This is a genomic window from Streptomyces sp. CBMA291, from assembly GCF_014596525.1.
Lineage (GTDB): Bacteria > Actinomycetota > Actinomycetes > Streptomycetales > Streptomycetaceae > Streptomyces.
Map to the genome: position 1 here is coordinate 112,673 of NZ_MSJP01000079.1, position 57,254 is coordinate 169,926.

The 57,254-nt window shown below is 73.1% G+C and carries 51 protein-coding genes (2 of these 51 running past the window's edge); 23 read left to right on the plus strand and 28 right to left on the minus strand.

Annotated elements, in window-relative coordinates; all coding sequences use genetic code 11:
• Positions 1-238 carry the end of a serine protease gene (locus tag BU197_RS31050; protein ID WP_188269468.1) on the plus strand. It extends 1,457 nt beyond the left edge of the window, so the window shows 238 of its 1,695 coding nt (coding positions 1,458-1,695); its start codon lies beyond the left edge, outside the window; its stop codon occupies positions 236-238.
• A 44-nt stretch (positions 239-282) separates the two neighbouring features.
• On the opposite strand, the gene BU197_RS19060 is transcribed toward BU197_RS31050, so the two are convergent.
• The 3 genes from BU197_RS19060 to BU197_RS19070 all read right to left on the minus strand — a co-directional run bounded on the left by BU197_RS19060 (position 283) and on the right by BU197_RS19070 (position 2,732).
• Positions 283-735, minus strand: a complete 453-nt coding sequence (locus BU197_RS19060) for a hypothetical protein (RefSeq protein WP_188269469.1) — start codon at positions 733-735, stop codon at positions 283-285.
• A gap of 317 nt (positions 736-1,052) precedes the next feature.
• A complete protein-coding gene (locus BU197_RS19065; RefSeq protein ID WP_188269470.1) occupies positions 1,053-1,547 on the minus strand; it encodes a pyridoxamine 5'-phosphate oxidase family protein in 495 nt (164 codons plus the stop codon).
• 207 nt (positions 1,548-1,754) lie between these two features.
• Positions 1,755-2,732 (minus strand): acyl-ACP desaturase, encoded by a 978-nt coding sequence (locus BU197_RS19070; RefSeq protein ID WP_317452030.1) that lies wholly within the window; start codon positions 2,730-2,732, stop codon positions 1,755-1,757.
• 371 nt (positions 2,733-3,103) lie between these two features.
• Between BU197_RS19070 and BU197_RS19075 the strand changes: the two genes are divergently transcribed.
• The 4 genes from BU197_RS19075 (at position 3,104) to BU197_RS19090 (ending at position 6,777) form a co-directional block, all read left to right on the plus strand.
• The gene (locus BU197_RS19075) at positions 3,104-4,417 is read left to right on the plus strand and encodes a globin domain-containing protein (protein WP_188269472.1); all 1,314 of its coding nucleotides are present in this window, start codon (positions 3,104-3,106) and stop codon (positions 4,415-4,417) included.
• 168 nt (positions 4,418-4,585) lie between these two features.
• Positions 4,586-5,131, plus strand: a complete 546-nt coding sequence (locus tag BU197_RS19080) for a hypothetical protein (RefSeq protein WP_223182508.1) — start codon at positions 4,586-4,588, stop codon at positions 5,129-5,131.
• Entirely contained in the window at positions 5,112-5,753 is a 642-nt protein-coding gene (locus BU197_RS19085) for a vitamin K epoxide reductase family protein (RefSeq protein WP_188269473.1), read from the plus strand. Before BU197_RS19080 ends, BU197_RS19085 begins: the two co-directional genes overlap by 20 nt.
• A 313-nt stretch (positions 5,754-6,066) precedes the next feature.
• A complete protein-coding gene (locus tag BU197_RS19090; protein ID WP_188269474.1) occupies positions 6,067-6,777 on the plus strand; it encodes a response regulator in 711 nt (236 codons plus the stop codon).
• A 147-nt stretch (positions 6,778-6,924) separates the two neighbouring features.
• On the opposite strand, the gene BU197_RS19095 is transcribed toward BU197_RS19090, so the two are convergent.
• The gene (locus BU197_RS19095) at positions 6,925-8,541 is read right to left on the minus strand and encodes a GAF domain-containing protein (protein WP_188269524.1); all 1,617 of its coding nucleotides are present in this window, start codon (positions 8,539-8,541) and stop codon (positions 6,925-6,927) included.
• A gap of 302 nt (positions 8,542-8,843) precedes the next feature.
• On the opposite strand from BU197_RS19095, the gene ctaD reads away from it, so the two are divergent.
• On the plus strand, positions 8,844-10,529 hold the full coding sequence (ctaD, locus tag BU197_RS19100) for a cytochrome c oxidase subunit I (protein ID WP_223182525.1): 1,686 nt from the start codon (positions 8,844-8,846) through the stop codon (positions 10,527-10,529).
• Positions 10,529-11,077 carry a hypothetical protein gene (locus BU197_RS19105; RefSeq protein ID WP_188269475.1) on the plus strand — a complete coding sequence of 183 codons (549 nt, stop codon included), beginning with the start codon at positions 10,529-10,531 and terminating at the stop codon, positions 11,075-11,077. Before ctaD ends, BU197_RS19105 begins: the two co-directional genes overlap by 1 nt.
• A gap of 476 nt (positions 11,078-11,553) precedes the next feature.
• Here the strand turns inward: BU197_RS19105 and BU197_RS19110 are convergent, their stop codons facing one another.
• Positions 11,554-14,928, minus strand: a complete 3,375-nt coding sequence (locus BU197_RS19110; protein ID WP_188269476.1) for a pyruvate carboxylase — start codon at positions 14,926-14,928, stop codon at positions 11,554-11,556.
• Between the two features lie 468 nt (positions 14,929-15,396).
• Here BU197_RS19110 and BU197_RS19115 point away from each other — a divergent pair, with 468 nt between their 5' ends.
• Positions 15,397-16,965 carry an alpha/beta hydrolase gene (locus BU197_RS19115; protein ID WP_411158503.1) on the plus strand — a complete coding sequence of 523 codons (1,569 nt, stop codon included), beginning with the start codon at positions 15,397-15,399 and terminating at the stop codon, positions 16,963-16,965.
• A gap of 306 nt (positions 16,966-17,271) precedes the next feature.
• Here BU197_RS19115 and BU197_RS19120 read toward each other — a convergent pair whose 3' ends face one another.
• The gene (locus BU197_RS19120; RefSeq protein ID WP_188269478.1) at positions 17,272-18,948 is read right to left on the minus strand and encodes an acyl-CoA dehydrogenase family protein; all 1,677 of its coding nucleotides are present in this window, start codon (positions 18,946-18,948) and stop codon (positions 17,272-17,274) included.
• Complete coding sequence (locus BU197_RS19125) at positions 18,945-19,598, minus strand: TetR/AcrR family transcriptional regulator (protein WP_188269479.1); 654 nt, start codon at positions 19,596-19,598, stop codon at positions 18,945-18,947. The genes BU197_RS19120 and BU197_RS19125 overlap by 4 nt, the downstream gene beginning before the upstream one ends.
• A gap of 376 nt (positions 19,599-19,974) precedes the next feature.
• Here BU197_RS19125 and BU197_RS19130 point away from each other — a divergent pair, with 376 nt between their 5' ends.
• Complete coding sequence (locus tag BU197_RS19130) at positions 19,975-21,972, plus strand: CASTOR/POLLUX-related putative ion channel (RefSeq protein ID WP_317452031.1); 1,998 nt, start codon at positions 19,975-19,977, stop codon at positions 21,970-21,972.
• Between the two features lie 167 nt (positions 21,973-22,139).
• On the opposite strand, the gene BU197_RS19135 is transcribed toward BU197_RS19130, so the two are convergent.
• The 8 genes from BU197_RS19135 to BU197_RS19170 all read right to left on the minus strand — a co-directional run bounded on the left by BU197_RS19135 (position 22,140) and on the right by BU197_RS19170 (position 29,761).
• Positions 22,140-23,384 (minus strand): cytochrome P450 family protein, encoded by a 1,245-nt coding sequence (locus BU197_RS19135; RefSeq protein ID WP_188269480.1) that lies wholly within the window; start codon positions 23,382-23,384, stop codon positions 22,140-22,142.
• On the minus strand, positions 23,381-24,610 hold the full coding sequence (locus tag BU197_RS19140) for a cytochrome P450 (RefSeq protein ID WP_188269481.1): 1,230 nt from the start codon (positions 24,608-24,610) through the stop codon (positions 23,381-23,383). The genes BU197_RS19135 and BU197_RS19140 overlap by 4 nt, the downstream gene beginning before the upstream one ends.
• Positions 24,607-25,236, minus strand: a complete 630-nt coding sequence (locus BU197_RS19145) for a GTP-binding protein (RefSeq protein ID WP_188269482.1) — start codon at positions 25,234-25,236, stop codon at positions 24,607-24,609. The genes BU197_RS19140 and BU197_RS19145 overlap by 4 nt, the downstream gene beginning before the upstream one ends.
• Positions 25,217-25,570 carry a DUF742 domain-containing protein gene (locus tag BU197_RS19150; RefSeq protein ID WP_188269483.1) on the minus strand — a complete coding sequence of 118 codons (354 nt, stop codon included), beginning with the start codon at positions 25,568-25,570 and terminating at the stop codon, positions 25,217-25,219. The genes BU197_RS19145 and BU197_RS19150 overlap by 20 nt, the downstream gene beginning before the upstream one ends.
• A complete protein-coding gene (locus tag BU197_RS19155; RefSeq protein WP_188269484.1) occupies positions 25,567-25,968 on the minus strand; it encodes a roadblock/LC7 domain-containing protein in 402 nt (133 codons plus the stop codon). Before BU197_RS19155 ends, BU197_RS19150 begins: the two co-directional genes overlap by 4 nt.
• On the minus strand, positions 25,965-28,043 hold the full coding sequence (locus BU197_RS19160; RefSeq protein WP_223182509.1) for a sensor histidine kinase: 2,079 nt from the start codon (positions 28,041-28,043) through the stop codon (positions 25,965-25,967). Before BU197_RS19160 ends, BU197_RS19155 begins: the two co-directional genes overlap by 4 nt.
• Before the next feature lie 286 nt (positions 28,044-28,329).
• Positions 28,330-28,554 carry a ferredoxin gene (locus BU197_RS19165; protein ID WP_188269485.1) on the minus strand — a complete coding sequence of 75 codons (225 nt, stop codon included), beginning with the start codon at positions 28,552-28,554 and terminating at the stop codon, positions 28,330-28,332.
• 16 nt (positions 28,555-28,570) lie between these two features.
• A complete protein-coding gene (locus tag BU197_RS19170; protein ID WP_188269486.1) occupies positions 28,571-29,761 on the minus strand; it encodes a cytochrome P450 in 1,191 nt (396 codons plus the stop codon).
• 719 nt (positions 29,762-30,480) lie between these two features.
• On the opposite strand from BU197_RS19170, the gene BU197_RS19175 reads away from it, so the two are divergent.
• From BU197_RS19175 to BU197_RS19195, 5 genes are read left to right on the plus strand one after another with little or no spacing between them, the layout of a single operon-like run.
• Complete coding sequence (locus BU197_RS19175; protein WP_188269487.1) at positions 30,481-32,085, plus strand: sensor histidine kinase; 1,605 nt, start codon at positions 30,481-30,483, stop codon at positions 32,083-32,085.
• Between the two features lies 1 nt (position 32,086).
• Positions 32,087-32,494, plus strand: coding sequence for a roadblock/LC7 domain-containing protein (locus BU197_RS19180; protein ID WP_223182510.1), 408 nt, complete (start codon positions 32,087-32,089; stop codon positions 32,492-32,494).
• Complete coding sequence (locus tag BU197_RS19185; protein ID WP_188269488.1) at positions 32,491-32,847, plus strand: DUF742 domain-containing protein; 357 nt, start codon at positions 32,491-32,493, stop codon at positions 32,845-32,847. The genes BU197_RS19180 and BU197_RS19185 overlap by 4 nt, the downstream gene beginning before the upstream one ends.
• Complete coding sequence (locus BU197_RS19190; RefSeq protein ID WP_188269489.1) at positions 32,828-33,451, plus strand: GTP-binding protein; 624 nt, start codon at positions 32,828-32,830, stop codon at positions 33,449-33,451. The genes BU197_RS19185 and BU197_RS19190 overlap by 20 nt, the downstream gene beginning before the upstream one ends.
• Positions 33,448-34,911, plus strand: coding sequence for a cytochrome P450 (locus tag BU197_RS19195; protein ID WP_411158504.1), 1,464 nt, complete (start codon positions 33,448-33,450; stop codon positions 34,909-34,911). Before BU197_RS19190 ends, BU197_RS19195 begins: the two co-directional genes overlap by 4 nt.
• 660 nt (positions 34,912-35,571) lie before the next feature.
• Here BU197_RS19195 and BU197_RS19200 read toward each other — a convergent pair.
• Positions 35,572-36,600, minus strand: a complete 1,029-nt coding sequence (locus BU197_RS19200) for a terpene synthase family protein (RefSeq protein WP_188269490.1) — start codon at positions 36,598-36,600, stop codon at positions 35,572-35,574.
• Positions 36,601-36,924: 324 nt separating this feature from the next.
• Between BU197_RS19200 and BU197_RS19205 the strand changes: the two genes are divergently transcribed.
• Positions 36,925-38,361 (plus strand): amidase, encoded by a 1,437-nt coding sequence (locus BU197_RS19205; protein ID WP_188269491.1) that lies wholly within the window; start codon positions 36,925-36,927, stop codon positions 38,359-38,361.
• 152 nt (positions 38,362-38,513) lie between these two features.
• Here the strand turns inward: BU197_RS19205 and BU197_RS19210 are convergent, their stop codons facing one another.
• Positions 38,514-38,813, minus strand: coding sequence for a plasmid stabilization protein (locus BU197_RS19210; protein WP_188269492.1), 300 nt, complete (start codon positions 38,811-38,813; stop codon positions 38,514-38,516).
• A gap of 59 nt (positions 38,814-38,872) precedes the next feature.
• Positions 38,873-39,385, minus strand: coding sequence for a DUF6328 family protein (locus BU197_RS19215; protein WP_188269493.1), 513 nt, complete (start codon positions 39,383-39,385; stop codon positions 38,873-38,875).
• A gap of 148 nt (positions 39,386-39,533) precedes the next feature.
• Here BU197_RS19215 and BU197_RS19220 point away from each other — a divergent pair, with 148 nt between their 5' ends.
• Complete coding sequence (locus tag BU197_RS19220) at positions 39,534-39,962, plus strand: ATP-binding protein (RefSeq protein ID WP_188269494.1); 429 nt, start codon at positions 39,534-39,536, stop codon at positions 39,960-39,962.
• A gap of 140 nt (positions 39,963-40,102) precedes the next feature.
• Positions 40,103-40,531: an ATP-binding protein gene (locus BU197_RS19225; protein WP_223182511.1), complete on the plus strand. Its 429-nt coding sequence runs from the start codon at positions 40,103-40,105 to the stop codon at positions 40,529-40,531.
• Between the two features lie 166 nt (positions 40,532-40,697).
• On the opposite strand, the gene BU197_RS19230 is transcribed toward BU197_RS19225, so the two are convergent.
• From BU197_RS19230 to BU197_RS19240, 3 genes are read right to left on the minus strand one after another with little or no spacing between them, the layout of a single operon-like run.
• Positions 40,698-41,192, minus strand: a complete 495-nt coding sequence (locus BU197_RS19230) for a GerMN domain-containing protein (RefSeq protein ID WP_188269495.1) — start codon at positions 41,190-41,192, stop codon at positions 40,698-40,700.
• On the minus strand, positions 41,189-42,742 hold the full coding sequence (locus tag BU197_RS19235) for a sensor histidine kinase (protein WP_188269496.1): 1,554 nt from the start codon (positions 42,740-42,742) through the stop codon (positions 41,189-41,191). The genes BU197_RS19230 and BU197_RS19235 overlap by 4 nt, the downstream gene beginning before the upstream one ends.
• Entirely contained in the window at positions 42,739-43,434 is a 696-nt protein-coding gene (locus tag BU197_RS19240; RefSeq protein ID WP_188269497.1) for a response regulator transcription factor, read from the minus strand. The genes BU197_RS19235 and BU197_RS19240 overlap by 4 nt, the downstream gene beginning before the upstream one ends.
• Before the next feature lie 133 nt (positions 43,435-43,567).
• On the opposite strand from BU197_RS19240, the gene BU197_RS19245 reads away from it, so the two are divergent.
• Genes BU197_RS19245 through BU197_RS19260 form a run of 4 tightly spaced genes read left to right on the plus strand, consistent with a single transcriptional unit; the run spans position 43,568 to position 47,284 of the window.
• The gene (locus tag BU197_RS19245) at positions 43,568-44,233 is read left to right on the plus strand and encodes a hypothetical protein (protein ID WP_188269498.1); all 666 of its coding nucleotides are present in this window, start codon (positions 43,568-43,570) and stop codon (positions 44,231-44,233) included.
• Complete coding sequence (locus BU197_RS19250) at positions 44,230-45,330, plus strand: peptidoglycan-binding protein (protein ID WP_188269499.1); 1,101 nt, start codon at positions 44,230-44,232, stop codon at positions 45,328-45,330. Before BU197_RS19245 ends, BU197_RS19250 begins: the two co-directional genes overlap by 4 nt.
• On the plus strand, positions 45,327-46,076 hold the full coding sequence (locus BU197_RS19255) for an ABC transporter ATP-binding protein (protein WP_188269500.1): 750 nt from the start codon (positions 45,327-45,329) through the stop codon (positions 46,074-46,076). Before BU197_RS19250 ends, BU197_RS19255 begins: the two co-directional genes overlap by 4 nt.
• Positions 46,073-47,284: an ABC transporter permease gene (locus BU197_RS19260; RefSeq protein ID WP_188269501.1), complete on the plus strand. Its 1,212-nt coding sequence runs from the start codon at positions 46,073-46,075 to the stop codon at positions 47,282-47,284. Before BU197_RS19255 ends, BU197_RS19260 begins: the two co-directional genes overlap by 4 nt.
• A gap of 15 nt (positions 47,285-47,299) precedes the next feature.
• On the opposite strand, the gene BU197_RS19265 is transcribed toward BU197_RS19260, so the two are convergent.
• From BU197_RS19265 to BU197_RS19295, 7 genes are all read right to left on the minus strand, one after another.
• Positions 47,300-47,767, minus strand: coding sequence for a MazG-like family protein (locus tag BU197_RS19265; protein WP_223182512.1), 468 nt, complete (start codon positions 47,765-47,767; stop codon positions 47,300-47,302).
• A 139-nt stretch (positions 47,768-47,906) separates the two neighbouring features.
• Complete coding sequence (locus BU197_RS19270; RefSeq protein WP_188269502.1) at positions 47,907-49,283, minus strand: DEAD/DEAH box helicase; 1,377 nt, start codon at positions 49,281-49,283, stop codon at positions 47,907-47,909.
• Between the two features lie 82 nt (positions 49,284-49,365).
• On the minus strand, positions 49,366-49,569 hold the full coding sequence (locus BU197_RS19275) for a cold-shock protein (RefSeq protein ID WP_015031667.1): 204 nt from the start codon (positions 49,567-49,569) through the stop codon (positions 49,366-49,368).
• Positions 49,570-49,799: 230 nt separating this feature from the next.
• Positions 49,800-51,245 (minus strand): glyceraldehyde-3-phosphate dehydrogenase, encoded by a 1,446-nt coding sequence (locus tag BU197_RS19280; RefSeq protein ID WP_188269503.1) that lies wholly within the window; start codon positions 51,243-51,245, stop codon positions 49,800-49,802.
• Positions 51,246-51,459: 214 nt separating this feature from the next.
• Positions 51,460-52,287 (minus strand): peptidoglycan-binding protein, encoded by an 828-nt coding sequence (locus BU197_RS19285; RefSeq protein ID WP_188269504.1) that lies wholly within the window; start codon positions 52,285-52,287, stop codon positions 51,460-51,462.
• Between the two features lie 240 nt (positions 52,288-52,527).
• A complete protein-coding gene (locus BU197_RS19290; protein ID WP_411158505.1) occupies positions 52,528-53,577 on the minus strand; it encodes a serine hydrolase domain-containing protein in 1,050 nt (349 codons plus the stop codon).
• Between the two features lie 583 nt (positions 53,578-54,160).
• A complete protein-coding gene (locus BU197_RS19295) occupies positions 54,161-55,831 on the minus strand; it encodes a VanW family protein (RefSeq protein WP_317452032.1) in 1,671 nt (556 codons plus the stop codon).
• Between the two features lie 588 nt (positions 55,832-56,419).
• Between BU197_RS19295 and BU197_RS19300 the strand changes: the two genes are divergently transcribed.
• A complete protein-coding gene (locus tag BU197_RS19300; RefSeq protein ID WP_188269506.1) occupies positions 56,420-57,184 on the plus strand; it encodes an IclR family transcriptional regulator in 765 nt (254 codons plus the stop codon).
• A 45-nt stretch (positions 57,185-57,229) separates the two neighbouring features.
• Positions 57,230-57,254: the 5' portion of a putative quinol monooxygenase gene (locus BU197_RS19305; RefSeq protein ID WP_188269507.1), read on the plus strand. Its footprint extends 305 nt past the window's final position; the window shows 25 of its 330 coding nt (coding positions 1-25); it begins with the start codon at positions 57,230-57,232; its stop codon lies beyond the right edge, outside the window.

A 57,254-nucleotide genomic window follows, 5' to 3' on the forward strand; every position in this document is an offset into this window, starting at 1 on the left:
CGTGCAGGGTGCGGCGGCGCGCAGGGCGGGAGTGCGGTCACTCGCCGTCTCCGTGTCGACGGACCGGGGCGCCACCTGGACGCCGGCGGCGGTGACCGGCGGAGGAATCACGGTGAGGACGCCGGCACCGGGCAAGGCGGTGTCGCTGCGGGCGGAGCTGACGGACGCGGACGGCAACACCCTCACCCAGACCCATCTCGACGCGTACGTCACACGGGCGGGCGCCACGACCGGCTGAGGATCCGCCTCGGCCCCTTGCCCGGCGTGCCCGTGAGGGGGCTTTCAGAGATTGCGGAGAATCGGGTTGTCAAGGAAATGGTCGAGCCCTCCCAGGGCGAAGAAGCCGACGGCGCCCAGCGTCTCCTTGTCGAGCCTCAGGATGCGCCAGTGGTCGCCCCAGCCCGTGGCGAGCATCTGCCCGTCGTCTCCGGTCAGCTTGTGGCGGAAGACCCCGTGACAGGAGAAGGTCAGAATTCTCTCCTCCGACGAGAGGCGTACGTGTCTTCCGCGGCGGAAAAGGGAGGAGCGGACCGATACCGCGAAGTCCGATCCGTCGAAGGTGCCGGTCAGTCCCGCGCGGAGCTGCATATGGGCGATGACGCCGGGGGCGCTGAAGTCGGGTACGTGGACGATCTCCTCGCCCGCGAGGTTGATCGACCAGTCCTCCCAGGCGAATCCTCGCGCGTCGGCGCTGCGATTGCGCGAAGGCCGCCGGACGACTTCGATGTTCCCCATCGGGGAATCTCCGACGGGGAACACCCGCTGCCGACTGCGGATGGGTGAACACCACTCCGGCCAGGGGAGGTTCTTCGGGAAGGAGACGGCGTGGACCATCGGGCGGGTGGCTCCTTCGGGGCGGCAACCGGCGCGGGGCGGTGGAAGGAAACCCTGTTGCCCCCGTGCGGGCGGTGGAAGGAAACCCCGGCGCCCCCGTGCGGGCGGTGGGACAAAAACCCCGGCGTCCCCGTGCGCCCCGGGCCGCCGTCCGCCCATCGTCACACGGGCGTTCTCCTCCCCGGATGCCGGGGTGGGGCGCCCTGCGCGCAGGCCGGTCAGCCGAGGGGGCGGGACGAGGTCTCGGCCGGGTCGACCAGGCGGATGCCCGTGACCAGGTCGGGGCGGATGCGGACCACCTGGTCCAGATGCTGGTCCGACCACGGTTCGAGCAGCGCCCGGTAGCGGGCGACCTCGGCCGGGTCGGTCACCAGGTGGCAGTAGCCCGTGACCACCGCGCTCCAGCCCAGCCGGGTGACCGAGTCGATGGCGTCCGCCTCGTAGGCGACGACCACCCCCGGCGCCCCCGCCTCCTGGGCGCTGAGCGTCAACGCCGAGCCCTCGTGCGTACGGATGACGACGTCACCGCCCTCCAGGAGATGGTTGACCGGGCGGATGGCCGGAAGCGCCTGCCGGGTGAACACGATCCGGCCGAGAGGCACGCTGCCCAGCAGACGCAGCGCCTCGTCGGCGTCGAGCTCGATCGTCCGGCGCGGCCCGACGGCGGCTGTCTCGGTCGTCCGGTCGTCCGTGTAGGGCGGTGCGTCTTTCAACGGGTGTCCTCGGGTGTCGGTACTGTCGGAACGTTCAGTAGACGTCGGAGCGGCGTACGGGGAAAGGGCCGTTCGGCCTCGGCCGACCGTCTTCGACTGCTCCCGACCGTCTTCGACCGGCGGTACGGCCCTGCTCCGGTGGCCCGTCAGGGCCGCGCCCGGACGCCCCGCCCGCTCGCCGGACACGCCCCCGGGAACCGGGCTCCCTCACCGCTTCTCCCTCGCCGCCCCCCTGCGCGCGAGGATCGCCTCACGGCGCGCGTCGAAGCGCGTGGCCTGGGTGTCCAGCGAGCCCAGGAACTCGCCCAGTTCCTGCTGCGCCCTGAGCCCCTCGGGACCGAGCCCGGACAGCTTGAGGACCTTGAGGTGGCGCAGTACCGGCTGGAGTACGTCGTCGTGGTGGACCCGCAGGTTGTACACCCCGCCCAAGGCGATCTCCACGGCCGCCCGCTCGAAGCCCGGCAGCCCGTGGCCGGGCATCCGGAAGCCGCTCACCACGTCGGCGACCGCCCGCATCGACTGGTCGGGAGCGATCTCCAGGGCCGCCGCGAGCAGATTGCGGTAGAAGATCATGTGCAGGTTCTCGTCGTGCGCGACCCGGGCGAGCAGCCGGTCGCACACCGGATCGCCCGAGCCGCGCCCGGTGTTCCGGTGCGAGACACGGGTGGCCAGCTCCTGGAAGGCCACGTACGCCACGGTGTGCAGCGCCGAATGCCGGTTGTCGGACTCGAACCCGGCGGACATATGGGTCATCCGGGCCCGTTCGAGCGCCACCGGGTCCACCGCGCGGGACGCGAGCAGATAGTCCCGCATCACCAGGGAGTGCCGGGCCTCCTCGGCCGTCCAGCGGTGGACCCAGGTGCCCCAGGCCCCGTCGCGCCCGAACAGGGCCGCGATCTCGTGGTGGTAGCTCGGCAGATTGTCCTCGGTGAGCAGGTTCACCACCATCGACACCTTGCCGACCTCCGTCAGCGGCGACTGATCCGGCGCCCAGGGCTCGCCGTCCAGGACACCGTCGAAGTCCCGGCCCCGTCCCCAGGGAACGTACTCGTGCGGCATCCACTCCTTGAACACCCCCAGATGCCGGTCGAGCTCACGCCCCACCACCTCCTCCAGATCCTGGAGGAGACGGACGTCCGACAGCGGGACGTCCTGGGCGGAGGCGGAGGGCGGGACAGTGGTCACGGAGCATCGGATCCTTCGTACGGAACTCAACCTACGGTTCCGTAAGTTACGAGGCTCCGAAGCGCCCCGCAGGGGCCGAACGGCCCCATCCACCAGGGACGACCGGCGGCCCGGTCGCGGACCGCGCCACGCGACCAGGGCCGAACGGCCCCCTTCGGCGGAGCCGTTCGGCATCGGTCGGCAGGGGCCGGACGGCGCTGGCGCACCGGTGGGATAGTGGCACGCCATCAGGTCATGGCACCTCGCCGTACCGCCACCGTCGAGTCCGACCGGCCCGCCCCGCGCGGCCCGGCCCCTCCGCGCGCCCCAGCCCGGGAGCGCGGCCGACGGGGCAGGCGTGTTCCGATCGGACCGACAGAAAACACACCCCCATGTCCCGACAGCCGTCCCCCCACACCCCCTCAGGCGACACGTACGACGAGTACCACGCCCTCCTCGCCCGGCAGGACGCGATGAGGCTGCGCCAGCGGCTGCTGGCCCCGGCGCGACCAGCGCCCCCGGTCGCGGAACCCGGCCCGGCGGCCGGACCGCGATGGACCGGAACCTTCTACGACGGCGCGGCCGACCAGCGGACGATCCACCGGCACCTGCCGCTCGTGACCCCCTTCAGCACCCTCATCGGGCACCTCTACGAGGCCATGTTCGACCAGCACCCCTATCTGCGCGGGCTGTTCCCGGAGTCGATGGACTTCCAGCGCGCACACCTGGAACGGGCCTTCTGGTACCTCATCGAGCACCTCGACCGGCCCGACGAAGTCACCGCCTTCTGTGCCCGCATGGGCCGCGACCACCGCAAACTGGGCGTACGGCCGGTGCACTTCCAGGTCTTCGAAGCGGCCCTCGCGCAGGGGCTGCGCCGCAGCGCGGGAGAGCGGTGGACCCAGGAGATGGAGGACGCCTGGCTGCGGATGCTGCGCCTCGCCGTCGCCGCCATGGTGGACGGCGCGGAGGAAGCCGTCGGCGAGCCCGCGTACTGGAACGCGACGGTGACCGGACACCAGCTGCGCGGCCCCGGCGTCGCCGTCCTCCGCGTCCGCACCGCCGAACCCTTCCCCCACCGGGCCGGGCAGTACACCCGGGTCGAGTCCCCGCTGCTTCCGCACACCTGGCGGCCGTACTCCCTGGCCCGTGCGCCCCGCCAGGACGGCGAGCTGGAGTTCCACGTCCGCAGGACCGGACCGGGCGGGGTGAGCGAGGCGCTCGTGTCGGGGACGCGGGTCGGCGACACCCTGCGGCTCGGACCCGCGCAGGGCACGATGACGCTCGACCCCGATCTGTCGAAGGACGTGCTGATCGTGGCGGGCGACACCGGCTGGGCCACCGCCAAGGCACTCCTGGAGGAGCTGTCCGAGCGCCGCCCCGCCGGTCTCACCGCCCACGTCTACCTCGGCGCCCGGACCCCGGACGACCTGTACGACACGCCCGCCCTCGCCGATCTGGAACGGGGCCGTCCCTGGCTGCGGGTCGTCCCGGTGATCGGTGAGGGGCCAGGGGCGGGCGAGGACCGCTCGGTCATGGAGGCGCTCGGCAGGCGCGGCGACTGGTCGGGACACCTCGCCTACGTGAGCGGCCCGTCCGCGATGGTCACGGCCACCGTGCACCGCCTGACCAGCCTGAACCTGCCCGCCGACCACATCCGTCACGACCCGGTCAACGGCACGGTCCCGCTGGCCCTGACGCGGTGACGGACGGCGGAGCCGACGCGCTCTGATACGGCGAGGGGCGGCCCCCGGTGGGGCCGTTCGGCCCCTGTCGGGCCCTGGACGGGCGCTGTTCACTGAGCGGCGGCCTTGCGGGGCCCCACGGACACGGCAGCCGACGAGCGCCCGACAGGCGGGAAACGAGGAGTATCGATGATCGCGGCGGTGGGACACGAGGACCTGCCCCCGGACACCCTGGCCCTGGTGGAGCGGGAACTGCGCGTCCGCATGGAGCGGTACGGGGATCCCGCCCCGGGACTCGTCCGCGCGGGGCCGGGACTGCCGGCGGCCTTCGGGCGTGCCGTACGGGCGGCCGGCCGACGGCTCGTCGTCGTCCTGCCCGTGCGCGGCGCGGTCCCCGCCGAGCCCCCACCGGGCGAGCCCGCCCCGGCCCGGGAGGTCGCGGACCTCGCCGACGAGGTGCGGCTGCTGCCCTACGACCCGGCGGACCGGGACTCCCGGGTCCGCGCCGACGAGGCACTGGTCGCCCGCAGCGAGCGGCTCCTGGCCGTCTGGGACGGTTCCCCCACCAACGGCCGGGACGCCACCGCGCACATGGTCGCCTACGCGCGGGCGCACGGGGTGCGGGTGGAGGTCGTCTGGCCGGTCGGAGCGGTACGCGGCGCACCGGGCGAGCCGCTGCCCGAGCCCGTTCTGCCACGCCCACGGAAGGGGCACGATGACCACCGTCCTGCATGAACCCGTCGTCACCGCGGCCGAGGCGCCGCCGCGCGAACGCGCGGTGGGGGCCACCCGCGCCTTCGCCTGGCTCCTGGTGGTCACCGGCGGGCTCGGGGTGCTCGCCTCCTGGGTGATCACCCTGGACAAGTTCCTGCTGCTCGCGGACCCCGGCTTCGTCCCCGGCTGCAACATCAGCCCGGTGATCTCCTGCGGCAGCGTCATGACCAGCGACCAGGCGTCGGTGTTCGGCTTCCCCAACCCGATGCTCGGGCTCGTCGCGTACGGAGTCGTCGTCGCGGTCGGCGCCGGACTGCTCGCCGGGGCCCGCTACGGCCGCTGGTTCTGGCTCGGCCTCAACCTCGGCACCCTGCTCGGCGTGGGCTTCTGCATGTGGCTGATGAGCCAGGCGCTGTACGAGATCGGCGCCCTGTGCCTGTGGTGCTGCCTCGCCTGGGCGGTCACCATCGTCATGTTCTGGTACACGACGGTGCACAACCTGCGCCACGGTGTGCTGCGCGCGCCGAGGCAGCTGGTCGCGGCGGCGGTGGAGTTCCACTGGTTTGTGCCGGTTGCCTGGTGCGGCAGCGTCCTGATGCTGATCGGGACCCGCTTCCAGGACTACTGGAGCAGCTTGCTGTGAGGCGGGTGGACCGCCCCCGCGCCCGCCCGGCCGGGCAGGGCCGTTCGGCCCTGGGGGACCAGGGCCGAACGGCCCCGAGGCGGTGTTGCGATACTGGCGCTCGTCTCGTGTACGGCCCTCCCGGCCGGTCCGGCCGGAAGGCCGTCGGCCGTGCGGTGCCGTCTCGCCCTGCCCAGGAGTTCCCGGTGAATCGTCACCCCCGCCAGACCGCCCGAGCGGCCCTCGCCGCCTGGCCGCCGCCCGCCGCGCCCCTGACCGGGACCGCGACGGCCCCGTGCGGCGGCGAGGACCTCGGAGCCCCTGCGAGGACGACGTGCTGAACACCGGATACCCCGCGCCCGCGCCCGTGCCCGTACGGGTCTTCCTGCTCGACGACCACGAGGTCGTACGCCGGGGCGTGCGCGACGTCCTGGAGGCCGAGCCCGACATCGTGGTGGTCGGCGAGGCGGCGAACGCGCGCGAGGCGCTGGCCCGGGTGCCCGCGGCCCAGCCGGACGTGGCGGTGCTCGACGTACGCCTCGGCGGCGCGAGCGGAGACCACGAGGGCGTGGAGGTCTGCCGCGAGCTGCGGGCCGAGCTGCCCGGCCTCGCCTGTCTGATGCTGACCTCCTTCGACGACGACGAGGCCCTGTTCGACGCCATCATGGCCGGTGCCGCCGGATACGTCCTCAAGCAGATAGGCGGCTCGGACCTGGTCGCCGCCATCCGTACCGTCGCCACCGGCACCTCGCTCCTCGACCCCCGGATGACGAGCCGGGTGATGGCCCGCATCCGGGAGCCCAAGCCGGAGCCGAAGGCCGCACAGCCCGCCGAGCTGGACCGGCTCTCCCCGCGCGAGCTGGAGATCCTCGACCTGATCGGCCTCGGCCTGACGAACCGGCAGATAGCCGAGCGGCTCTTCCTGGCGGAGAAGACGGTGAAGAACCGGGTGTCGTCCATCCTCGGCAAGCTCGGCGTGGGCCGCAGGATCCAGGCGGCGATGATCGCGGAACGCCTCAGGGAGGCACCGGGCGGCCACGCCTGAGGCAGGCACCCCATGCCACCCCACGCCACCCCGGCCACCCCGCACGACGCAGGGCCCCGCACCTTGAGTGCGGGGCCCTGCGCCGTACACGGGAGGGGAAGCGCCTTGGCTCCGTGAGGAAAGCGGCTTCGCTCCGTCCGGGAGAGGTCACTCCGAGGACAGCGGCGCACTCCACGTGATCCGGGTGCCGCGCTCCCCGGGTGCGTCCAGGCGGACGCTGCCCCGGCACTGTTCGGCGCGTGAACTCATGTTGAGCAGGCCGCCCGTGGGGCGGGCCGAGCCCAGGCCGATGCCGTCGTCCGTGACGGTCAGGACGATCCGGTCGGCCGTGTCGGGGACGGCGAGGACGACCTCGGCGCGGCTCGCCCGCGCGTGCCGTGCCGTGTTGCTCAGGGCCTCGCCCGCCACCGCGAGCACCTGCTCGGCCAGTGCCTCGGGAACGGTGCTGTCGACCGGGCCCGTGATGCGCAGCGAGGGCGTGAAGCCCAGGTGCTGGGCGGCCAGTTGGACCGTCTCGGCCAGGCGTCGGCGCAGTGCGGGGCCGCCCCGGTCGTCGTCCGCCGTGCGTAGTTGGAGGATGGTGGAGCGGATGATCTGGATGGTGGCGTCGAGGTCGTCCACGGCCCGGGTGACCCGCTCGGCGGCCGGGGCGTCGTCGATGGTCCGGGTGGCGCTCTGGAGCGTCATGCCGGTGGCGAAGAGACGCTGGATGGCGACGTCGTGCAGGTCCCGGGCGATCCGGTCGCGGTCGTGCAGGACGGTCAGTTCCTCGGACTCGGCCCGCCGCCGGGCCAGTTCGAGCGCGATCGCCGCCTGGTCGGCGAAGCCGCTGAGCAGTTCGGTCTCGGCGGCGTCGAAGCCCTGCCTGCCCGCCTTGCGGCTCAGCCGCAGGGCCCCGCACACCGCGTCGTCGACGGGCAGCGGCACGGCGACGACGGGGCCGTGGCCCGTGCCCGCCGCGCCGCCGAGGGGCAGGGCCCGGGGGTCGGTGCGTACGTCCGTGGTCACGACGGTGCCCCGGGTCCTGGCGGCGAGACCGGCGAGCGAGCCCGTCGCGGGGAGGACGGCGCCTCGGACGGCATCGGCGGTGTCGCCGTGCGCCACCTGGACGGTGAGGTCGCCGTTCGGTCCGGAGGGCAGGAGGACGGAGGCCAGATCGGCGTCGGCGACCTCCATGGCGCGCCGGGCGATCAGCCGCAGCACGTCGTCGGGCTCGTGGCCGGCGAGCAGGGCGCGGGTGATCTCGCCCAGTGCTTCGAGGCGGCGTTCCCTTCGGCGGCTGTCCCGGTAGAGCCGGGCGTTGTCGATGGCCACGCCCGCCGCCGCGGAGAGCGTGGTGAGGACCGCTTCGTCGTCGGCGTCGAAGGCGCCGCCGCCGCGCTTCTCGGTCAGGTAGATATTGCCGAAGACCTGGTCCCGTACCCGGATCGGGGCGCCGAGGAAGGTCCGCATCGGCGGGTGGTGCGCCGGGAAGCCGAAGCTGCTCGGGTGCCGGGTGAGGTCGTCGAGCCGCAGCGGGGCCGGGTTGTGGATCAGCTCGCCGAGGATGCCGTGACCACAGGGCGCCGGGCCGATGCGGGCCGCGAGGTCCTCCGCCATGCCCACCGGCAGGAAGCGGGAGAGCTGCGCGTCGTCGCCGATCACGCCGAGCGCTCCGTACTCGGCGTCGGTCAGACCGATCGCCGCTTCCACGATGCTCCGCAGGACCTGGGGGAGTTCCAGGTCGCGACCGAGGTCCATGACGGCGGCGAGCAGTCCGTGCATCCGCTCGGGTACGTCGATCCTCGGCCAGGCCGGTGCCGGGTGCGGAGAAGTGTCTGACATGTCCGCAGCCTACGGGGTGTGCGGCCGACGCGACCGGCCGGGGCCGAACGGCCCTCCCGCCGTCCCGGCGTCGGGTACCGGACGGCCCTGCCGGGTCCGCCCCGCAGGCCAGGAACATGGCTCGGCGGCCGGGAAGCGCCGAGGAATCCCCCGTACGCGGCTCTTCCCGGCCGGTTGTGAACGTGAACGGAAGTGGAGGTCGTCGTCCGGTGGACGAGGCACAGAGCATGCAGGTCGAGGCCATGACCCGGGCGGGTCGCCCGGAGCGCCCCGACGGGGACGGTACGCACCGTCCGGCCAGACCCTCCTGGGTGGCCTGGTTGACCACCACGGACCACAAGCAGATCGGAACGCTCTACCTCTGTTCCGCGCTGTTCTTCTTCGTCATCGGGGGTGTCATGGCCCTGATGATGCGCGCGGAACTGGCCCGCCCCGGCACCCAGATCATGTCGAACGAGCAGTTCAACCAGGCATTCACCATGCACGGTTCGATCATGCTGCTGCTCTTCGCCATGCCGCTGTTCACCGGCTTCGCCAACTGGATCATGCCGCTCCAGATCGGCGCCCCCGATGTGGCCTTCCCCCGCCTGAACATGCTGGCGTACTGGCTGTACCTCTTCGGCTCGCTGATCGCGGCGGGTGGCTTCCTCACCCCCGGAGGCGCGGCCGACTTCGGCTGGTTCCTCTACGCGCCGCTCTCCGACGCCATCCACTCGCCCGGACTCGGCGCCGACCTGTGGATCATGGGCGTCGCGCTCTCCGGCTTCGGCTCGATCGCGGGCGCGGTCAACTTCATCACCACGATCATCTGCATGCGTGCCCCCGGCATGACGATGTTCCGCATGCCGATCTTCACCTGGAACGTGCTGCTGACCTCGCTGCTCGTCCTGATGGTCTTCCCGGTCCTCGCGGCGGCGCTCTTCGCGCTCGAATGCGACCGCAAGTTCGGCAGCCATGTCTTCGACGCGGCCAACGGCGGCGCCTTGCTGTGGCAACACCTCTTCTGGTTCTTCGGACACCCGGAGGTGTACATCCTGGCCTTGCCCTTCTTCGGCATCATCTCCGAGGTCATCCCGGTCTTCAGCCGCAAGCCGATGTTCGGCTACATCGGTCTGGTGGCCGCGACCATCGCGATCGCCGGTCTGTCCGTGACCGTGTGGGCCCACCACATGTACGTCACCGGCGGCGTGCTCCTGCCGTTCTTCTCCTTCATGACGTTCCTCATCGCCGTACCGACAGGCGTGAAGTTCTTCAACTGGATCGGAACGATGTGGAAGGGCTCACTGTCCTTCGAGACACCGATGCTCTGGGCCGTCGGCTTCCTCATGACCTTCACCTTCGGTGGTCTGACCGGCGTCATCCTGGCCTCGCCCCCGATGGACTTCCACGTCTCCGACTCGTACTTCGTCGTGGCGCACTTCCACTACACGATCTTCGGCACGGTCGTGTACGCCATGTTCGCCGGCTTCCACTTCTGGTGGCCGAAGTTCACCGGCAAGATGCTCGACGAACGCCTCGGCAAGATCACCTTCTGGACCCTCACCGTCGGCTTCCACGCGACCTTCCTCGTCCAGCACTGGCTGGGCGCCGAGGGCATGCCGCGCCGCTACGCCGACTACCTGGACGCCGACGGCTTCACCGCCCTCAACACCGTCTCCACCATCGGCTCCTTCCTCCTCGGCCTCTCCTTCCTGCCGTTCTTCTACAACGTCTGGAAGACGGGCAAGTACGGCAAGAAGGTCGAGACCGACGACCCCTGGGGCTATGGCCGTTCGCTCGAATGGGCCACCTCCTGCCCGCCGCCCCGGCACAACTTCCTCGTCCTGCCCCGGATCCGCTCCGAATCCCCGGCGTTCGACCTGCACTACCCCGAGATCGCCGAGGTCGACCGGCTGGAGAACAAGCCGCACGAGCCGGTGGACCACTGATGGGCGCGGCCGTGCTCGCCCTGGGCACCGGAGCCGTGACCGCCTCCGGCTGCGTCTGGTACGTCCCCGCCCTCGTCGACCTCAGGGCGGGCGCCGACCGGCCGGTCTCCCGCCGCCTCGCCGCCGCCTCCTGCGTCACGGGCTGGGCCACCGCTGCCGTCGTCGTCCCGCTGCTCCTCCTCGGAGTGCCCTTCCGGCCGCTGCTCGCCGTGGCTGCGGTCGGCGCGGGCGGAGCGATCGCCCTGCGCGTACGGGCGGTCGCCCGGCGCCGCCACGAGGAGCGGGAAGCGGCCGTGTGCTGGGCGACGCTCGGCCCCCAGCCCACCCCGCCCTCCGGCGCGCGGCCGCAGACGGTCCTCGCGCTCTGGGCCGGAGCGGGCCTCCTGGTGGCCGTGGCCACCGCCACCCTGCTCCTGACCTGGGGCCGCACCCACGGAGTGAGCACACCCCTGGCGGTGGCGGCACCCACCGCCCTCGCCGCCTGCGCCCTCCTGGCCGCCGCCCTGCGCGCCGCCCAGAGCCGCGAGACCTGGACGCACCACCCCTAGAAGACCCGGGCGAACCCCGACGTCAGCCGCCCCGGGCCGGGACCACCGGCCCGGGGCGGCCGACGTCCGTCCGGGGCCAAGGCGGACGGCCCGAGGCGGGGCCGTCACACCGGGGACTCCGGCCCGGCCGCCCCCGGTCGGACGACGCGCCGCCGCCCGGAGGGGGGGAGACCGGACGGCGGCTTACGGGTGCGCACCCGCGAAGGCGACTGCCCCGGGACCGCGCCTCTCATGCATGCGAGCGACCTCGGTCCCGCACGGACCTCCCGGCCGCCCGGCCCGGGGCCGCCCCGCACGCTTCCGTACGCCCGGCGGCCCTGGAGCCCGACACCTGGCGGGCCCGGATGCCGTACGCCCGGCGGCCCGGATGCCGTACGCCCGGCGGCCCCGCCCCGGTGGCCCCGACGCCGTACGCCAGGCGGCGCCCGGCGGTGCCCGGAGCCGTACACCCCGGGCACCACCCCCCCCCCGTGGAGTCAGCCGATCTCGACGAGCAAGTCCCCGCCCTCCACCTGCTGGACCCGGGTGATGGCGAGGCGGGACACCCGGCCGCCCCGTGCGGCCGTGATCGAGGCCTCCATCTTCATCGCCTCGATCGTGGCCACCGTCGTACCCGCCTCGACCTCGTCGCCCTCGGCGACGGCCAGGGTGACGACGCCCGCGAACGGCGCCGCCACGTGCCCCGGGTTCGACCGGTCGGCCTTCTCGGTCGCCGGCAGGTCGGCCGCCGCCGCCCGGTCGCGGACCTGGATCGGGCGCAGCTGGCCGTTGAGCGTCGACAGGACCGTGCGCATGCCCCGCTCGTCGGCCTCGCCGACCGCCTCCAGCTCGATGAGCAGCCGCACCCCGGGCCCGAAGTCGACCGAGTACTCCTTCCCCGGGCGCAGCCCGTAGAAGAAGTCCTTGCTGTCGAGGACGCTGGTGTCGCCGTACGCCTGCCGGTGCGCCTCGAACTCCTTCGTCGGGCCGGGGAACAGCAGCCGGTTCAGCGTCGCCCGCCGGTCCTTGCCCAGCCCCTCGTGGTCCTCCGGTGCCAGCTCGCCGACCGGCCGGGGCCCTGCCCTGCCCTCCAGCGCCTTGGTGCGGAACGGCTCCGGCCAGCCGCCGGGCGGGGTGCCCAGCTCGCCGTGGAGGAAGCCGACGACCGAGTCGGGGATGTCGAAGCGGTTCGGCGCCGCCTCGAAGTCCGCGGGCGCCACCCCGGCGCCGACGAGGTGCAGTGCCAGATCGCCCACCACCTTCGACGAGGGCGTGACCTTCACGAGCCGGCCCAGCATCCGGTCGGCTGCCGCGTACGTCGCCTCGACGTCCTCGAAGCGGTCGCCGAGACCGAGGGCGACGGCCTGGGTGCGCAGATTGGAGAGCTGCCCGCCCGGGATCTCGTGGTGGTAGACCCGCCCGGTGGGGGAGTCGAGGCCCGCCTCGAAGGGCGCGTACACCTTGCGGACGCTCTCCCAGTACGGCTCCAGGTCGCCGACCGCCTGGAGCCCGAGCCCGGTGGGCCGCGCGGAGTGGTCGGTCGCGGCCACGATCGCGGAGAGCGAGGGCTGCGAGGTGGTCCCCGCCATCGACGCCACCGCCCCGTCGACCGCGTCCGCCCCCGCCTGGATCGCCGCGAGATAGGTGGCGAGCTGACCGCCCGCCGTGTCGTGGGTGTGCAGATGCACCGGCAGGTCGAACTCCCGGCGCAGCGCGGAGACCAGCGTGGCGGCGGCGGGCGCGCGCAGCAGCCCGGCCATGTCCTTGACAGCGAGGACGTGCGCCCCGGCCTCGACGATCTCCTCGGCGAGCCGCAGATAGTAGTCGAGGGTGTACAGCCGCTCCGCCGGATCGGACAGGTCCGAGGTGTAGCAGAGCGCGACCTCGGCGACCGCCGTCCCCGTCTCCCGTACGGCGTCGATCGCGGGCCGCATCTGCCCTACGTCGTTGAGCGCGTCGAAGATCCGGAAGATGTCGATGCCGGTGGCGGCCGCCTCCCGTACGAAGGCGTCGGTCACCTCGGTCGGGTACGGGGTGTAGCCCACGGTGTTGCGGCCCCGCAGCAGCATCTGGAGGCAGATGTTCGGCACGGCCTCGCGCAGCGCGGCCAGCCGCTCCCACGGGTCCTCCGCGAGGAAGCGCAGCGCGACGTCGTAGGTGGCGCCGCCCCAGCACTCCAGGGACAGCAGCTCCGGCAGGGTGCGCGCCACCGTCGGGGCGACCGCGAGGAGGTCCTTGGTGCGCACCCGGGTGGCGAGCAGCGACTGGTGGGCGTCGCGGAAGGTGGTGTCGGTGACCCCGATCGTGGGCGAATCCCGAAGGCTCCGCGCGAAGCCCTCGGGGCCCAGCTCCGCGAGCCGCTGCCGGGAACCGGCCGGCGGTTCGCCCGAGGGCAGCGGCGGCAGCTTGACGGCGGGGGTGAGCAGTTCGGGCCGGGGGCCGTGCGGCTTGTTGACGGTGACGTCGGCGAGGTAGGTGAGCAGCTTGGTGCCCCGGTCGGCCGAGTGGCGGGCGGTGAGCAGATGCGGCCGCTGCTCGATGAAGGAGGTGGTGACCCGCCCGGCGCGGAAGTCCGGGTCGTCGAGGACCGCCTGGAGGAAGGGGATGTTGGTGGACACGCCCCGGATGCGGAACTCGGCCACGGCCCGCCGGGCCCGCCCGACGGCGGCCGTGAAGTCCCGCCCCCGGCAGGTCAGTTTGACCAGCATCGAGTCGAAGTGGGCGCTGACCTCCGTACCGGCGTGAGTGGTGCCGCCGTCGAGCCGGATGCCCGAGCCGCCGGGGGAGCGGTAGGCGCTGATCATGCCGGTGTCCGGGCGGAAGCCGTTGGCGGGGTCCTCGGTGGTGATCCGGCACTGGAGCGCGGCGCCGCGCAGCACCACGGACTCCTGGGAGAGACCGAGGTCGGCGAGGCTCTCCCCGGCGGCGATGCGCAGCTGCGACTGCACCAGGTCGATGTCGGTGACCTCCTCGGTCACCGTGTGCTCGACCTGGATGCGCGGGTTCATCTCGATGAAGACGTGGTTGCCCTCGGGGTCGAGGAGGAACTCGACGGTGCCCGCGTTGCGGTAGCCGATCAGGCGCGCGAACCGCACGGCGTCGTCGCAGATCCGCCGCCGCACCTCCGGGTCGAGGTTCGGCGCGGGCGCCAGCTCGATGACCTTCTGGTGGCGGCGCTGGACCGAGCAGTCCCGCTCGTACAGGTGGATGACTCCGCCCTGGCCGTCGGCGAGGATCTGCACCTCGATGTGGCGGGGGTCGACCACGGCCTTCTCCAGGAAGACGGTGGCGTCGCCGAAGGCGGACTCCGCCTCCCGGGCCGCCGCCTCGATGGACTCGCGCAGTACGGCCGGATCCTCCACCCGGCGCATGCCGCGCCCGCCGCCGCCCGCGACGGCCTTCACGAACAGCGGGAAGCCGATGCCCTCGGCGGCGGCGACCAGTTCGTCCACGTCGGTGGAGGGCGCCGAGGAACCGAGCACGGGCACCCCCGCCTCCCGGGCGGCGGCCACGGCACGCGCCTTGTTGCCGGTCAGCTCCAGGGTCTCCACAGACGGGCCGACGAAGGTGATGCCCGCCTCCTCGCAGGCGCGGGCCAGCTCCGGGTTCTCCGACAGGAAGCCGTAGCCCGGGTAGACCGCGTCGGCGCCCGCCCGGCGGGCCGCCCGGATGATCTCCTCGACGGAGAGGTAGGCCCGCACCGGATGCCCCGGCTCCCCGATCTCGTACGCCTCGTCGGCCTTCAGCCGGTGCAGCGAGTTGCGGTCCTCGTGGGGGAAGACGGCGACCGTGCGCGCCCCCAGTTCGTAGCCCGCGCGGAACGCGCGAATCGCGATCTCGCCGCGGTTGGCTACCAGCACTTTCCGGAACATTTCCGATCCCTTCGCCCTGCCGGTGACGAGCCCCGCGTGGCGGCGACACCCCACGCGGGCGCGCACGGTCCTGGTCGTCTCCCGTGTCGCGTACGGCGAGCGGCCGGCTCGTGTCCGTCACGCTACGGGCTGTCCGCGGGCCGTCTGAAGGTCCCGGCACAGTGACATGGATCATCGTGCCCGGCACCCCCCGAATGGGCGCAGGGGCCTTCCGGCCCGACGACCTGCGGCCTTCGGCGTACACGCATCGCGCCCGACGCCCCGTCAACCCCGACGAAAATCAAGCGAGTTGGGTTCTCCTTCTCCGGGACCATTCCAGGGACCCCCGGCTCCTCCCGGGGACGGAGGGAAAGGAGACCTGCCGGGGGATTCCCGGGCGCGGGCGGTGGGGAAGGGTGGGATCGACCGATTCAGCCTTCTGCCGCAAGGATCTGACCCACTGTGCGAAGCGTACGAATAGCACCCTTCGTGGCCATCGGAGCCGTGGCCGCGCTCCTGCCCGCGCTCACGCCCGCTGTCGCCGCCGCGAAGGCCCAGGCGCCCACCGTCATGCCCAAGAGCGCCATCGGCGTCTCGGCCTACGTCCACCAGCAGCCGCGCTGGCAGCGCTGCGACCCCCAGGGGCCCGCCTCCTTCCAGTGCGCCACCGTCAAAGTGCCGCTCGACTACAGCCGCCCCAACGGCAAGACGCTCGACATCGCCATCTCCCGGGTGAAGGCCACCAGCCCCCGCGACCGGCGCGGCGTCCTCCTCCTCAACCCCGGCGGCCCCGGCGGTCCCGGGCTCGACATGCCGCTGTGGATGGCGCCGGAGCTGCCCGCCGACGTGAAGAAGCGGTACGACCTCATCGGCTTCGACCCTCGGGGCGTCGGCCAAAGCTCCCCGGTGAGCTGCGGCCTCACCGCCGACGAGGCGGACTGGGAGCGCCCCTACAAGGCCGCGACCTTCACCAAGGACGTCGCCTGGGCCCGCACCGTGGCCCGGAAGTGCCAGGCGAAGAACGGCGCCGTCCTGCCCCACATCACCACCCGCAACACCGCGCGCGACCTGGACGTCATCCGCGCCGTGCTGGGCGAGAAGAAGATCTCCTACCTCGGGTACTCCTACGGCACCTACCTCGGCACCGTCTACACCCAGATGTTCCCCCAGCGCACCGACCGGTTCGTGCTCGACAGCGCGGTCGACCCCGCGCGGATCTGGCGGGGCATGATCCAGGTGTGGGCGGAGGGCACGGAGCCCGCGTTCACCCGCTGGACGCAGTGGACCGCCGCCCGCCACACCACGTACGGCCTCGGCGAGACCCCCGACGCCGTCCGCAAGACCTTCTGGGACCTCGTCGCCCAGGCCGACCGCAAGCCCATCGACCTCGAAGGCACGCTCCTCACCGGCGACGACATCCGCACCGCACGCCCGATCTTCTTCGACGTGGCGTACGCGGCCGACATGATCTCCGAGCTGAAGAAGGCCGCGGCCGGGAAGCCCACGCCCGCTCCCCGGGGCGCCGCCCCGTCCCGGCTGTCCGAGGCCTTCGTCCGCGAGGTCCCGCAGGACAACATGGACGCCGCCTTCTGGGCCGTGGTCTGCTCCGACACCCGCGCCTGGCCGCGCGACCCGGAGCAGTACCGCCGCGACGCGATCCGCGACAAGGCCAAGTACCCGCTGTACGGCGACTTCGCGTCGAACATCAAGCCGTGCGCGTTCTGGCCGAAGGGCGCCGAGCCCGCCACCCGGGTGAGCAACGACACCAAGGCGCTCATCCTTCAGAACGAGTGGGACTCCCAGACGCCGCTGGTCAGCGGCCAGGGGCTGCGCCGGGTCATGAAGGGCGCCCGGATGGTCACCGTCCTCGGCGGCCAGGGACACGGCATCTACGGCTCCAAGTCCTGCGCCGACAAGACCGCCACCGCCTATCTGACGACGGGCCGGCTGCCCGCGACGGACACGACCTGCGTGGCCACGCCCAACCCGGCGGCGAACAGCTCCCGGACCGAGCCGACGGCTCCCCGGACCCTGCCCATCCCGCAGGACCGCTTCTGACCGGTCACCGGCACCGGGCGTGACAGGGGGCCCTCCCACCGGGAGGGCCCCTTCGGCGTGTCTCCGTCCCGGCGGGGGTCCCGCGTATGCCTGTCCTGCCGGGGGAGGTCCTTCGCGTGTCTCCGTCCCGGCGGGGGTTCCCGCGTATGCCCGTCCTGCCAGGGAAGGCCGGTCCTTCGCGGGATTCCGCCCTGCCAGGGGTCCCGCGTATGCCCGTCCCGCCGGGGAGGGCCCCTCGCCCCGGTCCGTCCCGGCGGGAAGCCCCGCGGCCGAGGCGTCCAGGCATCCCGCCCCGCGGAGCCGGACTCAGCCCGCCGCCCCCGGCAGCCGCTCGATCACGCCCGCGAAGTCCGTGCCCGACGGCAGGGTGCCGAAGGCGAGACCCCGGTCACCGGCCAGCCGGGAGGCGCAGAACGCGTCCGCCACCGCGTGCGGCGCGTGCCGGACGAGCAGCGAGCCCTGGAGGACGAGGGCCAGCCGCTCCACGAGCCGCCGGGAACGCAGCTGCGCGTCCTCCGTGAGGACGAGGTCCCCGCGCAGCTCCCGCCAGGCGGCGTCCAGCCGCGCGTCGCCGCCCCCGGCGGCCTCGACCTCCGCGCGGAAGGCTTCGAGGGACTCCGGCTCGCGGGCCAGGGCCCGCAGCACATCGAGGGCGTTGACGTTCCCCGAGCCCTCCCAGATCCCGTTCAGCGGGGCCTCGCGGTAGAGACGGGGCATGCCGGACGCCTCGTCGTAGCCGTTGCCGCCCAGGCATTCGAGGGCCTCGGCGACGGCGGCGGGCTGACGCTTGCACACCCAGTACTTGCCGACGGCGGTGGCGAGCCGCAGAAAAGCCCGCTCCCCCGCGTCGCCCCGCTGGGCGCGGTCGGCCGCACCGGCGATCCGCAGCGCCAGCGTGGTCGCCGCCTCCGACTCGATCCCCAGATCGGCGATGACATTGCGCATCAGCGGCTGGTCGACGAGCCTGGCCCCCAGCACCGAGCGGTGCCGGATGTGGTGCGCCGCCTGCGCGAGCGCGGCACGCGTGCCGGACGCGGAGCCGAGGACGCAGTCGAGACGGGTCATCGTGACCATGTCGATGATGGTCCGCACCCCCTGCCCCTCGGCGCCGACCAGCCACCCCACGGTGTCGTCGAACTCCGGCTCGCCGCTGGCGTTGCTGCGGTTGCCGAGCTTGTCCTTGAGCCGCTGGATCCGGAAGGTGTTGCGGCCCCCGTCGGGGAGCACCCGGGGGACCAGGAAACAGGAGAGCCCGCCGGGCGCCTGCGCCAGGACGAGGAAGAGGTCGTTCATCGGGGCGCTGGTGAACCACTTGTGGCCGCGCAGCCGCCAGCTGCCGTCCGCCGCCTCCACCGCCGTGGTCGTGTTGGTACGGACGTCGGTGCCGCCCTGCTTCTCCGTCATGCCCATCCCGGCGAGCAGCCCGCGCTTGCCCTCGGGGGCGCGCAGCCCGGGGTCGTACACCCGGCTGGTGAGCAGCGGCTCGTACCGCTCGGCGAGGGCGGGCGCGGCGCGCAGGGCGGGGACGACGGCGTACGTCATCGACACCGGGCAGCCGTGGCCCGCCTCCGCGGTGCTCCACACCATGAACCCGGCGGCACGGGCCACATGGGCGCCGGGCCGGGGATCGGCCCAGGGGGTACCGCCGAGCCCCTCGGCGATCGCCTCCCGCATCAGGGAGTGGTAGGCGGGGTGGAAGTCGATCTCGTCGACACGGTTGCCGTACCGGTCGTGGGTGCGCAGTTCGGGTTCGTGTCGGTTGGCCTCGTCCGCCCACCGCTGGACCTCCTCGCTTCCGGCGCGGCGGCCGATCCGGTGCAGATCGTCCAGACACCACTCCGCGCCCTCCCGGCGTACGCCCTCCAGGAGGACGGCGTCGTCGGCGACGTCGTGCCCGACGAGGGGCGGGGGCTGATTGGTCACCTCGTGGGTCCGCGCGGTGGGCTCGCTGCGCAGCGGGGGTACGCCGGTGGTGGCGGTCATGACGGATCCTCCTGGGTCGAGGGGAGCGGGCCTGCGGGGCGGGCGCCGGCGCAGCGCAGGGACAGGGCGGTGAGTTCGGCGAGCAGCGTGTCGAGCGCGGCGCCCGCGTCGCCGTCGGCCGGGGTGCCGAGCGGGTCGACGAGGACCTCCCCGACGGCGCCGGTCAGCGCGGCGGCGGTGACGCCCGCGTCCTGCGGGGGCAGCGCCCCGGAGTCGACGCCCTCGCGGATCACGGCGGCGAACAGTTCGCGGTAGCGGCGGCGGAACTCCAGCCGCTCGGCGCCCAGCGCCGGTTCGGCCGGTGCCGCGAGCAGGGCGTAGGCGAGTCCGGGGCGCTCCAGGGCACGCCGGGCGAAGACCCGGACGCCGTGGGCCAGCCGCTCGACGGGGTCGCCCCCGCCGCGCAGCACCTCGCCGAGGACCTCGGCCTCACGCCCCGAGGCACGACGGAAGACCTCCACGGCGAGGGCCGCCTTGGAGGGGAAGTGCTGGTAGACCGAGCCCGCCGCGATGCCGGTGGCGGCGGCGACCGCCGCCACCGAGGCGCCCGCCCAGCCCGCCTCGGCCACGACCTCGGTGGCCTGGGCGACCAGGCGCTCCCGGGCGGCATGGAGGCGTTCGATCTCGGCGGGTGACTTGCGGTAGGCCATGCCAAGAAGTGAAGCACCGTTCAGCTCTTCGTGCCAGCCCCTCGCGCCGATGGGCCGCAGCAAGTGACCGGAGCGCTGCCGTACGCCCCTCCGCAGGTGCGTGGCAAGGAACCCGTACACCCTCTCCGTAAGCGTGGAAAGAAACCCGTACGTCCTCTCCGTACGCCTCACGAGGGAGCCGCGCCCCCTCCGTGCGCCTCGGGCACAACCGCGCACGCCCTCCACGCGCCTCGCGGGGAACCCGCGCGCGCGTCCGGTGCCATCACGCCCCCTCCGTGCGCGCAAGGAGAGATCGCGCCCCTTTCGCGCGCGCCCGAAAGGATGAATATGTCCCGTTGTCACTTCATCGGCCCGAGCGGCGCGCCACCCTGCTGACGTGCGCAGACAAGGCAACAAGGTCGTGCCCGCCCAGCGGGACGCCGCACCGAGTCGCGAGGCCCGCAGGACCGAGATCCGGCCCCCGGCCCCTCCACCGCAGGGCCGCCCCGCCCCCCGAGGCCACTTCGAGGCCCGCTTCCACTACTGGTTCGACAACACGATCACCCGGGGGAAGGCGGCCCTCGTGGGCTGGCTCGCCCTCGCCTGCCTCGCCCTCGTCGTACCCGTGAGCGTCCTGCTCGTCTGGACCGACCACGAGTCACCGCCCTCCTTCGGCTCCCGGATCGCGGCGGTCTGGCACCGGACGGGACAGACCCTCCGGCTCGGCGGCGAGACCGGCCCCCCGATCAGCGTGGTCCTCTCCGTGGTCCTCGCGCTCATCGCGCTCTTCTACGTCTCCACCCTGGTCAGCCTCATCACCACCGGCATCACCGAACGGATCCTCGCGCTCGACCGGGGCCACGCCCTCGTCCTCGAACACGGCCACACCGTCGTCCTCGGCTGGTCGGAACAGATCCCGACCATCGTCTCCGAACTCGCCGCCGCCCACGCACAACGGCGACGCGGGGTCATCGCGATCCTCGCCGACCGCCCCAAGACCGAGATGGAGGAGGAGTTCCGCGCCACCATCCGCTTCGCCGGACGCACCCGGCTCCTCTGCCGCCACGGGCGCCCCACCGACCCCCTCGCCCTCGCCCGGGTGAGCCCGGCGACCGCCGAGTGCGTGATCGTCCTGCCCGGCGACGACGCCGAGGCCGTCAAGACCCTGCTCTCCCTGACGGCGGCCGTGGGCGAGGAGCACCCGGTGCACGTCGTCGCCGCCGTCCGGGGCGAGCGCCACCTCGGCGCGGCGCGACTGGCCGGCGGCGTCCGGGCCACCGTCCTGGACACCGACGGCATCACCGCCCGGCTCCTCGCCCAGTGCGCCCGGCAGCCCGGACTCTCCCTGGTCTACGAGGAACTGCTGAACTTCGCGGGCCACGAGTTCCACACCGTGCGGGATCCCGGACTGCTCGGACTGACCTTCCACCGGATCGCCGCCCTCTGCCCGGTCTCGTCCGCCGTCGGCCTCGCCCGCGCCGACGGCACCGTCACCCTCAACCCGCCCGGCCACACCCGGTTCGGGCAGGGCGACGCCCTGATCACCGTGGCGGAGGACCAGGACGCGACCTACCGGACGGCCGTCCCCCTTCCGTACGACCCCGCCTCGATCCGCGCCGAGGACCCCGCGCCCGACCGGCCACCCGAGCGCTTCCTGCTCCTCGGCTGGAACCGCCGGGCCCCCCGCGTCGCCGCCCGGCTCTCCCGGCACGCCCCGCCCGGCTCCCGCGTCGACGTGCTGGCCCCGGAGGGCACCCCCGTCGTCGCCGCCGTACGGGACCGCGCCGACACCTCGGGCCGGAACCTGTCCGTACGCCACCACCCCGGCGACCCGACCGCGTGCGAGGGCACCGCCTGTCTGGACCTCGCCGGATACGACGCGGTGATGGTCCTCGCCCCCGACGCGCGCACCGACAGCGAGGACCCGGACGACCCGACCCTCGTCACCCTCCTCCAGCTGCGGGCCCGGCAGCGGAGCCGGAGCCCGGGGGAGGGCGCCGGGGCCCGGCGGGTCCCCGTCGTCACCGAACTGGCCGACGACCGCAACCGGTTCATCTCCCCGCTTGGCCCCGGCGCCGACTATGTCGTCAGTGGCCGGCTCATCGGGCTCCTCATGACGCAGATTTCCCAGAACCCGGGCCTGGCCTCGGTGTTCCGGGAACTGCTCGACGCCGAGGGGAACGCCCTCCGCATCCGCCCGGCGGACGCCTATGTCGTCACGGGCCGGGAGATCTCCTTCGCGACCGTCGTCGAGTCGGCCGCCCGCCGGGGGGAGTGCGCCATCGGCTACCGCGCCCCGGGCCGTACCGGGGGAGTGTGCCTCAACCCCCCGAAGTCCCTGGTCCGCCACTGGTCCCCGGACGACGAGATCGTGGTCCTGGGCCCGGAGACATGACCGGAGCGGGGGCGTGGACTCCCGGCGTACGGGAGGCGTGGACTCCGGGCGTACGGGGCTGCGGACTCCGGGCGTACGGGGGCGCGGACCCCGGGCCGCGGGGAAACGGCCCCGGGCGTACGGCGGTGTGGCGTCCGCCGTACGCCCCTCGGGCCGCCGGTGGCCCGTCAGCCCAGCAGGACCGGCAGGTCGTACAGGTCGTTCTGGGTGACGACCGGCTTGTTGCGCAGTTCCTCGCGCGGCACCGCGAGCCGCAGCCCGGGGAAGCGCGCGTAGAGGGCGGGCAGCGCGACGCCCGCTTCGAGGCGGGACAGCGCCGCGCCGGGGCAGACATGCGGTCCGTGGCCGAAGGAGATGTGCCGGTTCGGCGTCCGCGTGATGTCGAACGAGCCCGCCGTCGGCCCGTGCTGAGTCTCGTCCCGGCCGATCGCGCCGTGCGACACGATCAGCGCGTCGCCCTTCGGCAGGACGCGGTCGCCGACCTCGATGTCCTCGGCGGCGAACCGGATCAGCACATGCGAGGTCGGCGTCGACCAGCGCAGTGTCTCCTCGACGACGTTCTCCCACGGCACCTCGCCGTTCAGCACCAGGGCGCGCTGCTCGGGGTGGGTCTCCAGGGCGACGACCGCGTTGACGATCAGACCGATGGTCGTCTCGTGTCCGGCGGCCACCATCAGCTGGAGGGTGTGGGTGATCTCCTCCGTGGTGAGCCGGTCGCCGCCCTCCGACGCCCCGATCAGCGCGCTCGTGAGGTCGTCGCCGGGTCGCTCGGTCTTCTCCGCCACGATCCCGGCGAACAGCTTCGCCAGATCCGCCATCATCCCCGGCACCTCCTCCGGCGGCGTCTGCGTCGAGAAGAACTTCTCGAACAGGGCCTTGAGCCGGGGGTGGTCGGCCGGGTCGACGCCCATCAGCTCGCTGACCACGTTCATCGGCAGCGGATAGGCGAACTCCGCCTTCAGGTCCACCACCTCACCGGCCGGCCGCTCGGCGAGCCGGTCCAGCATCCCCGCGGTCAGCGCCTCGATGCCGTCCCGCAGCCGCTCCACCCGGCGCGCGGTGAGCGCCTGCGCCACCAGGCTCCGCAGCCGCCGGTGCTCCTCGCCGTCGACGGTCAGCATGGACCGGCCAGGGTTGGCGAGCCCGATCAGCGGCCAGTCCAGCGGTATCTCGCCGCGCTGCCAGGCACCCCACACCCCGATGTCCTTGACCAGCCGGGGATCGGTGAGGAGCCGCCGCGCCTCCGCGTGGCGGGTGACGGCCCAGCAGGGCACCCCGCCCGGCAGCACGACCCGCGCCAGCGGACCGGCGGCGCGCAGCCGGGCACCCTCGCCGTCCAGGTCGGCGACGAACGGGTCCAGGACGATGACCTCGTCACCGGGGACGGCGGTGTGGTCGTACGGGCAGCTCATCCGATGGCTCCTAGCGCGGGTGTCGGGGTGTACGTCACAGGGAGCGCGGTCAGTCCGCGCAGCCAGGGGGAGGGGCGGCGGGCGAGGGACCCCGCGGGGACGGCGAGGTCCACGTCCGGCAGCCGGTCGAGCAGCACCTCGATCCCCGTCCTGGCGATGGTCTCGGCCACCTCCTGGGCGGGGAAGGGGCAGCGGTGCTCGCCGTGGCCGAAGGAGAGATAGGCGTTGTTGCCGCCGGTCAGCGCCCCGGCGTCGGCGCGTACGTGCGGATCGGAGTTGGCGGCGGCGAGCCCGAGCAGGACCAGGTCGCCGCGGCCGATCCGGCGCCCGCCGAGGTGTGTGTCGCGCGAGGTCCAGCGGCCCGCGACGTTCTGGGTGGGGGTGTCCTCCCACAGGACCTCGTTCATCGCCTCGCCGACGCTGTGCCGGCCGCCGGAGAGCGAGGCGGCGAAGCGGTCGTCGGTGAGCATCAGGCGCAGCGAGTTGCCGATCCAGTCGGCGGTGGGCTGGTGGCCCGCGGCCATCATCACCATGAGGTCCTGGGCGACTTCCTCGGCGCTGAACCCGGCGGTGTTGGCCAGCATCCGGGAGGCCACGTCGTCGCCGGGCAGCTCCGCCTTCGCGGCGAGCAGCGCGGCCATCGACCCGGCCAGGTGCCGCTGGCCCTCCAGGGCCCCCTCCTGGCCGTTGATCATGTCGTTGAGGGCGGTGACGAGCCCCGGGCCCTGCTCGTCGGAGAAGCCGTAGACGCTGGCGAGGACCCGTACCGGCAGGAGCATCGCGTACTCGGCGACGATGTCGCACGAGCCCTTTCCGCAGAGCGCGTCGACGAGTTCGTCGGCGAACCGCTCGGCGCGCTCGCGCAGCACGAACGGGTCGATCGCCTCCAGGGCGCCGGAGACGACGGCGGCGCGCTCCCGGTGCCGCTCGCCGACGGTGTAGAGGATGGACGGCTGTTTGCGGCCGATCATGGGCAGCAGGGGCCAGTCCGCCGGGATGTTCTCCCACTGGTTCCACAGGTCGGAGTCGCGGGAGAAGAGCACCGGGTCGCTGGTGACCTGGTGCAGCTCGCGGTAGCCGACGACCAGCCAGGCGGGCACGTCGCCGTCCAGGACGACGGGGGCGACCGATCCGTGCTCACGCCGGATCTGCCGGTACAGCTCGGCCGGGTCGGTCTGGAACCGGGGCCCGCTCAGCGGGACGGGCGGGGGCTCGGGGTGGGTCACGGGGCGGGCTCCGGTATGGGCGGGGACATCGGCCGAGGGGCCGAGGCGACGACGGTGCGCAGATGCTCGACGAGGGTGATGAGGACCTGCTTGCCGGACTCGCGCGACCGGGCGTCGCAGAGGACCAGCGGGACCTCGTCGGCGAGGTCGAGGGCCTCGCGGATCCGGTCGGGGGAGTGGGCGGGTCCGCCGAAGTCGTTGCAGGCGACGATGAACGGCGTCCCGTGGTGTTCCAGGCGGTCGATGGCGTACCAGGAGTCCGCGAGGCGCCGGGTGTCGACGAGGACGACCGCGCCGAGGGTCCCGGAGAACAGGCGGTCCCACAGGAACCAGAACCGTTCCTGGCCGGGCGCGCCGAACAGGTACAGGACGTTGTGGGCGTCCAGCGAGATCCGGCCGAAGTCGAAGGCCACGGTCGTGGCCGTCTTCGCCGCGACGCCGACGGTGTCGTCGACGCTCTCGCCCGCCTGGGTCATGGTCTCCTCGGTGTTCAGCGGACGGATCTCGCTGACCGAGCGGACCAGGGTGGTCTTGCCGACGCCGAAACCCCCGACGACGACGATCTTCAGTCCGTTGTCGGCGGTGCTGCGCAGGGTCGGGCGCTGTTCAGAGGTTACGGAGTCCAACGAGCACCTGCTCCAGGATGTCGTGATCGGGAAGGCGGTACGACGAGCGGGGATGCCGCGCGTGGATCCGGCCGGTGTCGTGCAGGTCGGCCAGGAGGATCCGGGTGATGGACACCGGAAGACCGAGGGAGGCCGCCACTTCCACCACGGCGGTGGGGAGGCGGCAGAGCCGGAGGATCGCGGCGTGCTCGGACTGCATGCCGGGGACCGGATCGCTCTCCGCGACCACCAGGGTCACCAGGTCGAAGGCGTCGGAACCGGCGTGGCTCCGGCCGCCGGTGAGGGTGTAGAGCCGGTCGGGGGAGTCGTCCCTGCCCGGCCTCGCGCGGCTCATCCCCGAGGCCTCGCCACCAGGTGCTCGCCGAGTTGCTCGACGAGTTCCGACATGTTGTGGCCGACGAGCCCGGCGTCGGCGTCCTCGTCGGCGACCAGCGCCAGATGGGCGCCCTCGCCCGCCTCGACGATGAACAGGATGCCGCCGTAGAACTCGGCCATCGCGGAACGGACCCCGCCGGTGCCGTCGCCGAACTCCACGGAGGCACCGTGCGACAGGCTCTGGATGCCCGCGGCGATCGCGGCGAGCTGGTCGGCCTGGTCGACGGAGAGCCCGGCGGTACGGCAGAGCTTGAGGCCGTCGCGGGAGAGCACCAGGGCGTGACGGGTGCCCGAGGTGCGTTCGAGCAGGCCCTCCAGGAGCCAGCTGAGCTTCTCGTCGGTGGTGGTGCCGGTCATCGGGAGGTGCCTTCCGGGTGCGGGGAGTTCGAGGGTTCGTGCGCGGCCGGGACTCCGTCGCCGTCGGCCGGGTGACCGGATTCGGTCGGCGCGGCACCCCCGTCGGCCGGGCCGTCGCCCGGCGAGCGGATGCCGTGGGAAGCGCTTGCGTGAGAGGCGTCGGGGGCCGCGGGCTCTTCGTCGGCGGGGTGGACGCGGAGGGAGGCCCGTGCGGTGGGGGAGCCGGGGGTCGTGGGCTCTTCGGCGGTCGGTCGGGTGCGCGAAGAGGCGTCAGCGGCGGGGGAGTCGGGGGCCGCGGGCTCTTCGTCGGCGGGGTGGACGCGGAGGGAGGCCCGTGCGGTGGGGGAGCCGGGCATCGCGGGCTCCTCGTCGGCCGTGCGGCTGCGCGAAGGGGCGTCCATGGCGGGGGAATCGGACACCGGGGACTCTTCGTCGGCCGGGCCTGTGCGGGGGGAAGCGTCCAGGGCGGGGGCGTCTGAAGGGGCAGGGGTTTCGACGGCCGCTCGTAGGCCGTCGTGGACGTCGTGGGAAGCGCTTGCGGCAGGGGTGTCGGAAGACGGGGGCACCTCGTCGGCGGGCGTCGGCCCCTCCGGCTGGGCTGCTGCGCGGACGGCCTTGCGGAAGCTGCCGAAGCGGGTGGCCGCCCCGGCCGCCGCCCCGGTACGCGGGGCCGTGGCCTTGCGCGGCTTCGGCGGCGCGTCCGGCCCCTCGGGGTGGGCGGCGGCGAGGGCGCGCCCGCGACGACGGCGGGGCAGCCCGTCCCCGTCGAGGCTCGGGTGCTCGCCCGTGCTCTCCACCTTGCTCTCGGGAGCGTTCTCGCGTACGGACCCGGGCTCGCTCCGGGGCGCGGGCACCCGGACGGCGGGCGCGGGGGCGCTCGGGGCCGGGGCCGGCGCGGTCGGCGTCGTGGCGGTCCGGCTGACGAGTTCCTGCGGAAGCATCAGCAGGGCCCCGGTGCCGCCGCGTGCCGAGGGGCGGAACGACACGGTCAGACCGTGCTTGCGGGCGAGCCGGCCGACGACGGCCAGGCCCAGCCGGGTGCCGGAGAGACCGGCGAGGTCCTGGGCGGTCGCGCCCACGGCCTCCTCGGCACGGCGCAGCTGGACGTCGCTCATGACGAGGCCGCTGTCTTCGACGGCGATCATCACACCGGCCGGGACCTCCTCCACGTACACATGGACCTCGGCGGTGGGCGGCGAGAAGTTCGCCGCGTTGTCCATGAGTTCGGCAAGCGCGTGCATGACGCCCTCGGCCGCGTGTCCGGCGACGGCCGCCTCACTGCTGGAGTGCAGCCGGACGCGCTGGTAGCCGCCGATACGGCCCATGGCGCCGCGCAGGATCGACTCCATGCCGATGGGGCGGGCCCAACGGCGCCCCGACCGGGCGCCGGTCAGGACGGCGACGGAGTCGGCGAGCCGACCGGCCTGCGCGGTGCGGTGGTCGAGGTGGAGCAGGTCGGCGAGGACGTCCTCGTCCGCGTGCCGGTGCTCCATCTCGCGCAGGTCGGCGAGCATGCCGGTGGCCAGGGCCTGCATGCGTCCGGCGGCGTTCGCGGACGCGGCCATGGCGGCGGAACGGCCGGATTCGGCCCGGCGGAGCCGGAGTTCGAGCCGCTTGGTCTCCTCGGCGTGTTCACGGCCGAGCGCGGTGGTCTCGGCGGCATGGGCCCGGACCAGTTCCTCGGTGTGTGCCGCGTGGGTGGCGGCCGAGGCCTCGGCCTCGGTGGCGTGGCGCTCTTCGAGCCGTGCGGTCTCCGCCTCGTACCGCTCCTTGAGGGCGACGGCCTCGCGTTCGGCGGAGGCCTTGGACTGGGCGGCGTACGTCTCCCAGGAGGCGAGTTCGGCGGCGAGGCGTCCGGCGCGGCGGCCGTGGGCGCGCGCGGTTCTCGCGTACCAGACGACGGCGAACACCGAGGCCGAGAGCAGCAGGACGCCGCAGGCGGCGGCCCAGGCGAGGGCGGTGCGGACGCCGGACGGCGCGGCCGCGACCGCGACCGAGGCGGCGGCGCCACCGGCGACGGCCGTCAGCGAGGAGACGAGCAGGGCGGGGCGAAGGGGGGTGGGTGACGCCGACATCAACCAGACTCTCGGGAGCGGGCACACGGGGCAGGGGGAGGCGCGATGTCGGCACTATAGATGCGTTGTTGATCAATACGGAACTCGATCGACCGGATGAACACCCTTTGCTTGGCCTATGTTTTGTTCATGTGTCCAAGAAGGTCCGGACTTGTTCATTCCATGGTTAAGTGCCTGCTCAGACAGGTGACATGACGAGCCGTGGGGCGACGGGCGGCGGAACGGCACCGCCCGGCACACACGGGGTGCGCCGGGCGGTGGACGGCGCGGGGCCGTTCGGTGGCCGTCAGGCTCCGGGAGGGGGCCCGTCCTTCTCGTCGATCGTGATCGCCTGCACGGGGCAGGCGCGGACCGCCTCGTCGAGCAGGGCGTCGTCGGCGTCCGGCCCGCCGTCCTCCCGGCCGGGGAGGATCGCGCCGAACCCGTCGTCGTCCTGGGTGAAGAACTCCGGCGCGGTCAGAACGCACTGACCGGCGCCGATGCAGAGGTTTCCGTCGATCGTGACGCGCATCGGGGTCACACTCCTCTCACCAGGCGACGGGGAGCGAGAGCATCCCCTGGATGGTGTCCCCCGGCTTGAACGGGATCTCCTCGGCGGGCGCGTCCAGCCGCAGCTCCGGCAGTCGGCGCAGCAGCGTCCCCAGGGCGATCTCCAGCTCCGCCCGCGCCAGGTTCTGCCCCAGGCACTGGTGGATGCCGTAGCCGAAGGCCACGTGGTGACGGGCCGACCGGCTCCAGTCGAGTGCGTCCGGCTCGGAGTAGGCGGCGGGATCCCGGTTGGCGACGGAGGTCGCGAACACGACGCCGTCGCCCGCCCGGATGACCGTCCCGGCGATCTCCACGTCCTCGCGGGCGACCCGCAGCAGCCCGTCGGCGATCGAGAGGAACCGCAGCAGCTCCTCCACGGCGACGGGCACCAGCGAGGGATCGGCCCGCAGTTCGGCCATCCGCCCGGGGTGCCGCAGCAGTGTGTAGACGCCGAGCGAGATCATGTTCGCCGTGGTCTCGTGTCCCGCCACCAGGAGGATGGAGGCGAGCTGGACCAGTTCCTGGCGGTCGGGCGCGCCGTCCTGGCCGCTCAGGGAGACGAGGTCGTCGAGGACGCCCGTGCCGGGCTTCTCCCGCTTGCGGTCGATCAAGCCGCCGAGGTACTCCTCCAGTCGGGCCAGGGCCTCCTCGGTGTCCGCGCCGGTCGGCCCGCGCAGCAGCCGCCGGGACTGCTCCTCGAAGAAGTCGTGGTCCTCGTAGGGCACTCCGAGCAGCTCGCAGATGACCATCGACGGTACGGGCAGTGCGAAGGCGCTCACCAGCTCGGCGGACGGGCCCCGGTTCTCCATGGCGTCCAGGAGCCGGTCCACGATCTCCTGGATGCGGGGCCGCAGCCCCTCGGTGCGCTTGAGCGTGAAGCTCGGGATCAGCAGCCGGCGCTGGGCGTTGTGCTCGGGGTCGTCCCAGCCGAGCAGGGCCGCCCGTCGCCGCCGTCGCACCTTCTCGGCGCGCTCGGTCGGCAGGGGGAAGTCCTCGCGGGTGGAGTCGGTGGAGAGCCGGGGGTCGGCGAGGAGGGCGCGGGCGGTGGCGTGGCCGGTGACCATCCACACCTCCCGGCCGTCCCAGAGCGTCACCCGGGCCAGCGGGTGCTCCTCGCCGGAACGGGGGTAGTCGGCAGGGGGGTGGTAGGGACAGGTCCGGTTCTGCGGGAACGCGACGGCTTTCGTCATGGGAGGCCTCGCTCGGTGCGCATGGGTGACTCTGACGTGTGTGCCGTCCCCACTACATGCCTCAGGCACCTATCCGGTCTACGAGGAGTTCGGCCAATCCACCCGAAGGGAGCGACCGGGACGGGCCAGAATCCCGACTGCCGGGCAGTCGTTCGAGTTCAAGGCCGTGACAGCGCCTGGAGAATCGATTTTTCGTACGTGTTTCGAGGGAGCGGGCTTTCCGTGTGCGCTTTGTGTGCGTGTGTCCGTTGCGCGAAAGGTGTGCGGAGGAGGTGCGTGAGTCGATGCCTCTTCGCCATTTATTGGCCGGATGGTTTCACCGGCTCCCCGTCCGGACCGCTCGCGCCCGGCGCTCCCCGCCCCGGAGCCCGGAGCCGTGCGCCCCTGTAAGGGTGGTCGCGCGTTCGGCCCGGGGGAGTCATGACGCACCGTCGACAAGATGTGATCGATTCCTTGCGCTTTCAGGGCGGTAACAGGGCTTATTTCGAGCCTTGAATGACCGGTGGAGGTAGCCCTTCCCGCTCGGTCACATGGGGAACCCGAACTGACTATGCTCCCCAATGTGTTGCGACACGGTCACAGCGAGTCATGACCGCTGTGATGCTCGTGGACGGCACGCGGCTGCGAAGGGGCGCCTCCATCGGCGCGAATCCGACGGGCCCGCCCTCGCACCACATCACCCCAGTCCGCTCATTCCAGTCTGCTGAGGGACCCTTTCGATGGTTCGTGCAGGATCGACTTCCAGAGCCCGGCCGGCCGCCCCGGCACGGGCTTGGCTCCTCACCCCGGGAGTCCTGGCCGGCGCCCTGGTCATAGCGCTGCTTCTCGCCCCGGCGGACATACGGCCCCCCCTCACCTGGTACGGCTCCGGCGGCGTCGGCCTGACCCTGCTCACCTCGCTGGGCCTCGCCCGCTGGTTCCGCTCGTCCGACGCGGCCCGCACCGCGCGGATCGAAGCCGATGCCAGGGAGCGCTCCGCCCAGCGCGAGGCGGCGCTCCTCGGCCGCCTGGCCGACCAGCAGACCAGCGTCACCTGGCTGGCCGAGAAGCTGCTCCCGGCGGCCGTCGCCCGGCTCCGCAGGGGCGATCTGGCCCCGGACGTCCTGCACTCCGTCTCCTTCGGCACCCACCTCGACCCGGAGTTCGCCGCCGCCCTCAAGGGCGCCCTGCGGACGCTCCTGGACTCGGTGGAGTCCGAGGAGCACACCCGGGACGCCTCCCAGCGGGCCCTGGTCGCCGTCGCCCGACGGGTCCAGGCCATCGTCCACCAGCTGGCCAAGGACCTGCACACCATGCAGATCGTCCACGGCAACGACCTGGTGGTCTCCCGGGGCCTCCGGGACGTCGACCACCGAAACGCCCTGATCGGACGACTCGCGGCCAGCATCGCCGTCCTCGGCGACGCCCGCCCGGGGCGCCAGTGGTCGAAGGCGATCCCGCTCTACGACGTGCTGCGCGGCGCCATGTCCCGGATCGTCGACTACCCCCGGGTCAAACTCACCTCGGTGACCGAGGTGGCCGTGGTCGGCCCCGGAGCCGAACCCCTGATCCACCTCCTCGCCGAACTGCTCGACAACGCCACCACGTTCTCGCCGCCGCACACCCCCGTGGAGGTGACCGCGAGCGAGGTGCCCTCCGGCATCGCGATCGAGATCGAGGACCGGGGCGTCGGACTCACCGAGGAGGTCAGGGCCCGCGTCGAGCGCATCATGCGCCAGTCGATGTACGGCATCCAGCTCGCCAGCCTCGGCGAGGTCACCCAGCTCGGACTGCCCGTGGTCAGCCGACTGGCCCACGAGTACGGCTGCGACGTCGACCTGCGCACCTCCGCCTACGGAGGCGTACGGGCCGTGATCCTCGTACCCCGGCGCCTGATCACCACGGTCCCGCCGTCCGCCCTCAGGTTCCCCCAGCCGCCCCGCAGGCGCCCCGACGGAAGTCCGATCCTGCCCCGCCCGGTGGCCTCGGTCCCGGTGCCGCCTCCGCCGCCCCCGCCCCCGCCCCCGCTGCCACCGGCCCCGGCCCCGGCCCCGGTGCCCCCGCCGGTCACCGTGCCGACCGGCGGCCCGCACCCCTCGTCCGGCGAGACCAGGAAGACCTCCAACGGACTCCCGCAGCGCCGGCGCGATTCGACCATCCCCACCCCGGTCGTCGTGGTGACGTCCACGCCGCCGACACCGCTCCCGTCCCGGACCTCCGGCCCGACCCGGCAGCCGGGTCTGATGTGGGAGGCGTTCAACGGGGACAAGTTCAACGGGGGGGACAAGAGATCCCCCACCCAGCCCGCCACTCCCCACCACGACCCGTCAGATGAGGTTGAGTAACATGCAGCCACTGCCCAACATGGACTGGATGCTCAAGGAGCTCGTGGGCGGCGTCCCGTACGTGCGCCACGTGGTCGTCCTGTCGTCGGACGGGCTGTGCATCGGCCAGGCGAACACGGAGCCCGACGCGGCCGACGCGATCGCCGCAGCCTGCTCCGGAATCCAGAGCCTGGCGCGGGCCATCGCGCAGATGTTCCCGCACGGGGACGGCTCGACCCACATGGTCGGAATCGAGGCCGACGGCGGCTACTTCTCCCTGATGGCCGCGGGCCCCGGAGCCTATCTCGCGGTGCTGGCCGACGAGGAGGTCGACGCCGGACTGCTGGGCGCCCGCATGCGGTCCCTGGTCGTCCGGATCGGCCAGCACATGACCAGTCCGCCCCGTGATGACGTCGGGCAGGCGATGTGACAGCAGAGAGCCGGAACCCCTGGGACGAGGGCACCCCCGTCCCGCTCTACGTCATCACCGGCGAGCAGGGTTCCACGGCCGGGACCTTCAACCTGGTCACGCTCATCGCATCGCGGGCGACGCCCGACCCCGCGATGCAGCCCGAGCAGGCGGCCATCCTCTCGCTCTGCACGCACCCGCTCTCGGTGGCCGAGGTATCGGCGTACCTCAGCCTCCCGTTCAGCGTCGTGACCGTGCTCCTGTCCCAACTCGTCGGAGACGAAAGGGTCGAGGCCATCGCGCCCGTCCCCGTCTCGGCGTACCCCGAACGAGGCCTACTCGAGGCGGTGATCCATGGACTACGCAAACTCTGACGCCCTCGGCGTCGGCCCACGCAACACCAACCTGCTGCTCCCCCACGGTGCCAGGGGGGTCAAGGTCGTCGTCGTCGGCGGCTTCGGCGTCGGCAAGACGACCATGGTCGGGACGGTGAGCGAGATCCCACCGCTCACCACCGAGGAGACCATGACCCAAGCGGGCATCGGAATCGACAACAACCCCGGTGTCCAGGGCAAGAGCACCACCACCGTCGCCCTGGACTTCGGCCGGATCAGCATCAACCAGGAGCTGATCCTCTATCTGTTCGGCACCCCCGGACAGGAGCGCTTCTGGTTCCTGTGGAACGGCATCTTCGAAGGCGCGCTCGGCGCCGTGGTGCTCGTCGACACCCGGCGGATCGAAGTCTGCTTCGAGGTCGTCACCCGGCTGGAGGACCGCCGCGTCCCGTTCGTCGTGGCCGTCAACACCTTCCCGGAAGCCCCGCAGTACCCCTTGGAGGAACTGCGCAGCGCTCTGGCCCTCAGCGATTCCGTGCCCATCGTCACCTGTGACGCACGGGACCGGGCGTCCTGCCGCGACGCCCTGCTCTCGCTGATGGTCTATCTGTGCAACCTCGCAGCCGCTCAGGAGTCCGCATGACCGTCCCCCCCGCCGAACCCGCCATGGGAATTCCCGGTCAGGCGGCCGGGCCCCCCGGGCCGACCCCGCCCCCCGGCTGCCCCGCGCACGCCGTCGGCGCCGGACCCGGCGGAGCGACCCGGCTCTACGGAACCGCCGCCGCGACCGACCCCATGGGGTTGTACGAGGAACTGCGGGCCGCCCACGGCCCGGTGGCACCCGTCCTGCTCGACGGAGACGTACGCGCCTGGCTCGTCCTCGGCTATCTGGAGAACCGGGACGTGGCCAGCCGCCCCACCCAGTTCTCCCGCGACCCGCGCGTCTGGCACGGCTGGACGAGCGGGGAGATCGACCCCGCCACCTCCCCGCTCGTCCCCATGATCGGCTGGCGCCCCGACTGCGTGTGCGCGGACGGGGAGGAACACCAGCGGCTGCGCGGCGCGGTCACCGCCGGTCTCAACCAGTTCGACCACCGGGGGCTGCGCCGCCAGATCACCCGCTTCGCCCACGAACTGATCGACACCTTCTGCGAGGACGGCGAGGCGGAACTCGTCGAACGGTTCGCCGAACACCTGCCGATGCTCACCCTCACCCATCTGCTCGGCATGTCGGAGGAGTCCTCGCCCGGACTCGTCCACGCGGCCCGTGACCTCTTCAAGGCCACCGAGACCTCGCTCGCCAGCAACGAACACGTCCTGGAGAGCCTCGCGAGACTCGTCGCGGAGAAGCGCGTCCAGCCGGGCCACGACATCGCCTCCGCGCTGATGGCCCACTCCGCCGGACTCACCGACGAGGAGGTGCAGCACCATCTGCGCCTCATCCTGCTCGCCGGATACGAGACCACCGCCAACCTGATGTCGAACGTGCTGCGGATGGTGGTCACCGACCCCCGGTTCCGCGGCTCGCTCGCGGGCGGCCAGATGACTCTGCCCGAAGCGGTGGAACAGGTCCTGTGGGACGAGCCGCCGCTGATGGTGTGCCCGGGGCGCTGGGCCAACGGCGACGCCACGGTCGGCGGCCAGCAGATCAAGGCGGGGGACATGCTCCTGCTGGGCCTCGCGGCGGGCAACGTCGACAAGACGATCCGCCCCGACCCCTCCACCCCGGTGCACCACAACCGCGCCCATCTGTCCTTCAGCGCCGGGACCCACGAGTGCCCCGGCCAGGACGTCGGGCGGATCATCGCCGACACCGGCATCGACATCCTGCTCACCCGGCTCCCGGACATCGCGCTCTCCGTCCCCGAGACCTCCCTCAGCTGGCGTTCCTCCACCTGGGCCCGGCACCTCACGGCGCTGCCCGTGAACTTCGCGCCCCGGGTGCCCCAGGCCCACGACCAGCCCACGCCGCTGCCGCCTCCGCCCTCCATGAGCCACACGGGACCGGAACCCGTGCCCGGGTCCGAGGAGACCGGCCCGGCGAGGGTCCCCGCACCCCGCTCGGCCTGGCGCGGACGCGTCAGACGCCTCCTGGGCCGCTAGGACATCTCCGGCCGATCATCTGACTATTCCGCGCCGGGGTCGTTGACGTGGTCACGGGGCGGGGCGAGCCGAGTGACGCCGAGCGGGAACGGTCGCGGCCGTTCCCGCCGGTCGGCAACCGGCATCGTGGCCGGTGGCGTGCTCACCGACAGGTCCAGGCCGCTGCCAACCGCTTCTACGGCCGGCCGAACTACGGCGGCGCGGCCCTGGCGCCCGGATTGTTCAACCGGTCCTTCCACGAGTCCCTCAAGGACCCTGCGGTCAAAGCGGTGTTCGCCCGCTGGTCGGCCTGCATGAAGGGCGAGGGCTTCACGTACGAGGATCCGGTCACGCTCTTCGAAGGCGCGCGCTTCGGCCGTGAGCCGCACCCCGTCACGCTCCTGGAGACGTCCACCGCCGACACCGCCTGCCGTGGCGCCCTGCGGGTCGCAGAGGTCTGGCACGCTGCCGAACCCCGCCTACAGCAGGGTTACGTCCGGGCGCACCTGCCGGAGCTGGAGGAGGAAACGGGACAGGCCCACGAACCGCCGCGTGGTCGTCGACCAGTTCGAGCTAGGACCTGCCCCACGCGCCCCGACAGCCCCTCCCGCAAGGAACGAACGAGGACCGGCCTCCCCGTGGGGCCGGTCCTTCGTTGCGTCGGTCCGCTTCTGCGCGCCGTCACTCCGGGAACGGCAGGTCCGTCGGTGCGTACCGGGGGGCTCCCGTGTACCAGGCGTGGATGCCGGACAGGAAGCCGCAGGCCCCCCGCACCCAGGTGTCCAGGGCGGCCCGCTCGTCCTCGCGCAGACCGGTCCGCTCGACGAGGAGGGGCAGGTCCGTCCGCCGCAGGTGCTCGAAGTCCCTCAGCCGGGTGTTCACCAGGTTGAGGGCGGCGGGCACGGCGTCACGGAGCGGAATGCCCAGGGAGGAACCGAGCACCACCACGAGGTTGTTGACGTCCTTCTCCTCGTGGACCTCCCGCTCGTAGGAGGCGAGGTCGTTCGCGAGGCCCATGAAGTCCATGAAGGCGTCGAGCAGGGCGCGGACGGTCCGGCTGCGGCGGATCTGTTCGGGTATTCGCGCTCCGGTGGCCAGCTCGACGCTGTACGGGGCGGTGTGCGCGGCGAAGCTGTCCCGTCGGAACGGCGCGTACTCGATCAGATGGGGGACCCGGCCGCCGAGGCTGTTGGCCAGCTCCTCGACGCCCGCGTCGACGTACCGCACCAGCGCCCGGTTGAACTCGTGCCGCCAGTGCGCGAGACGGGGCGGGAAGAGCTGCCGCTGAAGGTCGGCGATGCCTCGCTCGACGGGGTTCGCGGGCTCCGGCAGCCGGTCGGGCTCCGGCCGGAGGAAGTCGTGCAGCCGGTCGGTGAACGCCTGGGCCCCGGGCAGGTCGCCGGTCTGCTTGAAGGCGGCGGCGAAGTAGTCGTCCCAGGCCAACGCCCAGATGTTGAAACGGTGGTTGAGCCGCAGGGCGTCCGGGGAGGCATCCGGGAGGGTCCATGCGGTCAACTGGTCGACGGTCATGGCGTGGAACTGGGACGAGGTCCAGACGGGACCCTCCGCCGCAGGTCCCCGCTCCCCGCCCAGCATGCCCATGTCGCGGGCCCAGGTCTCGCTCTCCTCGCGGAGTGCGGGCAGGAAGGGGTTCACCCGCGGGGGATGAGGCATCCACAGCTGGGGAAGCTCGACGGTGTGAACGGTCATGGGGACCGACCCCTCCTCTTCGGCCCGCTCAGGCGTTCTGCCGGACGAGCGGTGCACGATCACTAAACCACCACCACCGAGGACGGCCGATTCCCGCCCCACGGCTCTGCAAACCTGCCCGCCAACGCCGACCGGCAACCCCCCGAATTCAAGCCGATCCATGATCGAAATACGGACTCCCGGAGGAAGAGGGCCGAGGAAACGGTCCTTCAGCCCCTCATCATCAACTGTCACTCCTGGAACAGGAGTACCAGAGTCTCGCGTGTTACTTACGGGTACGGCATGCTGGCCGTCCACCCATCATGAGAGCGGGGCTGAGACAGCGTGTCCACATTCGAGGAAACGACCACGGTGCACGCCTTCAGGGACGACGCACTCGGCGACCACGACGCCGTCGGGCTCGCCGAGGCGATCCGCCGGGGCGAGGTGAGCGCCGGGGAAGCGGCCCGGGACGCCGCCGCCCGTGTCCGGGCCGTCGAGGGCCGTCTGCACGCCGTCCAGGTGCACGTCGACTCCCCGGCACCCGCCCCCGGGACCGGCTCGGGCGCCAGGACCGGCTCGGGCGCCCTCGCCGGAGTGCCGACCTTCGTGAAGGACAACACCGACCACCGGGGACTGCCCACCGGCCACGGCAGCGCCGCCTTCACCCCGAGCGCCGCACTCCGCCACGGGCCCTTCACCGAGCAGTTCCTCAGCACCGGCGTCACCGTCCTCGGCAAGACCCGTCTGCCCGAGTTCGGCTTCAGCCCCTCCACCGAGTACGAGGACGCCGAGCCCGTCCGCAACCCGTGGAACACCGGCCGCTCGGCGGGCGGTTCGTCCGGTGGCAGCGCGGCCCTCGTCGCCGCCGGAGCCGTACCGATCGCCCACGCCAACGACGGCGGCGGCTCCATCCGCATCCCCTCCGCCTGCTGCGGACTCGTCGGCCTCAAGCCGACCCGGGGCCGGGTCGTCGCCAACCCCCAGAGCAGCCGGCTCCCCGTCGACCTCGTCTCCGACGGCGTCGTCACCCGCTCCGTCCGCGACACCGCGGCCTTCCTCGCCGCCGCCGAGACGCACTGGCGCAACCCGAAACTGCCGCCCGTCGGTCTCGTCGAGGGCCCCTCCGGGCGCCGGCTGCGCGTCGGCTTCCTCCTCGACTCGCCGACCGGCGTCCGTATCGACTCCGACACCCACGCCGCCGTCACCGGGACCGTCGCCACGCTCGAAAGGCTCGGCCATCGCGTCGAACCGGTGGCCATGGACCTCGACCCCCGGTTCACCGAGGACTTTCTCACCTACTGGGGCATGCTGTCCTTCCTGCTCGGCACCACCGGACGGAGCCTCGGCGCCGACTTCGACCGCCACCGCATGGACGGGCTCAGCCGGGGACTGCGCGAGCAGTACCTGCGGAACTGGCGGCGCACCCCCGCCATCGTGCGCCGCCTCAAGCGGATCAAGGTGGCGTACGCGGCGGCCTTCCGGGGCCTCGACCTCGTCCTCTCGCCGGTCCTCGCCCACACCACGCCCCGCCTCGGCCACCTCAGCCCCGCCGTGCCCTACCCGACCCTGATCGAGCGCATCCTCGCGTACGTCGCCTTCACCCCCGTCGACAACGTGGTCGGCACCCCCTCGCTCTCGCTCCCCACCCCGCACCCCACGGCGGAGGGACTGCCCGTCGGCGTCATGTTCACCGCCCGGCCCGGCGCCGAACGCACCCTCCTCGAACTCGCCTTCGAGCTGGAGGCGGACCGGCCCTTCCGGCGAGTCCAGGACCTCTGAGCCGACGGGGACCGGCCGCCGGGCGTCCATCGGCGGCCGGTCCCCGGTCCCTCCGGCGGCCGGTCCCCGGCCCGTCTGTCCGGCCCTCCGGCGGAAGTCCCGGCGACCGTCCCCCGCCGCCGTCCTCAGTCGCCGCCGAGGGCCCGCCGGAGCTACTCCTTGTTCATCTGCGACCGGCCCTCGACGTTCCGCCGCCTGGCCTCCTCGTACAACTGGTCGTACGTGCGCCCCCGTGCACCGCTGTGGGAGCGCCGGCCGCCGCGCTCGCCGGACGACATGTCCTCCCGCGAGAGCCGGCTGGAGGTCCTGGACTCGCCGTGCCGGGCCCGTTCCTTGTCCACCGTCCGGGCGGCGATCTCCGCGGCGCGCTTCTCGCTCTCGCCGCGCTTCTCGGCGCTCTTCTTGACATGCTCGTACTGCCGTTCACGCTTCGGGCTCGATCCGCGGGGCATGACGTACTCCTTCCGGTGGATACGGGGCCTCCCGGGGCGGCTACCCGGCGCCCCCGCCGTCACTCCTCACGTCGCGAGGTGTGCCGCCCGCGAGCCCACAGCGGCAGCGCGAACCAGCACAGCAGGTACCAGGCGAGCACTCCGCCCACCAGCCAGGGGACGACCGCGTCGGCGGTGGCCACCCGCAGGATGAGCACCAGGGCGCTGGTGAGGGTGGCGAGCAGGAGCAGCAGCCCCGCGAAGACCAGCCGGGAGGCCCAGACCACCGCCCGGGGTTTGATCCGGCGTCCGGAGACCAGCCGGTGGAAGGAGACCGGGCCGATGAGGGCGCCCGTGGCCAGCGAACCGAGGACCACCGTGAGCACGTAGATCCGCCGGTCGGTGGTGCCCAGGGACGCGTACCGGGGCGTGAAGACGACGGTCAGCAGGAAGCCCAGCATGATCTGCACCCCGGTCTGCACCACCCGGGTCTCCTGCATGAGGTCCAGCCACTGCCGGTCCGCGCGCTCGTCGGTGGTCTCCACGCGGCCCATGGCCGCGGGGTCCGCCCCCGCCTCCTCGCGGTCGGTCATCCTCCGCACCTCCCGGCTCGCCCGCCGCCCGGTCCTCTTCGCAGCATCACACGAGAACGGGCCCGCCCGCCCGATTCGATCCCGTCCCGCCGTGTACGGCGCGGCGGGCGGGGCACGGGCCGGGAGAACGCCCCTGACGGGAGGCGCGATGCCGACGACGAGCGAACCAGCACGGCGGTCCCTGCGGCTCGGACCGCCGGACGAGCCCGCGGTGGCCGCGCGCTGCCGCGACTTCTGCCGCGCCGCGCTGGCCGACTTGGGCTGGCCCGAGGGGCCCTCCCGCGCGGAGCGGGACCGTGCCGTCGAGGACGTCCTCCTCGTGGTGTCCGAGGCGGTCACCAACGCCTGCCGCCACGCCGGAGGGCCGACGGAACTCGTCGTCCGGTGCGTCCGGGCGGGCGGGGTGCGCGTCGAGGTGACCGACCACAGCAGCAGGGTCCCCCGCGCCTGCCCGCCGGGCGCGCCCGGCAGCCCGGGTGGCCATGGCCTGGCCGTCATCACCCGGCTCACCCGGGCGTGGGGGACCCTGCCCCGGGCGGGCGGGAAGTGCGTCTGGATGGAGATCGGGGAGCCGTGAACACCGGGAGCCGCCGCTCCCGGCCGTCCGACCGTCCCGTGTGGCGGAAAGCACCTCGGGTACGGGGCGTAAGGGGAGGAATGCGAACCGTGTGCCGGGGAAGGGGCATCGGGGACGACGAGAAAGGAGCGGTGGAGACGGTGGCCACACGGCAGGGCACATGGCGAGGAAGACACCGGGAGGACGGGGCGGGAATCCCGCGCGACGCGGCCGAGGCGCGGGCGAGGGTCGCGGCGGCGCTGACGGCGGGGATCGGGGGCGCGCCCTCGCCCACCGCCCTGGGCGACGCCCTCCTCGTGACGTCCGAACTGGTGACGAACGCGCTCCGGCACGGGGGAGGGCTCACCGGCTTCGACGTGGCCCTCGACCCGGCGGCGGTGACGATCTCGGTCGCCGACGCGAGCGACGAACTGCCGCGCCGCGCGGAAGCCTGGAGCCCCGAGCGCGCCGCGGGGCTCGCCGAGGGGGGCTTCGGCTGGCCCCTGGTCAGACTCCTCGCCCTGGAGGTCCGACTGCGCCTGCCCCCGGAGGGCGGCAAGACCATCGAGGTGAGCCTGCCTCTGAGGTGAGAGCCCCGGGGGAGGACCGGCCCGGGGCCGGGTGTCCGTGCCCGTCCGTCCAGGCCACCCCCGTCCCGCTCCACCCGGGTCATGCCGGGTCCCGTACGGGATTCCCCTCACCTGGTTCAGCCGGACAGCCGGACAGCCGGACAGCCGGACAGCCGGTTCACCCGGTTCAGCCGTTCAGGAACTCCGAGCACCTGTACGGTCCGAACACCTCGCCGTCGCGGGGGCGCAGGGTGACCCGTACGTCCTCCGTCCTCACCTCCGGTTCCAGGACCGACTGGGCGCGGGCCAGGGTGCACACCAGTTGTCCGGTGCCCTGGTCGCGGCCGGAAGCGCCGTACGGCTCCTCCAGGCTGAGGGTGACCTCGGTGCCCCGGCCGGTCACCGCGTAGCCGCCGATCTCGACGAGGTCGACGAGTCCGGCGCGCTGTTCGGCGGGGGAGGGGCCGACGTCGAGCAGTTTCACCACCGTGCTCAGGTCCGTGATCTTCCGGTCGAGCACCGGTACGGCCTGGAGTCCGCTGCCGGACGCGAAGTACAGCCGTACGCCCCGGGTCAGCCCGGTGGCGGGCTCGCCCGCGCCGATCACCCCGGTCGGCTGGACGCCGCACCCCGCGAGGAGAAGGCCGAGGGCCGCCGTGGTCATCCTCTTCGCCACCCTCATCGCGACTCTCCTTCCGTTTCCGTTTCCGCTTCCGTTTCCACGGGCTGCTCCGCGCGCCGCAGGGGCAGTCGCAGGGTGAACGCCGCGCCGCCTCCCGGCCCCTCGGCGACCTCGATCGTGCCGCCGTGCAGACGGGCGTTCTCCAGGGCGATCGCGGTGCCGAGACCGCTGCCCCGCTCGTCGTCGGCCGCGCCCCGGGTGCGCGAGGCGTCCGCCTTGTAGAAACGGTCGAAGACGCGTTCCCGTACCTCGGGCGGGAGCCCCGGGCCGTGGTCGGCGACCTCCACCGTCGCCCAGGGGCCCTCGGGACCGGTTCCGGTGGCGAGGGTCACGAGGACCGGAGGGGCGCCGTGCCGCAGCGCGTTGCCCACCAGGTTGGCGACGATCACGTCGATCCGGCGTCGGTCGACGACCGCCCGCACTCCTTCGTCGAGCCGGGTCTCCACCCGGTCGGTCCAGCCGCGCAGCGCGAGCGAGGCCCGTACCGTCTCGGCGAGGTCCGTCTCCGCCGCGTTCAGCCGGACCGCCTGCGCGTCGAAGCGGGAGATCTCCATCAGGTCCTCGACGAGCCGGGCGAGCCGGGCGGTCTCCGCGCCCATGGTGCGGGCGGCGCGCGCCGCGTCCGGCGGCAGCTGGTCGGCGTCCTCCTCCAGGACGGTCGCGACCATCGTCATCGCGGCGAGGGGCGTGCGCAGCTCGTGCGACACGTCCGCCACGAAGCGCCGGGCCTTCGCCTCCTGCTCGCGCAGCCGCGCGTCCGAGGCCTGGAGGGCGTCCGCCGTCTCGTTGAACGTCCGTGCGAGGTCGGCGAGTTCGTCCCGGCCCCGGACCGAGACCCGGCTGCCGAGATCCCCGGCGGCGAGTCCCCGGGTGGCCCGCCCCAGCTTCCGTACCGGACGCAGGACCGTGCCCGCCGCGAGGAGCGCGAGCAGGGCGGCGAGCACCACCACGGGCAGCAGCCCCGCCTGGACGGACCTCAGGAGGGCGGTGGTGTCGTCGCGCTCGGCCCGCAGATCGGTGATCACGAAGACTTCCAGGCCCGAGACACGCCGGTCCCCGTCCGCGTACGTCACCGGCATGCCGACCACCAGATAGGGCTCGCCCCGCCACTCGACCCGCTGGAACAGGGCCCCGTGCCCCGCCCGTACGGCGGCGCGCAGTTCGGGCGTGACGCGGCCCTCCACGGTGGCGTACGCGTCGGAGACGGCGGTGAGGTCCCGGTGCCGGACGACGACGATCCGGGCGCCGAGCCCGTCCGAGACCCGGGCCGCGAAGCGGGCCAGCGACCGCTGGTCGGGCGGCAGGTCGAAGTCGGCGGCGACCGAGGTGACCCGGGTGCGGACGTCGTTCACGGCGGCGTCCTGGGTGCGCCGCAGGACGGCGGTGCGCGCGTCCCGGTAGGCGAGCGCGGTCGCGGTGACCGCGCTGACCAGCGCGACGAGCACGAAGGTGACGACGAGCCGGGTCCGCAGCCCGCCGCCGAACCGGCGCGGACGCCGCCTCGGCGCGCCGTCCCCGCCGCCCGCGGAGCCTCGTGTACGGGGGCTCACAGCGGGCCGAAGCGGTAGCCGAAGCCCCGCACGGTCTGCACGTACCGGGGCTTGGCCGGTACGTCCTCCAGCTTGGCCCGCAGGCGTCCGACGGCCGCGTCCACCAGCCGGGAGTCGCCGAGGAAGGTGTGGTCCCAGACCGAGGAGAGGAGCTGCTCGCGGCTGAAGACCCGGCCGGGGGAGGCCGAGAGTTCCAGGAGTAGCCGCAGCTCGGTGGGGGGCAGGGGGACCGTGGCGCCGTGCTTGGTGACGGTGAGTCCGGCGCGGTCGATGACGAGCCCCGCGAGGTCGGTCCCGTCCGCCCGGTCCCGCGCCGCCGGTTCCGCGCGCCGCAGGGCGGCCCGGATGCGGGCTTCGAGGACGGGGGCGGTGACCGGCTTGACGACGTAGTCGTCCGCGCCCGCCTCCAGACCCGTCACGATGTCGTGGTCGTCGCCGCGCGCGGTCAGCATGATGACCGGCAGGACGCTCGTCCGGGTCCGGATGCGACGGCACACCTCGAAGCCGTCCATGCCGGGCAACATCAGGTCGAGGACGGCCAGTTCGATCCGCCCGCCGTCCGGGGCGTCGAGCAGCGCGAGCGCCTCCTCGCCGGTGGCGGCGGCGTCGACGCCGTACCCGTGCCGGCGCAGCACGAGCTCCATCCCGTCCCGGACCGAGGCGTCGTCCTCGATGATCAGTACATGCGGCATGCGTTCGATTATGGGTGCGGCGGACGCCCATCCGAAGCCCTTCCCGGGAGCCGGATCGCAGGTCGGGGGCATTGTTACGTTCCCATCATGTCGCCATGGAACCGCCATCACGTGACCTGGCGAAGGTGAGGGCATGACCACGAAGACAGCCTCCCGGGTCTCGCTCCCGCTCCGGCTCGCCGCGCTCGCCGTCCTGCCGGTCCTCGCCCTCTCCGTCGCCTGCGACGCGGGCGAGGGCGTCCGCGCCTCCGGCGACGAGGCCATCGCCACGGCGCCCGCGACGACCGCGCCCACCACCGCCCCCGCCGGTACCACCGGCACCGCCGACGCCGACGGCCCGTCCGCCCGGCCCACCGGCAAGAGCGCCTTCTACGACGCCCAGATGGCCTACGTCCGCTGCATGCGCGGCAAAGCCGGATACAAGAACTTCCCCGACCCCAAGCTCAGCGGCCACCTCGACTGGGAGAAGGTCAACGAAGTCGCCGAGGAGACCGGACAGATGGAGGCCTCCAAGGGCGGCCGCAACGGCGTCTGCACCCCCGAGTTCCGCACGGTCATGCTGGCCGAGCCCCCGAGGGACCAGCAGAAGGACTACGAATCGATGCTCGCGCACGCCAAGTGCATGCGGGACAACGGCGTCACCCGCTTCACCAACCCCACCATGAGCAGCGGTCACGCGCAGCCGGGCGGCGACCCCAACCCGGTGTCCCCCGGCATCGACCAGCAGTCACCCTCGTACAAGAAGGCCCGTCAGGCGTGCCGGACCAAGCTGCTCGACGGCCTGGACGGCATGCAGTGAGGCGCCGCACGGCACTGCGCGCGCTCGGCGCGGTGGCGGTCGTCGCCGCCGTCACCGGCGGAGGACTCCTCCTGGGCGTCCTCGACCCGGGCGGCGGCGGGGACGGCGCCGGAGGCACGGGGAAGGGCGGCGGTCTGCCGCCCGCCACCGCCACCGTCGTCCGGACCGACCTGGTCCGCTCCAAGACCGTCGACGGCAGACTCGACTTCGCCCACCGCCGCACCGTGAAGTCCGCCGTCGACGGCACCGTCACCGTCGCCGCCCCCGAGGGGAAGACCCTGAGCAGGGGAGACGCCCTCTACGAGCTGAACGACAAGCCCGTCACCCTCCTCTACGGGCCGGTCCCCATGTTCCGCGAGATGAAGAAGGGCGACCGGGGCAGCGACGTCCTCCAACTGGAACGCAACCTGCGCGACCTGGGATACGGCTCCGGGCTCTATGTCGACCCCCGCTACGACGAGGACACCGAGCGGGCCGTCAAGAAGTGGCAGAAGTCCCTGAACCGCGAGCCCACCGGCCGCGTCGGCAAGGGCGACGTCGTCTTCCAGACCGGCCAGGTCAAGGTCGTCTCCGCCGACGCGGCCCTCGCCGACCAGGTGGGCCCCGACACCTCCGTCCTCACCGTCGCCTCCACCCGCCCCGTCGTCCGGGCCGAACTGGACCAGACCGACGGGGCTCTCACCTCGCCGGGCACCAGGGTCGAGGTCACCCTGCCCAGCGGGAAGGCCGCCACCGGCCGGGTCGCCGGAACCGTACGCCCCGAGGAAGCAGGGGGCCCCGGCGGGGCCGAGGTCTCCCAGGAGGGCATCGTCGTCGAGGTCGTCCTCGACGGCGGGGCCTCCGCGGCGGCGGGCGAGGACCCCAAGCTGACGGCCAGCGTCAGATTCGTCAGCGAGGCGCGCGAGGGCGTCCTCGCCGTCCCCGTCGAAGCGGTCCTTGCCCTGCGCGGCGAGGACGGCGGATACGGCCTCCAAGTCGTCCAGGGCGCCACCACGGCCGTCGTCAGGGTGGAGACCGGCATGACCGCCGACGGAAAGATCGAGGTCAGCGGCCCCGACGTCCGCGAGGGCCTGAAGGTCGGAGTGGCGACCTCATGAGCACCGTCCCCGTCGTCGAACTCCGCGACGCCGCCAAGACGTACCCCGGCGGCGTCCACGCCCTGCGCGGGGTGAACCTCACCGTCCACGCGGGCGAACTCCTCGCCGTCGTCGGCCCCTCGGGCTCGGGAAAGTCCACCATGCTCCATGTCATGGGCACCCTCGACAAGCCCACCGGCGGCACCGTCCGCGTCGCGGGCCACGACGTGTCCACGCTCTCCGACGCACGCCTCTCCGCGCTGCGCGCCCGCCACATCGGCTTCGTCTTCCAGCACTTCCACCTCGCGGCCGGCCGCGACGCCGTCGACAACGTCGCCGACGGACTGCTCTACGCGGGCGTCCCGGCCCGGCAGCGCCGCGTCCGGGCCCGCGAGGCGCTGGCCAGGGTCCGGCTCGACCACCGCGCCTCCCACACGCCCAACGAACTCTCCGGCGGCGAGAAACAACGCGTGGCCATCGCCCGCGCCCTCGTCGGCGCCCCCAGCCTGCTGCTCGCCGACGAACCCACCGGGGCGCTCGACAGCGCGTCGGGACGGATCGTCATGGAACTCCTGCACGAGCTGAACGCCTCCGGCACCACGATCTGCGTCATCACCCACGACGACGGAATAGCCGGTTCGCTGCCCCGCCGGGTCCGCTTCAGGGACGGCGAGATCGTCGCCGACGAACGCGGGATCATGCCCGGCGAACGCGGGACCGTGCCCGGCGAACGCGGCACCACGCCCGGGGAAGGGGCCACCGCGTGAAAGGCACCCTCACACCGGGTGGCACCCTCCGCCCGGCCCGGCTCTCCGTCCCCGACGTGTTCCGGGTCGGCTCGGTCGGGCTGCGCGCCCGCCGCGCCCGCGTGGTGCTCTCCGCGCTCGGCATCGCCATCGGCATCGCGACCATGGTCGCGGTCGTCGGCCTCTCCGAGTCCAGCCGGGCGGACCTGATGGCCCGGCTCGACCGGCTCGGCACCAACCTGCTCACCGCAGAGGCGGGCAAGGACGGCCAGGGCCGGGACGTCAAACTCCCCAGGAACGCGGTCGCCATGGTCGAACGCATCGGCCCCGTCCGGCACGCCACCGCCAGCGGCGACGTCGACGCCCGCATCCGGCGCAGCGACGTCGTCCCCGAGGAACGCACGGCGGGCGTCACCACCCAGGCGGTCCGCACCGACCTCCTCGCCGCGCTCGGCGGCGAGGTCGCCCAGGGCCGCTGGTTCGACCGGGCGGGGGAGCGGCTGCCGGTCACCGTGCTCGGCGCGGTCGCCGCCGACCGCCTGGGAATCACCCGGACAGGTGAGACCATCATGATGAACGACACCCGGGTGGTCGTCGTCGGCGTCCTGCGACCGATCGAACTCGTCCCGAACCTGGACCGGGTCGCGATGGTCGGATTCCCCACCGCCCAACGCTACTTCGGCTTCGACGGGCATCCCACCACCGTCTTCGAGCGCTCCACCGACGCCTCCGTGGAGGACGTACGGGCCATCCTCGCCCGCACCATCAGCCCCGGGGACGAAGGCGCCGTCAAGGTCTCCCGGCCCTCCGACGCGCTGGCCGCGAAGGCGGCCACCGACAAGGGCCTGACCACCCTGATGCTGGGCCTCGGCGCGGTGGCCCTGCTCGTCGGCGGCGTCGGCGTCGCCAACACCATGGTCGTCTCCGTACTCGAACGGCGCCAGGAGATCGGACTGCGCCGCTCCCTCGGCGCGACCAGGGGCGCGATCCGGCTCCAGTTCCTCACCGAGTCGCTGCTGCTCTCGGCGCTGGGCGGGGCGGCGGGAGCGGCCCTCGGCGCGGCGGCGACCTACGGCTTCGCCCGGGTGCAGCACTGGACGCCGGTGGTCCCGCCGTGGGCCCTGGCGGGCGGCCTCGCCGCGACCCTGCTGATCGGCGTGGTCGCCGGCCTCTACCCGGCGGTCCGCGCCTCCCGGCTCCATCCGACGGTGGCCCTCAACGCCACCTAGGCGGCGTCCTTCGGATCAAGCCGGATCAGGAAGCCCCGTCCCGCGCGCCCCGGAGGGCCCCGGCACCCGGGAAGGCCCCGGCGCCCGGGAAGGCCCCTGCGCCCGGGAGGTCTCCGCGCCCGGGAGGAACTTCGCGGACTTCACCGCGAGCACGGCCTCGAAGTACTCCCGGGCGTCGGCAGGCCGCATCCGGGCCAGGGTGACCATGCCGGTGATCACCACGTCCGCGACCTCCTCCTGCACCTGCTCCCAGCTGTGGCTTCGGCCCTTGCGGGGGTTGGTCGCCCGCGCTCCGACGACGGCCTGCGCGGCCTCGCCGACCTCCTCGGCCAGCTTGAGGACCTGGAGCGTCCACTGCTCCTCCGCCGCGATCCCGCGCCCGCCGTCGAAGGCTCCGAAGAGCGCGGCGAGCGCACCGATCGTCTCCCAGGGCGGCGCGGAGGCCGCGCGGGTGCCGTCGTTGCCGTCGGTGTCGTCGCCCATGGGGCCTCCGTAGTCGTCCGGACGGGGGCGCCACCGTACTGGACGCGGCACGTCGTCCGCGCACGCGGACGGGTGGGCGGACCGGCTCGCGTACGGAGCCGGCCGACCCGGCCGCACGCCCCTCGCGTCAGGGACGGCGTCAGCCGCCCCGGCGGACTCGCGCGGCCTGGCGCGCCTCGGCTGCCTTCCGTGCCTCGGTGGCTTTGCGGGACTCGTTCTTCGCACGGCCGGGGCGGCCGGGGACGGTGCCCATGCCCCGGAAGGCCGCGCCGCCGCGCTTGGCGCGCTCCGGGCTCGGCGCGCCGCCGTCGACGGGCACGCCCGAAGGGGCGCGCGCGCCGGTGATCCGGCTCAGCTCGGCCTCGCCGGACCGGACCCGGGTCTCGCGGGGACGGATCCCGGCGTCCGCCATGAGCCGGGCCACCTCGCGCCGCTCATCGGGGGTCACCAGGGTGACCACGAGTCCGGACTCCCCGGCGCGCGCGGTGCGCCCGCCCCGGTGGAGGTAGTCCTTGTGGTCGGCCGGCGGGTCGACGTTGACCACGAGGTCGAGTGCCTCGACGTGGATGCCGCGCGCCGCCACGTTGGTCGCCACCAGGACCGGCACCTCACCGCTCCGGAAGCGGTCGAGGGTGCGGGTCCGCAGCGGCTGGGACTTGCCGCCGTGCAGTGCGGCGGCGCGTACGCCACTGCCGAGGAGGTGCTTGGTGAAGCGGTCCACGGACGCCTTCGTGGACAGGAACATGAGGACGCGCCCGTCGCGGGCGGCGATCTCGGTGGCCGTGGCGAACTTGTCGGGGCCGTGTACCAGGAGCACATGGTGGTCCATGGCGGAGACGGCGGCGGCCGAGGGGTCGACGGAGTGGTCCACCGGGTCCGAGAGGTACCGCTCGACCAGCTGGTCGACGTCGTGGTCCAGGGTCGCGGAGAACAGCAGTCGCTGTCCGTCCGGCGGCGTCAGGTCCATGACCTCGGTGACCTGGGGCAGGAAGCCCATGTCGGCCATCTGGTCGGCCTCGTCGAGGACGGTCACGGTCACCCGGTCGAGACGGCAGTCCTTGCGCCCGACGAGGTCCATGAGACGGCCGGGGGTGGCGACGAGGATCTCTGCGCCCTCGCGGAGCGCGGTGGCCTGGCGGCCGATCGACATCCCGCCGACGGCGGTGGCCGTGCGCAGCCGCAGGGCCTCGGCGAGCGGGTCGAGCGCCTCGGTGACCTGCTGGGCGAGTTCGCGGGTGGGGACGAGGATCAGGGCGAGCGGTCGGCGGGAGTCGGCACGCCGTCCGGAGAGGCGTACGAGCAGGGGCAGGCCGAAGGCGAGGGTCTTGCCGGAGCCGGTCCGGCCGCGTCCCAGGACGTCACGGCCCGCGAGGGCGTCGGGGAGGGTCGCGGACTGGATGGGGAACGGTTCGTCGACGCCGAGCCGGGTGAGGACGGCGAGGAGCTCCGGCGGCAGGCCGAACGCGGCGAAACCGCTCGTGCCCTCGGTGCTGTGCGTGCTGCTCGTACTGCTCATGGGGGACCTTCCTGGAGAACGCGACGAGCCGGAGCCCTCACCACAGGGGCGAGGACTCCGGCTGCGTCGGACGTACCTGACGTCAGGCGGGGAGGATGTTCTCCGCCTGCGGGCCCTTCTGGCCCTGCGTGACGTCGAAGGTCACCTTCTGGCCTTCCTGAAGCTCACGGAAGCCCGAGGTGGCGATGTTGGAGTAGTGGGCGAACACGTCCGGGCCGCCACCCTCCTGCTCGATGAAGCCGAAGCCCTTTTCCGAGTTGAACCACTTGACGGTGCCGTTAGCCATGACTGTCTCCTTCGGGGCGTAGCCCTGGGAACCGCACTGTGCGGATCCCGGCGTCGCCGTGATGATTGCCCCGTCCGGAAAACTGCACCGAAAACACAGAAAGTGCCCGACGATGTCGAATCGTCTAAGGCACTTGTCAGTTTCTTGGGAACCACGACTGCAACTAAGGGAAACTGTAGCAGGTCCGCGCACGAGGTGTCGTGCGCGGACCCGCGGACAGGCTGGAGGGGTCAGACCGCCGGGGACGGGAAGGTCGGGTACTCCACGCCGGAGACGTGCTGGACGACCCGGATGACCTGGCACGAGTAGCCGAACTCGTTGTCGTACCAGAGGTAGAGGATGGCGTTGTCGCCGTCGACCTTGGTGGCGCCCGCGTCGACGATGGACGCGTGGCGCGAGCCGACGAAGTCCATCGAGACGGCGTCGGGGGCCGTGGTGAAGTCGATCTGGCGCTTCAGCGGCGAGTGCAGCGAGACGTCGCGGAGGTACTCCAGGACTTCCTCGCGGGTGGTCTCGCGGCCCAGGCGCAGGCTCAGGATGGCGATCGAGACGTCCGGGACGGGGACGCGGATCGAGCTGCCGGTGATCGGCGCCTTCAGGTCGGGCAGCGCCTTGGCGACGGCGGAGGCGGCACCGGTCTCCGTGATCACCATGTTGAGCGGCGCGGAACGGCCGCGACGGTCGGCCTTGTGGTAGTTGTCCAGGAGGTTCTGGTCGTTCGTGAACGAGTGGACCGTCTCCACGTGGCCGCGCAGCACGCCGTACTGGTCGTCCATCGCCTTCAGCGGCGGCACGATCGCGTTCGTGGTGCAGGAGGCGCAGGACAGGATCTGCTCGTCCGGCTTGATCGTCTCGTGGTTGACGCCGTGCACGATGTTCGGCACGTCACCCTTGCCGGGCGCGGTCAGGACGACCTTGTCGATGCCGGGGCGCAGGTGCTTCGACAGGCCCTCGCGGTCGCGCCACTTGCCGGTGTTGTCGATGAGGATGGCGTTCTCGATGCCGTACGCCGTGTAGTCGACCTCGGAGGGGTCGTTGGCGTAGATCACCTTGATCGTGTTGCCGTTGGCGACGATCGTGCTGTTCGCCTCGTCGACGGTGATGGTGCCCTGGAACTGGCCGTGGATCGAGTCGCGCCGCAGCAGCGAGGCGCGCTTCACCAGGTCCTGCTCGCCGCCGCCGCGGACGACGATCGCGCGCAGGCGCAGACCGTTGCCCGAGCCGGCCTTCTCGATGAGGAGGCGGGCGACGAGGCGGCCGATGCGGCCGAAGCCGTACAGCACGACGTCACGGCCGTCGCGGCGCTCGGCCTTGTTCTCTCCGGTGGCCCCGGCGACCGCTTCGGCGGTGAACTCCTCCACGGTGAGACCGCGGGCGTCGGTCTTGTAGTCCGCGGCGAGGACGCCGATGTCGATCTGGCAGGGGCCCAGGTCGAGGGTGGTGAGCGTCTGGAGGAAGGGAAGCGTCTCGGTGACCGAGAGCTCCTCGCCGTCGATCTGCCGGGCGAATCGGTGCGTCTTCAGGATGCTGACCACCGACTTGTTCACCAGGGAGCGGCTGTGGACCAGGACGGTGACGTCCTGCTCCCGGTGCAGCTTCCCGATGATCGGGATCATCGACTCCGCGATCTCCTCGCGGTTCTTCCAACTGGTGAACGAGTCGTCATTGACAGTCACAGGATTATCTTTCGAGCTAGGCGGCGCTCATATGGTAACCCCCGGTCGCTTGGTTGTATCAAGGGGTGTCGCACGGGTTGTGGGCGTACGGGCCGGGTCCGAGCCGGTTCGGGGCACGCCGAAGAGCCGCCGGGGTGCGGCGGCTCGGTTCGGGGCGGAGGTCCCGGTCCCCGATGGCCGGGGGCGGCTTCGGGGGGGGGCTTCGGCGATGCGGTCAGTTCCCGCCGTGGGTCTCGGCTCCCAGGGCGGCGCGGGTGGCGGGTCCGTAGACACCGCGCTCCCCCGGGACGCCTCGGGCGATCTGGTAGCGGCTCAGCGCGTCCGCCACCGCCTGGCTGAAGACCCCGTCGGCCGTCCCCGCGTAGAGCCGCAGCTCCTGGAGCCGGTTCTGGAGGTCGGTCACGGCGGGACCGCTGCTGCCCACGGCCAGCCCCTGGGACCCCGGCCGGCCGCCCTGCTGCGGGGCGTACGAAGAAGGGGGGCGCGTCGGCGTGTCGGCGGGGGAGGGGGTGGCGGAGGGGGTCGCCGAGGCGGACCGGGTGGCCGAGGGCGTCGGCGAGGGCGTACGGGAGGCGGTCGCCGACGGGTGGGCCGAGGCCGTCTCCGGCGCGGTGGCCGCCCCGGCGGCGTCGCCGGACTCCTCCGAGGGGGAGGCCGGATCGGGGAGGGCCAGCGGGGTCGTCGCCGGAGGCACGGGGGAGTGCTCAGGGGCGAGCCAGAGCGACAGGGCCATCCCGAGGCCCGCCGAGAGGGCTCCCGCGACGGTCAGCGGGAGCACCATGGACCGGCGCGCCGGGGACGCCGACCTGCCGCGCCGGAAGCGGCGGGGCTCCTCGGCTCCCGGCGGGTCCTCGGCGGGGACCGGCGGCAGCCGGAGGGTGGCGTCGAAGAGGTCCACGTCCTGCCCGCGCGGGCCCGCCCCGCCGTGGCCCGGCCCGGCCGGCTGCCCGAACAGGTGCTCACCGGCCCCCGTGCCGGCCTGGGGGGCGGAGGGTTCGGGGGCGGGCGTGACCGAGGGGGTCGAGGCGGCCCTGTTGCGCATCGAGTGCTCCGGTTGAGGGGAAGCCGAAGGGAACGTGACGAAGCTGCGAAGATGTTGACCGGCGGTCAAAGCGGGCGTCAACTGGCTCACATGTGGGCGATACCGGAAGTTTCACGACCTTGCCCCTTAAGAGATCGTTAACAGGTGACGCACCTCACACGGACGGTGACGGGTCCGGGCCGTCTGTCGCGTCTCGCCTGCCCCGGGCCCCGGCGCCTCGGGTCCCGGCGTCCCCGGGAGTCACGGAAAGGCGAGGGCCCGGAAGGCGTCCCTGACGCGCGCCAGCGGTCCCGGGTCGCGGGTGAGCCGGAGCCGGTTGGTGAGGAGGACCGCCCAGCGGCCCCGGGCAGGGGAGACCCACATCCCCGTGCCCGTGAACCCGGTGTGCGTCCAGAGGTCCTCCGACGGACCCGTGCCCGGAGCCGGATGCCAGAAAAGACCGCGCGGCGGCGTCAGCTCTCCGGTGCGGACCCGCAGCGAGGCGGCCGTCCAGTCGGCCGAGAGGACGCCGGGGCGCGGGTCGAGCAGGGGGCGCAGGAACCGTCCGATGTCGGCGGTGGTGGTGAAGACCCCCGCGATTCCGCAGGCGCCACCGAGCAGCCGGGCCGAGAAGTCGTGCACGGTACCCCGGAGCGGGGCGCCGGTCTCCTCGTCGTACTCCGTGGGCGCGCACCGCTCCCGTACGGCGGGCGGCAGCGGGCCGTACCGGGTCTCCGTCATGGCCAGCGGGGCCCAGACCCGCTCGGCCGCGAGCCGGGGCAGCGGTCCGCCGGCGAGGTGCTCGACGAGATAGCCGAGGACGAGCGCCGCCCGGTCGGTGTAGGCGACCTCCGCGCCCGGCCGGTGCCGCAGCGGCTCCGCGAGCACCCCGTCCCTGACGTCCTGCGGATCGGAGCCGTAGAGGTTCCGGAGGTTGGCGCGCAGTGGGAGGCCCGCCGTGTGGGTGAGCAGATGGAGGGCGGTGGCCTCGGCGAGGGGCCGCCCCGCCGCCTCGGGCCAGAAGGAGCCCAGCGGGGCCGAGAGGTCGAGCTTCCCCGCGTCCACGAGGGTCCCCGTCACCGCCCACACGGCGAGGATCTTGGTCAGGCTGGCGACGTCGAAGAGCGTGTCCGTCCGCACGGGCTCCTCGGGGCGCGCGGGGTCGAGAACTCCTACGGCGCCCTCCGCGAGCGTGCCGCGCGCGTCGCCCACGGCCCACGCCGCACCCGGGTACGCGCCCGCGCGCGCCGCCTCGCCGAGAAGCCGCTCCAGGGGTTCGCCGCGCTCCAGGGGTTCGCTGCCCACAGCCACCGTGCGCCTCCGACGGGCCGGGACGGGGGGCGGGCCCTGCGGAGCCCGGCGGCCCGTGCTCCGGAGAGATGCCCCGGTCCTGGGGGAAGACACGCTTCCGGCCGGGCAAGCCTCCGTCCGGCGCAGCCGTGTGTCCGGCGGACACACGGGGGAGGCCCGGCGGCCATCGGCCGTCGGCCTTCCCGACGCCGGGCCGTGGGAACTGCCGGGTCGTAGGAACTGTCCGGCCGCCGGGGCTGTCCGGAGGCTGGAACTGTCCGGCTGTTGGAACTGTCCGGCCGCTCCCGCCGCCTCGCGCCAGCGCGGGGGCTGAGGCGACCGGGGCGGCCGGGGGCCCCAGCCGACCCGAAGGGCCCGGAGCGGCCAGGGGCTCGGGGGCTCGGGCGATCGGGGTGGCCCCGGGTGGCCCAGGAAGCCGGGGTGACCGGGGTGACCGGGGTGACCGAGGCGACTGGCGGCGCGCCCAGGACGGCCGAGGCGCGCAGGGGATGACCAAGGCACCCAGGGAGGGAAGGGCGAGGCGCCCAGGGGATGGCCGAGGCGCCAAGGGGATGGCCGAGGCCCGACGGGAGGGGGCGTCCGCCTACTTGCAGATCACTTCGTCCCGCGGGGTGTAGTGGGTCTTGAACGTCTCCCGCTTCACCTCCGTGCCGCCGTTCTTGAAGACCCGGTCGACCGCGATGTCGAAGCCTTCGAGCGGCGTCTGCGGTACGCACGCCTCGCCGGTGCCCTCGCGCTTCGCGGGCTGGGTGAGGTGGGTGCGCGGACCGGCGACCGCCTCCACGGAGTCGTACTTCTTCGTCCCGAGGAAGCTCACCGTGACCGAGGAGTCGGTCGCGCCCGCCTTGATGTAGATCGGCTTGCCGGTGTCGTTGCGGAACTTCAGGTCGAGCGAGCCCCAGGCCACGGTCGCCTCGCGGCCGGCCGGGTAGCGCTCGATGTAGAAGGAGTGGGCGCCGTACTCGACGGGCTTCACCCCGGCGAAGAACATGGCGTTGAAGACGGTCGTCGCCATCGCCGACACACCGCCGCCGGGTGCGGAGCGGTACTGGCCGTCGAGGATCATCGTGCCGTCGACGAAGCCGTTCTCGGCGGTCCGCTCGCCGACCCTCTCGTTGAAGCTCCACACCTCGCCCGGCTGCACCAGCGAGCCGTTGATCAGCCGGGCCGCCTGGCCGATGTTCGTGGTCCGGTACGGGGCGCTCGGGAAGTTCACGGTGAACGAGGAGAGCTGCTCGGTGATGCCGAGGCGGGCGAGGGAGCCGCCGGACAGCTTGGGCTCGGTGATCGAGGTGGCCACCGCCCCGGTGCGCTCGGCCGCCCCCGTACGCGTGAGCAGGGGGCGTACGGCGTCGCCGAGGGCCTTCGCGGTCACCTCGTGCCCCGGGCGTCCCTCCGACTCCACCACGACCCGGCCGCCGCTGACCCCGAGGCTCGCCTCCACCGGAGCGCCGGTCATCGTGGCCAGCGAACGGGACACCTCGGGGTCGCGCAGCAGCGCCTCCTCGTCGAGTACGCCGGTCAGCTTGCCGCCCTCCGTCTTCACGGTGAGGTGGTCGCTCAGGGTCGAGGCGGGGATCCGCAGCCGCTCGGAGCCCGCCGTGAGCGTCACGGGACCGGAGACCGCGGGCTTCGCGTACGTGTCGAGGAAACGGGTCACCTCGGCGGCGGGCAGCTTCGGCTCGGTCATCGTGACGGGAAGGACCACGGGCGCGGCGCCGGTGGCGGCGGGGTAGGCGGCGCGCAGGGTCTCCACGGCCCGCCCGGTGTCCAGCTTGCGGCCGGTGACGGGCTGCGTGGCGACGGCCTTGCCGTCGCGGAAGGCGACGGAGCCCTCGCGCACCGCGCGGTCGTTCTTCTTCGCCAGCTCGGCCACGGTGGCCTTCGCCTTGGCCTCGTCGTACGCGAAGACGGGCCGTATCTCGCGCTCGCCGGTGGAGAACAGGCGCCCGATGACGGTGAAGGGGTCACGGGAGGGATCGGCGGCCAGTTCGGCGGTTCGCGCCGCGTCCACGGTGAGCCCGGCGGAGGCGGGCGTCACGGTCAGGGCGCGGTCGTCGACGCGCACGGGTATCGGCGCGCTCCACGAGGCCGGTGCCTCGGCCCGCAGCTTGGCCTCGGCCTCGGTCCGGCTCATGCCGCCGATGTCCACGCCGCCGACCCGGGTCCCGGCGGATATCTCGTCACCCGTGGCGAGGAGCCCCGCCGCGTACAGACCACCGGCGGCGACGGCGACCACGCTCGTCGCGATCACCGCCGTCCGGAGGCGCGACCGACGCCCCTGACGGGTCGTCGAGGCATGATCGATCCTGTGGCGGGGCACACGCTCTCCTGTGGCGTCGAGGGGAGTGAACCCGTTGACGGTACGCCGAAAGAGTGTCTTATGCACATAAGCGCGTTTTGACCTGCGTGGATACGGAGGGGATCGGGGCGCGCACGGAGCGGTTCGCGCGGGCGACGGAGACGGCCCGGGGGCGATGGGGGAGCGGCCCGGGGAGATGGGGGAACGGCCCGGGGACGGGGTGCGGGACGCGGAGGTTTGGTACGGAGGCCGAGTGCGGGGCGAGGAGCCCGGCGCGGAAGCCAGGTGGAGGTTCCGGCACGAAGACCAGGCGGAGGCCCGGCGCGAAGGCCAGGCGGAGGTCCGGCACGAAGGCCAGGCGGAGGTCCGGCACGAAGGCCAGGCGGAGGCCCGGCGCGAAGGTCAGCTGGAGGTCAGGTGAGGGCCCGGCGCGAAGGCCAGGTGAGGGCCCGGCGCGGAGGCATCGCCCCCGGTTTCCGCCGTAGGCCCCCGACGCCCGTTTACGCCTGGCCCGCCGCGCCCGCCCCGTAAGCTGGAGCGATGCCAGCCGCCGTCTCCCCGAGTGCCGGGCCCCAGTCCGTCGACCGGGCCCTCGCCGTGCTCGACGCCGTCGCCGACGCCGACCGGCCCATCGGGGCGAAAGCACTGGCCAGGCGGCTCGGCTGCGCCCTCTCGACCGTCTACCACCTCACCGGCCCGCTGCTCGCGCGCGGCTATCTCGTACGGACCGCCGAGGGCTACGCGCCCGGCCCCCGCGTCCCTGCCCTCCACCGCTCCCACCAGCGGCACCACGGACTCGGCGCCGGGACCGGCGAACTGCTCGGCCGACTGCGCCGGGCCACCGGGGCGGAGGCGTACCACACGGCCTACCGCGACGGTCTGATCACCGTCGTCGACACCACCGCCCCGGTCACCGACGACGCGCCCCCCTTCGCCCCCGGGCCCGAGGACCGCGCCCATGCCACCGCCCACGGTAAGGCGCTGCTCGCCGCGCTGCCGCGTCCGCTGCGCCGCCGCTATCTGACGGCGCACGGGATGGCCCGGTTCACCGAGCGGACGATCACCAGCGCCGAGCGGTTCGAGGCGGAGATCGACCGGGTGCGCGGGCAGGGCTTCGCCGTCTCCGTGGGCGAGGCGGACCTCGCGTACACCTGTGTCGCCGTGGCCCTGCCCGAGCGCGGCGACGGCATCGTGCACGCGCTCTCCGTCTCCCTGCCCACCGCCGACTTCGGGCGGCGGCAGGGCGAGATCCGGGCGGCGCTCACCCGGGCCGTACCGGACTTTCCGGTCCTGCCGGAATCCTGACGGCGCCGGGTGGCGGCCCCCGGCGGGACACCGCACGCTGGACGCATGATCTTCATCGCCGTTCGTTTCA

Bases quoted from the DNA above. Each gene is read 5' to 3' on its own strand.
- BU197_RS19060 (WP_188269469.1), bottom strand. From the start codon at position 735: ATGGGGAACATCGAAGTCGTCCGGCGGCCTTCGCGCAATCGCAGCGCC.
- BU197_RS19075 (WP_188269472.1), top strand. From the start codon at position 3,104: ATGTCCCGACAGCCGTCCCCCCACACCCCCTCAGGCGACACGTACGAC.
- BU197_RS19080 (WP_223182508.1), top strand. From the start codon at position 4,586: ATGATCGCGGCGGTGGGACACGAGGACCTGCCCCCGGACACCCTGGCC.
- BU197_RS19085 (WP_188269473.1), top strand. From the start codon at position 5,112: ATGACCACCGTCCTGCATGAACCCGTCGTCACCGCGGCCGAGGCGCCG.
- BU197_RS19095 (WP_188269524.1), bottom strand. From the start codon at position 8,541: ATGCACGGACTGCTCGCCGCCGTCATGGACCTCGGTCGCGACCTGGAA.
- ctaD (WP_223182525.1), top strand. From the start codon at position 8,844: ATGACCCGGGCGGGTCGCCCGGAGCGCCCCGACGGGGACGGTACGCAC.
- BU197_RS19105 (WP_188269475.1), top strand. From the start codon at position 10,529: ATGGGCGCGGCCGTGCTCGCCCTGGGCACCGGAGCCGTGACCGCCTCC.
- BU197_RS19110 (WP_188269476.1), bottom strand. From the start codon at position 14,928: ATGTTCCGGAAAGTGCTGGTAGCCAACCGCGGCGAGATCGCGATTCGC.
- BU197_RS19120 (WP_188269478.1), bottom strand. From the start codon at position 18,948: ATGACCGCCACCACCGGCGTACCCCCGCTGCGCAGCGAGCCCACCGCG.
- BU197_RS19125 (WP_188269479.1), bottom strand. From the start codon at position 19,598: ATGGCCTACCGCAAGTCACCCGCCGAGATCGAACGCCTCCATGCCGCC.
- BU197_RS19135 (WP_188269480.1), bottom strand. From the start codon at position 23,384: ATGAGCTGCCCGTACGACCACACCGCCGTCCCCGGTGACGAGGTCATC.
- BU197_RS19150 (WP_188269483.1), bottom strand. From the start codon at position 25,570: ATGAGCCGCGCGAGGCCGGGCAGGGACGACTCCCCCGACCGGCTCTAC.
- BU197_RS19155 (WP_188269484.1), bottom strand. From the start codon at position 25,968: ATGACCGGCACCACCACCGACGAGAAGCTCAGCTGGCTCCTGGAGGGC.
- BU197_RS19160 (WP_223182509.1), bottom strand. From the start codon at position 28,043: ATGTCGGCGTCACCCACCCCCCTTCGCCCCGCCCTGCTCGTCTCCTCG.
- BU197_RS19165 (WP_188269485.1), bottom strand. From the start codon at position 28,554: ATGCGCGTCACGATCGACGGAAACCTCTGCATCGGCGCCGGTCAGTGC.
- BU197_RS19170 (WP_188269486.1), bottom strand. From the start codon at position 29,761: ATGACGAAAGCCGTCGCGTTCCCGCAGAACCGGACCTGTCCCTACCAC.
- BU197_RS19175 (WP_188269487.1), top strand. From the start codon at position 30,481: ATGGTTCGTGCAGGATCGACTTCCAGAGCCCGGCCGGCCGCCCCGGCA.
- BU197_RS19180 (WP_223182510.1), top strand. From the start codon at position 32,087: ATGCAGCCACTGCCCAACATGGACTGGATGCTCAAGGAGCTCGTGGGC.
- BU197_RS19190 (WP_188269489.1), top strand. From the start codon at position 32,828: ATGGACTACGCAAACTCTGACGCCCTCGGCGTCGGCCCACGCAACACC.
- BU197_RS19195 (WP_411158504.1), top strand. From the start codon at position 33,448: ATGACCGTCCCCCCCGCCGAACCCGCCATGGGAATTCCCGGTCAGGCG.
- BU197_RS19200 (WP_188269490.1), bottom strand. From the start codon at position 36,600: ATGACCGTTCACACCGTCGAGCTTCCCCAGCTGTGGATGCCTCATCCC.
- BU197_RS19210 (WP_188269492.1), bottom strand. From the start codon at position 38,813: ATGCCCCGCGGATCGAGCCCGAAGCGTGAACGGCAGTACGAGCATGTC.
- BU197_RS19215 (WP_188269493.1), bottom strand. From the start codon at position 39,385: ATGACCGACCGCGAGGAGGCGGGGGCGGACCCCGCGGCCATGGGCCGC.
- BU197_RS19220 (WP_188269494.1), top strand. From the start codon at position 39,534: ATGCCGACGACGAGCGAACCAGCACGGCGGTCCCTGCGGCTCGGACCG.
- BU197_RS19230 (WP_188269495.1), bottom strand. From the start codon at position 41,192: ATGAGGGTGGCGAAGAGGATGACCACGGCGGCCCTCGGCCTTCTCCTC.
- BU197_RS19240 (WP_188269497.1), bottom strand. From the start codon at position 43,434: ATGCCGCATGTACTGATCATCGAGGACGACGCCTCGGTCCGGGACGGG.
- BU197_RS19245 (WP_188269498.1), top strand. From the start codon at position 43,568: ATGACCACGAAGACAGCCTCCCGGGTCTCGCTCCCGCTCCGGCTCGCC.
- BU197_RS19255 (WP_188269500.1), top strand. From the start codon at position 45,327: ATGAGCACCGTCCCCGTCGTCGAACTCCGCGACGCCGCCAAGACGTAC.
- BU197_RS19265 (WP_223182512.1), bottom strand. From the start codon at position 47,767: ATGGGCGACGACACCGACGGCAACGACGGCACCCGCGCGGCCTCCGCG.
- BU197_RS19270 (WP_188269502.1), bottom strand. From the start codon at position 49,283: ATGAGCAGTACGAGCAGCACGCACAGCACCGAGGGCACGAGCGGTTTC.
- BU197_RS19275 (WP_015031667.1), bottom strand. From the start codon at position 49,569: ATGGCTAACGGCACCGTCAAGTGGTTCAACTCGGAAAAGGGCTTCGGC.
- BU197_RS19285 (WP_188269504.1), bottom strand. From the start codon at position 52,287: ATGCGCAACAGGGCCGCCTCGACCCCCTCGGTCACGCCCGCCCCCGAA.
- BU197_RS19300 (WP_188269506.1), top strand. From the start codon at position 56,420: ATGCCAGCCGCCGTCTCCCCGAGTGCCGGGCCCCAGTCCGTCGACCGG.